Raw genomic sequence first — 56281 nt, 5'->3', positions numbered from 1 at the left:
TCGGATTCTGTTTCCGGTGGCCGTTGGAGGGCCTTTGCCTTTCGGCTGTTCCGACTTTATCAGAATCATTTCCGCCGAGCTAATCGGCGTTTGTGATTCGAATGAGAATCGGAGTGGCTCCGCGGAAATCAATTCCGACCGGAGCAAGAGAGACTCTAAACGGTCTCGCCCGAACCTGTCCAGTTCAGGCAACCGTTCAAATCTACCTCCCCACGTCACCCGTGTCAACGGGTTTTGTGGGCGAAGAGGAGACTAGCAGGTCAGCGGTGCCGGACGCACATCAGGCGGCGGTGGGCAGGTCCGCGCTGCGGTCGGGGGACTCGACGTCCCCCGTTTCGCCGGCTCTGGCCGCGCGGCCCCCGAGGACGTACACGTACAGGAGAAACGCCAGCTCAGCCGTGATGCCGATGGCGATGCGGGCCCAGGTGGGGAGGCCCGAGGGGGTGACGAAGCCTTCGATGAGGCCCGAGACGAAGAGGACCAGGGCCAGGCCCAGGGCCATGCCGAGCGCGGCTCGTCCCTGCTGGGCCAGGGCCGTGCGGCGGGGCAGCGGGCCCGGGTCGATGAGGGTCCAGCCCAGGCGGAGTCCGGTGCCGGCGGCGACGAAGACGGCCGTCAGTTCCAGCAGGCCGTGCGGGAGCACGAGGCCGAGGAACGTGTCGAGGCGCCCGGCGGAGGACATCAGGCCGAGTCCGACGCCCAGGTTCAGCATGTTGAGGAAGAGGATCCACAGGACGGGGACGCACAGGAACGCGCCGAGGACCAGGCACATGGCGGCCGCCTGGGCGTTGTTCGTCCAGACCTGGGCGGCGAAGGAGGCGGCCGGGTGGCTGGAGTAGTACGTCTCGTACTCCCCGCCGGGGCGGGTCAGGCGGCGGAGTTCGTCGGGGGCCGCGATGGAGGACTGCACCTCGGGGTGGGTGCCGATCCACCAGCCGATGATCGCGGCCAGCAGCGTGGAGAGGACGGCGGTGGGGATCCACCAGTGGCGTGAGCGGTAGACGGCCGCCGGGAAGCCGGAGGTCAGGAACGCGGCCGCGTCCCGCCACGAGGCGCGGCGGGTGCCGGTGACCGTGGCGCGGGCGCGGGCGACCAGCTGGGTCAGCCGGGCCGTGAGCACGGGATCAGGAGCGCTGGACTGGAGGAGGGAGAGGTGGGTCGCGGTGCGCTGGTAGAGCGCGACCAGCTCGTCCGCCTCGGCCCCGGTCAGACGGCGGCCGCGTCGCAGGAGGTGGTCCAGACGGTCCCACTCGGGGCGGTGGGCGGAGACGTAGACGTCGAGGTCCATGATCGGCTGCTGCTCCAGGCACTGGTGCGTACGGTTCGTACTACTGCGGCGCGCTGACGGCCAGCTTGGCAGACTGGCGTTCGACGGGGTCGGCGGACGGCCGGAGAAGGGTGGGCGCTGTGAGCGGGGTCGTGACGGGCGACGCGGTCGTACTGGGTCTGCGGCCGGCGAAGCTGCCTAGCCGGGCGCTCGCTCTGGCGATCGACCTCGTCGTGGTGTGGACGGTGTATCTGCTGATATCCGTGGCCCTGGCGATGGCCACCGCGTCCCTGGACGAGGCAGCCGTCATGGCGGTGACGATCGCGACCTTCCTGCTGGTGCTCGTGGGAGCCCCCATAGCGGTGGAGACCCTGTCCCACGGTCGGTCGCTGGGGAAGCTGGCGTGCGGGCTGCGGGTCGTGCGGGACGACGGGGGGCCGATCCGGTTCCGGCACGCCCTGGTCCGGGGGGCAGTGGGGGTCGTCGAGATCCTGATGACGTTCGGGGTGGTGGTGTGCATCGCCTCGCTCGTGTCGGAGCGTGGGCGGCGGATCGGTGACGTCTTCGCGGGGACGCTGGTGGTGCGGGAGCGGGTGCCGGCGGCTCGGGGGACGGCTGTTCCGCCTCCGCCGCCCTGGCTGGTCGGGAGGTTCGCGGAACTGGACCTCTCGGCGGTGCCGGACGAGCTGTGGCTGGGCATACGGCAGTACCTGACGCGGATGCGGCAGCTCGACCCCGCGGTGGGGCGGGCGCTGGCGGAGCGGCTGGCCGACGAGCTGGTGGCCAGGACGGGAACGCCTCCGCCGCCCGGGGTGCCCGCGGCCGAGTACCTGGCCGCGGTGGTGAACGAGCGGCGGGCGCGGGACGCCCGCCGGGCGTTCGCCGCGGGCGGGGGCGCGACGGCGGCGGGTGGGCCCACGGGCGCGGGCGGGCCGGTGGCTCCGGGTGGAGCGGGAGGTGTCCCCGCCGGTGCCGGTGGCGCCGCTGGTGTGGGTGGTCCCGGGCCGGCGGGCGCCGGCCGGGTCGACGGTGCCGGTGGCGTCCGTGCCGGTGGGGACTCCGGTGCGGTCGGGGGCGGGCAGCGCGGGGGTACGCCGCCGGCCACCGGGTTCGCGCCGCCCGGGTAGCGGCCGGGGGGCCTCGCCGGTCGCGCCGGGGTGGCCGGGTGTCGGCTCAGGTGAAGACCGAGGGGGGCGTCTCGAGGTCCTCGAGCTCGATGCCGGGGGCTGCGAGGACCACGTCGCCGGTGATGTGGACCGTGTGCCGCTCGCCCGTGTCGAGGGCGCTGACCTGGTATTCGTCCACGGTCAGGGGGCCGTTGTCAGTGGCGTGCGCTTCACTTCTGATCAGGGCCCACGACTGGTCGACCGTGAGGGGGGCGAGGACCGGGTCCGTGAAGGCGACGAGGCGGACCCGGGTGGGGGGAGAAGCGGGGGTGAGGCGCAGCAGGCGGGACGTGGCGACGAGGAACGCCGGGGACGTGCCGGTGAAGGCGTGGGCGCGCACATTGCCTTCCGTGGCGTGCGTTCCGGTGGGGTCGGTGCGGACCCAGGTGACGCCGTCGAGGGCGGCGCCGCGGACCTGCCAGCTCGCGGCGTGGAGTTCGAGCCGGATGGGGCGGCCGAGGTCGTCGAGGGTGAGGTCGACGGAACCGGTGGCCGCGCCTTGTCGGGGGTGGTTTCCGGGGCCCGGGCCGGAGGGGGTGGTGATCTGGGAGACGTAGCGCCAGCCGGAGGGGCCGGGCGCACAGTTGAAGTGCTCTTCACCGAGGGGGGTGTGATCGTGCGGGTCATGGAGCGAATATCGGCCGCGGGGCATGGTTCTTCAGGTCCTCGGTGTCGGCGGTGTCAGCGGTAGGGGCGCGCCGGGTACGGGGCAGGCCCCCGGCACGGGGGTGCGGGGGCCTGCCTGGGTACCTGCTGCCGGTCACCGGCCGCTGCGGACGTGCGTCAGTGCACGGGCGCCGTCAGTAGCGGTAGTGGTCCGGCTTGAAGGGGCCGTCGACCTGGACGCCGATGTAGGCGGCCTGCTCGGGGCGGAGCTTCGTGAGCTTCACGCCGAGCGCGTCGAGGTGCAGGCGGGCGACCTTCTCGTCGAGGTGCTTGGGGAGCACGTAGACGTCGGTCGGGTACTCCTCGGGCTTGGTGAACAGCTCGATCTGGGCCAGCGTCTGGTCCGCGAAGCTGTTGGACATCACGAACGAGGGGTGGCCGGTCGCGTTGCCCAGGTTGAGCAGGCGGCCCTCCGACAGCACGATGATCTTCTTGCCGTCGGGGAACGTCCAGGTGTGGACCTGCGGCTTGACCTCGTCCTTGACGATGCCGGGGATCTTGGCCAGGCCGGCCATGTCGATCTCGTTGTCGAAGTGACCGATGTTGCCGACGATCGCCTGGTGCTTCATCTTGGCCATGTCCGAGGCCATGATGATGTCCTTGTTGCCCGTGGTGGTGATGAAGATGTCGGCCAGGCCGACGACCTCGTCCAGGGTCGTGACCTGGTAGCCGTCCATCGCCGCCTGGAGCGCGCAGATCGGGTCGATCTCGGTGACGATCACACGGGCGCCCTGGCCGCGGAGGGACTCGGCGCAGCCCTTGCCGACGTCGCCGTAGCCGCAGACGACCGCGACCTTGCCGCCGATGAGGACGTCGGTGGCGCGGTTGATGCCGTCGACGAGGGAGTGGCGGCAGCCGTACTTGTTGTCGAACTTCGACTTGGTGACGGCGTCGTTCACATTGATCGCCGGGAACAGCAGCGTGCCGTCGCGGTGCATCTCGTAGAGACGGTGGACGCCCGTCGTGGTCTCCTCCGTGACACCACGGATCTCCGAGGAGAGGAGGGTCCACTTCTGCGGGTTCTCGGTCAGCGTGCGGTTGAGGAGGCGGAGGATGTGGCCGTACTCCTCGCTGTCCGCGGTGGAGGGGTCCGGGGCCTCGCCGGCCTTCTCGAACTCGACGCCCTTGTGGACCAGGAGGGTGGCGTCACCACCGTCGTCCAGGATCATGTTCGGGCCGCCGGTGGCGGTGTCCGGCCAGGTCAGCGCCTGCTCGGTGCACCACCAGTACTCCTCCAGGGTCTCGCCCTTCCAGGCGAAGACGGGGACGCCGCGGGGGTTGTCCGGGGTGCCCTCGGGGCCGACCGCGATGGCCGCGGCGGCGTGGTCCTGGGTGGAGAAGATGTTGCAGGACGCCCAGCGGACCTGCGCGCCGAGGGCGACCAGCGTCTCGATCAGGACGGCGGTCTGCACGGTCATGTGCAGGGAGCCGGTGATGCGGGCGCCGGCGAGGGGCTGGGCCTCGGCGTACTCCTTGCGGATCGCCATCAGGCCGGGCATCTCGTGCTCGGCGAGGGTGATCTCCTTGCGGCCGAACTCGGCCAGGGAGAGATCGGCGACCTTGAAGTCCTGTCGGTTGGCGACAGTCGTCATTTCGAGCTGCTCCTCGTTGTTGGGTCGAGGGTGGGTACGGCTGGCTCTGCGAGGTAGCTGGACACCACAAGGATGCCTGCTACCCGCAGTGCAGTCGTCGGAGGCCCTCTCTCCCTCGGCCGGTCCGTCGCGGACCGCCCGACCGCCATCAGCAGCGACGTCTGGCTCTGTCACGAATCTACACCGATCGGTCCGGCGGACCACAGCCCGTGCGGAATCCGGTGGGGGCGCGGGGCAGCCGGGCCGCGGGCCGGGCGGCCGGGGCGGGTGGGCCCGGTGGGGCGGCGGGGGCAGCGGAGAGGCCCCCGTCCCTTGCGGGGAGCGGGGGCCTCGTCGGGTCCGGCCGGGGCCGTCAGGTGGCGGGGGTGGTGCGCCCGCTCTCCCGGTAGATGTCCGGCTCCAGGTAGATCACCCGGGCGATCGGCACGGCGGCGCGGATCCGCTCCTCGGCGGCGTCGATCGCCGCGGCGACCTCACCGGCCGTGTCGTCGTGCTGGACGGAGATCTTGGCGGCGACCAGCAGTTCCTCGGGGCCGAGGTGCAGGGTGCGCATGTGGATGATGCCGGTCACGGTGTCGTTGTCGACGAGCGCCGCCTCGATCTTCTTGACCTCGTCGACGCCGGCGGACTCGCCGAGGAGCAGCGACTTGGTCTCGGCGGCGAGGACGATCGCGATCACGATGAGCAGGACACCGATGCAGAGGGTGCCGATGCCGTCCCAGACGCCGTTGCCGGTGGCCAGGGCCAGGCTGACGCCGACGAGGGCGAGGACCAGGCCGACGAGCGCGCCGAGGTCCTCCAGCAGGACGACCGGGAGCTCGGGCGCCTTGGCGCGGCGGACGAACTCCTTCCAGGAGAGCGTGCCGCGGACCTGGTTGGACTCCTTGATGGCGGTCCGGAAGGAGAAGGTCTCGGCGATGATCGCGAAGACGAGGACGCCGACCGGCCAGTACCAGGCCTCGATCTCGTGCGGGTGCTTGATCTTCTCGTAGCCCTCGTAGATGGCGAACATGCCGCCGACGGAGAAGAGGACGATCGAGACGAGGAAGGCGTAGATGTAACGCTCACGGCCGTAGCCGAAGGGGTGCTGGGGCGTTGCCTCGCGCTGGGCCTTCTTGCCGCCGACGAGCAGCAGGCCCTGGTTCCCGGAGTCGGCCAGCGAGTGCACGCTCTCGGCGAGCATCGAGGACGAGCCACTGAAGAGGAACGCCACGAATTTGGCCACAGCGATCGCTAGGTTCGCGGCAAGTGCCGCCACGATCGCCTTGGTTCCGCCTGACGCGCTCATGCGTGCGGGTGTCCCTTCCTGAATGCTGCCGGCTGCTTCGGGGGGTGGTTCGTACGGCGGCACATTGTTGCAGCAGTGCCGACGGGCGATGATTCAGGCCACCACTGTGGCGCGGAAGAGGGTGCCCGTACCGGACAGTTCGGCTTTTTCGCCTGCGGGGACGAAGACGGAACGTCCCGGGGTGAGGGTGATGTCGTTCGTCCGCGGGGTGCCGGCGGTGGCGAGGAGGATCTGCGGCGTGGGGGCGGTGAGGTCGACGGGGGCGGCGCCCTCGGACCGTACGTAACGGGAGAGGCGGAACTCGTCGATCGGCGTCTCGTAGACCTCTTCGCCGGAGGGCGAGGCTTCGGGGCGCAGGACGGCGGCGTCGAGGGGTTCGAAGCGGACGACGCGGAGCAGTTCCGGGACGTCGACGTGCTTGGGCGTCAGTCCGCAGCGCAGGACGTTGTCGGAGTTCGCCATGAGCTCGATGCCGAGGCCGCCGAGGTAGGCGTGCGGGACACCGGCGCCCAGGTAGAGCGCCTCGCCGGGCTGGAGCCGGACGTGGTTGAGCAGCATGGCGGCCAGGACGCCCGGGTCGCCGGGGAAGTGGTGGGCGAGGACGGCGTACGGGGCGTGGGCGCCGCCGAGGCGGTCGCAGGCGGCGGCGGTCTCGGTGACGGTGGCCGCCATCTCGGTGGGGTCGGCGGAGAGCACGGCCGTCAGGACCTCGCGGAGGGCGGCGTCCTCGGGGTGGGCGTGGAGGAGGTCGACGTACGGCTTGAGGGAGTCGACCTCGAGCGCGTCGAGGAGGTCGGCGGTCCGGTCGGGGGCGCGGAAGCCGCAGAAGCCCTCGAAGGCGGTGAGGGCGCAGATGAGTTCGGGCTTGTGGTTGGCGTCCTTGTAGTTGCGGTGGGGTGCGTCGAGGGGGATGCCGGCGCGTTCCTCGGCGGCGTACCCCTCCCGCGCCTGCGCGAGGTCGGGGTGGACCTGGAGGGAGAGCGGGGCGCCGGCCGCGAGGACCTTGAGGAGGAACGGGAGGCGCGGGCCGAACCTGGCGACGACGGCGGGGCCGAGTTCGCGTTCCGGATCGGCCTCGATGAGGGCCGACAGCGGTTGCTCCGGGTGCCCGGGGCGGGTGACGCGGGAGGGGGCGCCGGGGTGGGCGCCCATCCACATCTCGGCCTGCGGTTCGCCGGTGGGGGCGACGCCGAGCAGGTCCGGGATGGCCGTCGTGGAACCCCAGGCGTACGGGCGGACGGTGTTGGAGAGGCGGTCCATGCGTCGTCGTTCCTTGCGTCTTTGCGTGCCGTGCGGCCGGGAGGCGGGGGCGTCAGGTGGTGTGGAGGCGGGACGTCAGCGCCAGGTAGACGGCCGCGAAGTCGGTGATGGCGAGGAGCTCCGCCAGCCCTTCGAGGTCGGTGGCTCCGTCCCGGACCGTGCCGGGACCGGGGCCGGGCGCCGCCGGGCTCTCGCCGGCGGGACCGTTGCCGGGGGCGGCCGGGCCGGTTCCGGGTGCGGTCGGGTCGTCGCCGGTGGAGGTGCCGTTGCCGTTGCCGACGGTGGTGTCCTCGGGTTCGAGTTCGCTGATGGTGGTGTCGTGGCTGAGCGCGAGCTCGCGGGCGGCCGGCGCGGCGGTGAGGCCGCCGGCCGGGCGGTCGCGGAGCAGGACGACACGGGCGTGCAGGGCCTGGGCCTCGTCCACGCGGTCGCGGAAGAAGTCGTCGGGGTCCGCGCCGCCCGCGAAGTCGCCCGAGAGGAGGACGCGGTGGGCGGCGAGGGCCTCGGGCAGTTCGGCGGCGAAGGCGGGGCGGCCGGCGAGTTCCGCCAGCACGGTGGCGAACCGGCGGCCGACGGGGGCGGCCAGGGCGCCCTCGGTCCAGACGAGCGGAAGGGTGTCGGCCAGCTCGGCGGCGAGGGTCTTGGCCGGGTTGCCGTACGTGGCGACGGCGGGGCCGCAGCGCTCGGCGGTCCGGTCGAGGCGGTCGGCGATCCGCTGGAGCGCGTCGGCGGGGGCGGTGACGAGGCCCACCCGGTCGAGCAGCGCGAGGAGCGGGGTGAGCAGCGCCCACAGGGCGGCGGGGCTCGCCTCCTGCGCCTCCTCATCGGTCAGCTCGTGCGGGGCGACCGCCATCGGGACGACGAGTCCGTGCGTACTGGTGACGGCCTCGGCGAGCGGGGAGCGCTCGGGGGCGACGGCGGCGACGGTGACGCCGCGGCGGTACGCCTGCTCGGCGAGGAGGGCGAGGCCGGGTTCGCTGCCGTCGGTGGTGGTGATCAGGAGGAGGTCGACGGAGCCGGCCCAGCCGGGGAGCGTCCAGCGGTAGGCGCCCGCGGCCGCGGCCACGCCGGTGGAGTGCAGGCGGGCCACGGGAGCCGAGGCGCCGGCCAGGGCGGCCACCAGATCGGCGACGCCCGCGGACGCGGTGCCCGGACCGGCGACCATGATCGAGCGTGGACGGCCCTCCGGGTTCAGCTCGGTGACGCCCGCTTCGGCGGCGTGGCGGGCTGCGGTGCGGACCCGCGCCCCGGCTTCGGCGGCCCCGCGGAGCAGGCCGCGGCGGTCCACTCGGGCCAGGGCGTCCGGGTCGTCGAGCAGCGTCTCGTCGAGCATGAGGTGGGGCCTCCGATCGCCGTGCGGTTTGGGGTGCGGTGCGGCGCGGCGCCGGGACGGACGGGTGCTCCCGGCGGGTGGGCGGGTGGCGGGACGCGGACGGGGTGTCCGTGGGTCGCCGTCGCCCCCGCGCGCTGCGGGTGCTCCGTCAGGCGGGGCGGCGGGCCTCGTCCACGAGGAGGACGGGGATCTCGTCCCGTACGGGGTAGGCCAGGCCGCAGTCCTCACCGGTGCAGATCAGCTCGGGGGTCTCGGCTGCCGTGCGGTCGCTGAGCGGGGCGTGGCAGGCGGGGCAGGCGAGGATCTCCAGGAGGCCGGCTTCGAGCGGCATGGGGCGGGTCCCTTCGGGCGGATGGTGTCGGTACGTGGTGGGTGGCTGGGTGCCGGGCGCCGGGCGCCGGGGTGTGGGCCGGGTCGGCGGGTGGTGCGGTGGTGCGGGGTGTTCGGGTGCTGCTGTGCGTGGTGCTCGGAGTTGTGCTGTGGTGCGTGGTGCTCGGTGTGTCGTGCTGTGGTGCGGGGTGCTGTCGCGGGTGGTCCGGTCGGTGCGGGTGGTGCTCGGTGGGCCCGTTCGGCGGTGTGCGCCGGGCCACGTCAGCCTACCGCCGGGGGCCCGGCGACGCGGTGCGGCGGGGACGGGCTCGTGCCTCGCGGGGACCGGGTGGTCCGCCACGGGGACGGGTTCGTTCCCCACCCCGCCCCTTCCCGGAACCGGGAGGTTCACCCCCGGTTCCGGCGGCCGCCCGTGCGCGTGGTGCTCAGGGCGTACGGACGAGCGCGAGGACCTCGTCGCGGAGCCGGGCCATCGTCGGCTCGTCGCGGGCCTCGACGTTCAGGCGCAGCAGCGGTTCCGTGTTGGAGGGGCGGAGGTTGAACCACCAGTCGGCACCCGTCACCGTCAGGCCGTCCAGGTCGTCGGTCGTGACGCCCTCGCGGGAGGCGAACGCCTCGCGGACCGCCGCGGTGCGGCCGGGCTGGTCGGCGACCGTGGAGTTGATTTCGCCGGAGCCGGCGTAGCGGTCGTACGACGAGACCAGCTGGGACAGCGGGCCGGTCTGGCCGCCGAGCGCCGCCAGCACGTGGAGGGCGGCCAGCATGCCGGTGTCCGCGTTCCAGAAGTCGCGGAAGTAGTAGTGCGCGGAGTGCTCACCGCCGAAGATGGCGCCGGTCCGGGCCATCTCCTCCTTGATGAAGGAGTGGCCGACCCGCGTCCGCACCGGCGTGCCGCCGTTCTCGCGGACGACCTCGGGCACGGACCACGACGTGATCAGGTTGTGGATGACGGTCCCCGTGCCGCCGTTCCTGGCCAGCTCGCGCGCCGCGACCAGCGCCGTGACGGCGGACGGCGACACCGGGTCGCCCTTCTCGTCGACCACGAAGCACCGGTCGGCGTCGCCGTCGAAGGCGAGGCCCAGGTCCGCGCCCTCCTCGCGCACCCGCTGCTGCAGGTCCACGAGGTTGGCCGGGTCGAGCGGGTTGGCCTCGTGGTTGGGGAAGGTCCCGTCCAGCTCGAAGTACATCGGGACCAGGTCCAGCGGCAGGCCCGCGAAGACGGAGGGGACCGTGTGGCCGCCCATGCCGTTGCCCGCGTCGACCACGACCTTCAGCGGCCGGATGGACCCGAGGTCCACGAGGGTCTTGAGGTGGGCGGCGTAGTCGGCGAGGGTGTCGCGCTCGGTGAGCGTGCCGGGGGTGGCCGCCGCTCGGGGGGCGCCCGTCTCCAGCCACTTCTCCGCGAGCGCGCGGATCTCCGCCAGGCCGGTGTCCTGGCCGACGGGGGCCGCGCCGGCCCGGCACATCTTGATGCCGTTGTACTGGGCCGGGTTGTGCGAGGCGGTGAACATCGCGCCCGGCAGTCCGAAGGTCCCGGACGCGAAGTACAGCTGGTCCGTGGAGCACAGGCCGATCAGCGTGACGTCCGCGCCGCGCCGCGCGGCGCCGCGCGCGAACGCGCCGGACAGACCGGGGGACGAGGGGCGCATGTCGTGTCCCACGACGATGGCGTCGGCGCCCGTGACGTCGACGAACGCCGCGCCGAACAGCTCAGCCAGCGGCTCGTCCCACTGGTCCGGGACCACTCCGCGGACGTCGTACGCCTTCACGATCCCCGACAGATCACGAGACAGACCACCAGACAGATCAGCTGTCACTTCCCCGCACCCTCCTGCAAGCCCTGTGTGTCCACCCGCGGTGGAGCACACAAACTACCCGTACGGGGCGGGGCGTCAGGAGTCGGGAGAGCGCAGCACCCGCAGGTGGCCCCGGCGGCCGACCTCCACGGGGTCTCCGGCGCGGCCTCCGGGCTTGCCGCCGGCCTGCGCGGCGCGCTCCTGGGGGCGGGCCGCTTCCCGGACGGCGTTGGCGAGCGCTTCGAGATCGTCGCCGCTGGGGCGGGCGGGGGCGGAACCGTCCGAGAGCCGGACGACCTCCCAGCCGCGCGGCGCGGTCAGGCGCTCGCTGTGCTCGGCGCACAGGTCGTAGCAGTGGGGCTCGGCGTAGGTGGCGAGCGGGCCGAGAACCGCTGTCGAGTCGGCATAGACGTACGTCAGTGTCGCGACGGCAGGGCGGCCGCACGCGGTGCGCGAACAGCGACGTACAGGGCTCACGACGTTGGACGGTACCGCACTCTTGAGCGGGCCGCGACGACTCTCCACCAGGTCACTCGCCCGTGTCGCGGTGTGACGTCGCGCACAGGGGCCTCCGGAAACGCTCGGCTGACCTGCGCGGAAGGCGTCGGGCCGGGGTTCCGGCGGTCGGCGGGCCGAACATGACCCCGAACGAATCCGGTCATTCCTGACGGACCAACCGATCGGGCAGCCACGCCGAAGCGCGCCCAAGTGGGGCCGGATCGCGCAATCGGCGACATGGCGCGGGCCCGGCGCGCGGCACGATCGCCGTCCGCCGGGGAGAGCTACCCTGCCTCAGTGATGGACAGTCCCGTACCGCCCCGCCCGGCCGAGCCCCGGCCGCGCCGCCGAGACCGCCACGGCCGCGGCATGCGCGGACCCGTCGCCCCGCCGCAGGTACCGCTCTCCGCCAGCCGTGCCGACACCTTCCGCGATCTGGTCCAGGACTCGGTGGAGCGGCTGGAGCGCCGCTGGCCCCAGCTGGCCGACGTCGACTTCCTGGTCCTGGAGGTGCCGGTGGCCCCCGAGGAAACCGTGCCGCTCGGCGTCTCGGTGCCGGCCGGGCGGGACCGGCCCGCGCGGATCGTCGTCTACCGGCGGCCGGTGGAGCTGCGCGCCAAGAGCCGGGACGAGCGGGCCCTGCTCGTCCACGAGGTGGTGGTCGAGCAGGTCGCCGAGCTGCTCGGGCAGTCGCCGGAATCGGTCGACCCCCGGTACGGCCAGGACTAGCGCGCAGAGCGGACCAGCGACCGGGGCAGGGTCCAGCCGGTAGGGCCGGGACCAGGCGCCGCCGGGCCGGGGACCGAGGCAGGGACCAGCCGGTACGGCCGGGTCCCGGGCCCGCGGTGCCGGGGTGGCTAGTCGTCCAGGACGGACAGGTCCTGTCCCGCCACCGGGACCTCCACCGTGCCCCGGTCGTCGGCCAGCGTCTGCACGGTGAACATCGGCAGGCCGTCGTCCGGCTCGGCCAGCGTGCGCGCCGCGTGCACCGGACCGCCCGAGACCGTCTCCACGGTCAGGGCGTACGAGCCCTTCAACCCGGCCGGCACCGGCGGGGTGACCGCCAGGGTCGTACCGCTCTTGATCTTGTACGTCGTGGTCGCCGGCGTCCCGCCCTCCGTGCCGGCCGACGCCGTGACCTTCACCTCCGCGCCCTCGGCGGGTGCCGTCAGCGACAGGGTGGTGCCCTTGGCCCGGTTGTCCGCCACGGTCGCCCGCTCCCCCACCGGCCCGGTCGCCGGGATGAACGCCACCTCCTGGTCGTCGCCCTTGCCGCGCACCACCCGCAGCGCGGCGACCACCGGGGTCGCACGCCCCTTCCGCAGCGGCGTGAGCAGCAGCGACCCGGCCTCGCCGCGCGTGACGTCCTGGAGGTCGACGGCCGCGGTCATCCCGGACTTGACGTGCAGGCTCTCGGCCGCGGCCGGGGTGATCGTGCCCGTCGGGCCGGCCAGCCGGATGCTCAGCTCGGCGTCGTCCTCGCCCGGCGCGTACGCCACCAGCCGTACGGACGTGGCGTCCGCCGGGATGCCGGGCAGCACCAGCGACCCGGCCGGGTCGGCGGACGCGGCCAGCCAGTCGCTGCCGAGCTTCTCGTCGGCGGAGCGCACCACCGCCCCGACCCGCCCGCTGCGGGTGGTGACGTGGACGGTGACGTCCTCGGCGGCCGGGTCGGCCGTCAGCGTGGACAGCAGGACCGGCACGTCGGACCGGGCGGGGACCGTGACACCGTCGGTGACCTGCGACTTCAGGGCGCCGCCCGGCCCGAACAGCTCGATGTCGACGACCGTGGCGGTGTCGTCGGGGTTGGTCAGGTGGACGTAGTCGGCGCGCTGGGCGACCGTCGAGGCGCCGGGGAACCAGAAGTCCGTGTCCGGTGCGGTGCAGCTGACACCGAGCATCCCGCGCCCGCCGCCCGCCGGGACCTTGGTGGTCTGCTGGGTGGTCCAGCCGGGCGCGAGCCGGCCGGAGGCGGCTCCGACCAGGGCGGGGGCGTCGCCGCCGTCGGCCTCGGCGGAGACCGGCCTGCCGGGCTGGGTGAGCGTGAGCACGGGCTTGTCGGCGGCCGGGGCCTTCTTCGGCGTGTTCGCCTTCCCGGGGTCGGCCGTCGTCGCGTCGGAGGTCGCGGCGGACGGCTTGAGCTCCGCCCGGCCGGCCTCACCCGTGCCCGTGCCGGCGCCCCGTGCGCCGCCCGCCGGGGTGAAGGAGGTGTACACGGTCTCGGCGACCTCGGAGTTGCTCGGTGCCGGGCAGAGCAGGCTGGAGCGTTCGACCGGGAGCCGCGTGGGGGCCTTCGCGGCCGCCGCCGTCCCGGAGTCGGCCCCGGGCGTGGTCAGGGCGGCGAAGCCGGTGACCGCGGCGAGCGCGGTGACGGCCGCGGCGAGGGAGAGGGTGGCGCGGTTCACTGGTTGCTGCTCCCGTCGGGACGCTGCTCGTTGTCGTACTCGTAGCCGTAGGCCTGCTGCTGCTCGTACGGGCCGGGCGGGTACTGCCCGTCGTACGGGCCCTGCGCGTACTGGTCGTACTGCTCGTACCGGCCCTGCTCGTACTGGCCCTGCTCGTACTGGCCCTGCTCATAGGGCTGCTGTTCGTAGGTCTGCTGCGGGTACTGGCCGTAGGGCGCGTACTGCTGCTGCTCCTCGGGGTACTGCTGGTAGCCGTCCGCCGGGTACTGCTGCCCGTCGGCCGGGTGGGCCGCGTACGAACCGCCGCCGTCCCAGTCGCCGTAGGACGGCTGCTGCGGCACGCCCTGCGCCGCGTACGGATCGGCGTCCGGTACGGGCGCGGGGGCGGGCTCCGGTTCCGGGGCACCGTCCGTCCCCGCGGCCTCGGCCTCGGCGGCGGCCGCCCGCAGCCTGCGGGCCCGCCGGCCGTCGCCGGCCAGGTCCTCGGCGGTCACGGCGGGCTGCTCCTCGTCCGGGAGGTCGTCGTCCACGTCCCTGCGCCGCCCCGGCAGGGCGAGCACCAGGAGGACCAGGGCCAGGAAGCACTGGGTCCAGACCCAGGCGGTGTGGCCGAAGGTGTCCTCGTGGGTCAGGTCCAGGCGTCCGCCCCCGGCGGGCAGCTCGAAGCCCTGCGCCCAGCCGTCGACGACCGTCTTCTTCAGGGGCTTGCCGTCGATCGTGGCCTGCCAGCCCTCGTCCGCGCGGTCCGCGATGCGCAGGACGCGGCCGGGGCCGCCGGACGGGATGTCGGTGTGCGCCTCGACCGGGCCGGCGGCGACCGGCAGCCGCTCGCCCTTGCCGTCGCCGCCCGGGACGATGGTGGCGCGCGCGACCTGGCGGTCGACCCGCCACAGGGCGCTGCCGTCCAGCCGGCTGAGCCGGGTGAGCCCCGGCGTGGCGTCCAGGACGCGGCTCATCTGGCGCGGTGACCCGTCCCTCACCAGGACGTACCGGATCGCGAAGCCGCTCAGCTCGGCGGTCTGGTCCGCGCCGGAGCCGGCGACCAGGTGGGCGACGACCTCGTCGAGGCGGGGGTCGCCGCCGCCGGCCGCGGTCAGTTCGGCGTCGCCGAGACGGGCCCCGGAACCGCGGACCAGCGTGTACGGGACCTCGGCCGTCGAGGTGCCGCCCAGGACCAGGGTGCGCGGCTGGTCGCGGGTGTCGCTCTCCGCCGCCACGAAGGCGGGCACCTGCACCGGGTCGCGCCGCTCCAGCGGCCCGCCGGCGCCGCCGATCATCCAGCTCGCCGCGGAGACCAGCGGGCCGGCGGCGGCGGCCAGCGCGATCAGCACGGCGACGGGCTGGCGCCAGCCGAAGCTCTGCGAGGCGACGCGGGTCCGGCCGCCCTCCGCGCCGAGCATGCCGGCGGCCAGCAGCGCGGCGCCGTACACGAGCGTGGCCGGCCCGGCCCAGCCGGACCCGCCCCCGGAACCGTTCACGAGCACCGCGAGGACGAGCGCGGCCACCGCCGTGACCCAGGCCGTCCGGATCGCGAACTGCCGCTCGGCGCGCAGCAGGGCGGCGAGCGCCGCCAGGACCAGGCCGATCAGGACCAGGCCGCCGACGGTCCTCGGCCCGCCCGGCGAGGCGCCGAGCAGGTCGAGCGGGGACGCCGCCCCCGTACGGAACTCCATCCCGGCCTCCCTCAGGAGGGCGGACGGGTCGCTCAGCAGGGACAGCGACCAGGGCGCGAGCAGCAGCAGCGGTGTGCCGACGGCCGCCAGGAACCGCAGCCCGTACGCGACGAGGTCGTCGCGCCGCAGGGCAAGCACGGCCAGCCCGAGGACGACCGCGAGCGGCCAGACGACGGGCGTGAACGCCATGGTGAAGGTGAGCAGGAAGGCGTACGCCCAGGTGGCGCGCCAGCTCCCGCGGTCCTGGCCGCGCAGTCCGTGCGCCGCGACGGCGGCACGGGCGATCAGCGGCAGCAGGACCGCGAGGACGGCGGTGCCGATCCGTCCGGTCGCGAGGGCGCCGGTCGCGGCGGGCAGGAAGGCGTAGGCGACGGCTCCCCAGGCGCGCAGCAGGCGGGACTGGACGAGGGAGCGGGAGGCGAAGTACGCGGTGACGCCGGCCAGCGGCACCGAGCAGACCAGCAGCACGGTGAGCGCCAGCCCGGTGGAGCCGAGGAACACGCCGGACAGGGCGGCGAGGAGCGCGAGGTAGGGCGGGGCGGTCTGCGTGCCGCCGGTGCCGAGCGGGTGCCAGGCGTCGGCGTACCGGCTCCACAGGTCGCCGACCGCGTCGGGAACGGGCAGCAGCGCGCCGCCCGCGAGGGACCCGCCGCCGAACAGACCGCGGCACGCGACCAGCGACGCGACCAGCAGCAGCGCGAAGAGGACGGGGCCGGGCCTGCGGGCGATCTTCTTCAGGCGGGCGAACTGCTCGATCTCCAGGTAGTCGGCGTCGTCGCCACCGGGGCCCGACTCGACGGCGCCGTGCCGGGAGCCGCCCGAATCGGCGTCCGAGCCGCCGAAGTCGGACATCACCTGTTCGACGGTGACGCGCACGGTGGCGCCGGGCGGCGGGAACAGCGGGCGCAGCTCGGACGCGTCGACCTCCCTGCGGCTCCTGCGGCGGCGGGCCGCGACGATCCGCTCGGGCCGCAGCAACGTGCCGAACAGGCCCATCACTTCGTCGACGGCCTGGCCGGGCGCCTTGCCCACCAGGTAGGCGAGCGTCCGCAGGAGGGTGCCGACGACGAGGCGGAGCAGGACCCAGGGGAAGGCGATGCCGCGGGCGTTGGCGAGGAGCGTGTAGACGGCTCCCGCCTTGTCGACGCGGTGGGGGCTGGCGACGGAGCGGCCCGCGCAGTCGACGGTGCGCCGCTCGCGCGCGGAGGCCTCGGCGTGGCGCAGGACGGCGTCGGGGGCGACGAGGACGCGGTGGCCGGCCGAGTGGGCGCGCCAGCACAGGTCGACATCGTCACGCATCAGGGGCAGGCGGCGGTCGAACCCGCCGAGCTGCTCGAAGACGTCGCGGCGGACGAGCATCCCGGCGCTGGAGACGGACAGCACGGAGCGGACCTGGTCGTGCTGGCCCTGGTCCTGCTCGCGCCGGTCGAGGCCGGTCCAGCGGCGGCCGCTGTTGGCGATGGAGACGCCCACTTCGAGGAGCTGCTTGCGGTCGTACCAGCCGCGCAGCTTGGGCCCGATGATCGCCGCGTGCTCGTCGCCGTCCGCGACGCGGAGCAGTTCGGCGAGGGCGCCGGGCTCGGGTGCGGCGTCGTCGTGGAGCAGCCAGAGCCACTGGACGAGCTCGCCGTGCGGCAGGTCCGGCATGTCGTACGCGTCGTCGTTCCACGTCCGGCTGACCGGGTCCCAGCCGCTGGGCCGCTTCAGGTAGGGCAGCTCCTCGGGGCCGAGGCGGGGCGCGGTGCGGGCGGCCTCCTCGACGGCGGCGCCGAAGCCCGTACGCCGCGCGAGGTGCAGCACCCGGTCGTCGCCGATCGCCTCGGTGACCAGCCGCGCGGAGTCGTCGGCGCTGCCGGTGTCGGCGGCGACGACGTTCTGCACGGGGCGCTCCTGGTTGAGCAGCCCGGCGAGGACGTCCGGCAGCCACCGGGCGCCGTCGTGGGACACGAGCACGGCGGTGACGACGTGCCGCGGGAACTCGGGCTGCTGCGTGGGGGAAGCGGGGGTGAACGCGGCTGTGGCGGACATCGGGTTACGGGCCCTCCGGCCGGGGGGTCGCCCGCGGGGGGCGTCGGAGCTCTCGGACGGAGGCCCACACTAATGGCTGGCACGACGCCGCTCCGCCGCCTGTGGACAGAGCGCGGACGGTGGCCCGTTCTTTACGTACGCGTGTGCACGGTTTGGCCGGTCGGCCCCGGCGGGCCCGCCACGCCCGCGCGGTCGGGCGGCACCGGCGGGGGCCGCCACCCGGCGCCGCGGTTCGACAGGAGCCCCGACCGGTCAGGGCGACCCCGCGGGAACCGAGGATCACCGCCCGACCGGGCGGAAGCCGCCGCTCAGCCGGGCCGCAGGACGCGGGCCCACGCCGTGGGCGGGCCCCTCACGAGGATTGCCACCCGGTCGGGCGACTCGGCCGAAACCCGTGCCCGGCCGGGGACTCGACGAGGCGCACCCGCGCCCGGTCGGGGGCAGGGCAGAAACTCGCGCCAGTACGGGCGGCACGGGGGAAGCCCCGCGGCCCGTGCGGCGGCACGGCGGAAGCCGACGCCCCCAGCGGGACGGTACGGGAGATGCCCCCGCCCGGTCAGGCCGGGCAGGAACTCGCGCCCGGTCCCGGGCAGGCCAGAAGCTCGGTACCGGTCGGGCGGCACGGCGGCACCTGGCGGCCCGTGGGGCGGCACCGGGGAAGCCCAGCGGGCCGGCACCAGAGAAACCCCGCACCCGGTCCGGGGCAGGCCGGAAACTCGCTACCGGTCGGGCGGCACGGCGGAAGCCGACGCCCGGCGGGGCGGTACGAGAGAAGCCCCGCGCCCGGCGGGGGCGGCGCCCCGTGGCCCGTCGGGCGGCACGGCGGAAGCGCGCCCGGGCCGGGCGCGCGAGGGGAGCCCCGCGGCGTGGGGGGGAGCCGGTGCCGGGTGGGTTGGGGCGGGGCGGCGGGGCCGGCGCCCGGTCCGGGCCGCACGGCAGGGGCTCGCGCCCGGGTCGGGCGGGCCGGTACACGCCGGTGCCGGGCCGGATCGTGCGGCGCGGCACGGGAAGGGCGCGCGGGGGAGCCGGGGCGGTGGCCTCGGCAGCGTCAGACCGCGGCCTTTTTCAGACGGCGGCGTTCGCGTTCCGACAGCCCGCCCCAGATTCCGAATCTTTCGTCGTTGGCGAGCGCGTATTCGAGGCATTCCGAACGGACTTCGCACGCGAGGCAGACCTTCTTTGCCTCGCGAGTGGATCCGCCCTTCTCGGGGAAGAAGGACTCAGGATCGGTCTGGGCGCACAACGCGCGCTCCTGCCAGCCAAGTTCCTCGTCCGCGTCCTCGACCAGCAGTTCCTGGAACAACTCGGTCATGTGCGCCCCTCGTCGGTCTTTGCGTCCCCGTGCCGTCGCCGTTTGTCGAATTTTTCGGCCGAACGACACGAGTGAAATTACAAGTGCGGTGCTCCGGGCCAGTCAAGCCGGGATCTGCTATTGGGCCCGGTATTCACTCTGCGGAACCAAGGCTATGCGGAAAGTGTTCAAATCAGCAAAAATGAGACACATGCCGCCGCCCCGCCCTCACCCTCCCTTTCACCGCCGTCCTCAAGGGAGGACGCCCGCCGCTTCGATCTTGTTGCGGCCGGGCCGGTGAAGCGATCCGGATCACAGTCGGGTCACGGGACTGCGACGACGTTTGCGCCGGTGGTTGCTGCGGCATGTGTCCTGGCCTCCCACAGCACAAACCTTTCTCCGGACGGAGTAACCGGATGAGGTGAAACATTGCCGCCAAATCGGGCATTGGGTTGACATACGGAATCCGGCCGGTCACCTTTGTTTGCATGCCAGCGACCACAGCGCTCCTCGCGACCCACGCCCGTGGGTCCCTCCGCGCTGCCCGGGCTTCCCAGCCCCTCCGTCGCTGTTGCTGTCGCTGTTCCAGCTGTTGATGCCACCGCGCTCCAGCCTCTTCCCCCAGCGTCTGTCTCCCGCCCTTCCCGCGTGTACCGCTTCCGGTTTCCGGACCCGTTTCTCTCGAGGAACCCCCGCAGCCCATGAACAGCGACAGCGACCTCCAGATCGCCGGCGACATCCTCGCCGTACAGCACCTTCTCCAGCCCGCCAAGGAGCACCCCTCCACCGTGGCCGAGTTCGTCGGCCTGGCCCGCGCCATCGCGGCCGACCGGTCCCAGTGGGCCCACCTCGTCGAGTACGACGCCACCACCCGCTGGTACCACCGGCTGCGCACCGGACCCGGATATGAGGTCTGGCTGCTGTCCTGGGTGCCCGGTCAGGGCACAGGTATGCATGATCACGGCGAGTCCTCCGGCGTACTGACCGTCCTCGGGGGCGAACTGACGGAACGTACGGAAAAGGGCGCGCGTCTGCTCACCGCCGGCGCGCAGCGCGTCTTCGCACCGGGATACGCGCACGACGTGGTCAACGACTCACTCGAACCGGCCGTCAGCCTGCACGTCTACTTCCCGGGCCTCACCGACATGCCGATGCACCCCAGCGGTTGCTACGCCGCCGGGGAGCCGCGGGAGTCGGTCGTCGTCTGACCGGCGGCCGGGCGGGCGGCCCGCGGCTGACAGACTGTGCCCATGCGCATTGTGGTTCTGGCCGGCGGCATCGGCGGTGCCCGTTTTCTGCGCGGCCTCAAGCAGGCCGCGCCCGACGCGGACATCACGGTCATCGGCAACACCGGTGATGACATCCATCTGTTCGGGCTGAAGGTCTGCCCCGACCTCGACACGGTGATGTACACCCTGGGCGGGGGGATCGACGAGGAGCAGGGCTGGGGACGCAGCGACGAGACGTTCCACGTCAAGAGCGAACTCGCCGCGTACGGGGTGGGACCCGAGTGGTTCGGGCTCGGCGACCGCGACTTCGCCACCCACATCGTCCGTACGCAGATGCTGGGCGCGGGCTACCCGCTGAGCGCCGTCACCGAGGCGCTGTGCGCCCGGTGGAAGCCGGGCGTGCGGCTCCTCCCCATGTCCGACGACCGGGTCGAGACCCACGTCGCCGTCGAGCTCGACGGCGAGCGCAGGGCGATCCACTTCCAGGAGTACTGGGTACGGCTGCGCGCCTCCGTGGACGCGCAGGCGGTGGTGCCGGTCGGCGCCGAGCAGGCCTCCCCCGCGCCCGGGGTCCTGGAGGCCATCGGCGAGGCGGACGTGGTGCTCTTCCCGCCGTCCAACCCGGTGGTGTCCATCGGGACGATCCTCGCCGTGCCCGGCATCCGGGAGGCGATCGCCGACGCGGGCGTCCCGGTCGTGGGCCTGTCGCCCATCGTCGGCGACGCACCGGTGCGCGGCATGGCGGACAAGGTGCTCGCCGCGGTGGGCGTCGAGTCCACGGCCGCGGCCGTCGCCCGCCACTACGGCTCCGGGCTCCTCGACGGCTGGCTCGTCGACACGACCGACGCGGACCGGGTCGGCGACGTGGAGGCGGCCGGCATCCGCTGCCGGGCGGTGCCGCTGATGATGACCGACGTGGACGCCGCGGCGGCGATGGCGCGCGAGGCGCTGGCCCTCGCCGAGGAGGTACGCGCGTGACGGCCCCGTCCTACCGGGTGTGGGCGCTGCCGGGGCTGCCGGAGGTACGGCCCGGCGACGACCTCGCCAAGCTGATCGCCGCCGCCGTCGCCGACGGGGCCACCACCGGCGGGCCGGGGCTGGCCGACGGTGACGTGCTCCTCGTCACCTCCAAGATCGTCAGCAAGGCGGAGGGGCGGATCGTCGCGGCGGACGACCGCGAGGCGGCGATCGACGCCGAGACGGTACGGGTGGTGGCGCGGCGCGGCACCCTCCGCATCGTCGAGAACCGGCAGGGCCTGGTCATGGCCGCCGCCGGGGTCGACGCGTCCAACACCCCGGCGGGGACCGTGCTGCTGCTGCCCCGGGACCCCGACGCGTCCGCGCGGGCGATCCGGGACGGGCTGCGGGACGCGCTCGGCGTGGACGTGGGCGTCGTCGTCACGGACACCGCCGGGCGGCCGTGGCGCGCCGGGGTCACCGACATGGCGATCGGCGCTGCCGGGGTGCGCGTCCTGGACGACCTGCGGGGCGGCACGGACGCGTACGGCAACCCGCTGGTGGCCACCGTGGTGGCCGGTGCGGACGAGCTGGCCGCGGCCGGGGACCTGGTGAAGGGCAAGGCGGCCGGGCTGCCGGTCGCGGTGGTGCGGGGCCTCGCCCACCTCGTCGAGGGCGGGGCGGGGGGCGCCCGGGCGCTGGTGCGGGACGCGGCGGACGACATGTTCCGGCTCGGTACGTCCGAGGCGGTGCGGGCGGCGGTGACGCTGCGGCGCACGGTGCGGGAGTTCACCGACGAGCCCGTGGACCCGGGCGCGGTGCGGCGGGCCGTGGCGGCCGCCCTGACGGCGCCCGCGCCGCACCACACGACGCCGTGGCGGTTCGTGCTGCTGGAGTCGGAGGAGTCGCGGGTGCGGCTGCTGGACGCGATGCGGGACGCGTGGATCGCGGACCTTCGGGCCGACGGCCTCGGCGAGGACGCCGTCGCCCGGCGGGTGCGCCGCGGCGACGTGCTGCGGCGCGCGCCCTACCTGGTCGTGCCGTGCCTGGTGACGGACGGCTCGCACCGGTACGGGGACGCCCGGCGGGACGGGGCGGAGCGGGAGATGTTCGTGGTCGCCGCCGGGGCGGGCGTACAGAACTTCCTGGTCGCGCTGGCCGGTGAGCGGCTGGGGTCGGCGTGGGTGTCGTCGACGATGTTCTGCCGGGACGTCGTCCGGGACGTGCTGGACCTGCCCGCCCACTGGGACCCGATGGGCGCGGTGGCGGTGGGCCGGCCGGCCGGGGTACCGGGGCCGCGGCCGGCACGTGAGGTGGACGGCTTCGTCGAGGTGCGCTGACGCCTTCCGGGCGGCTGTCCCGTGCGGCCGGTACGGATGGCCGGTCGGGGTGGCCGGTACGGGCCGCCCGTACGGACCGTGCCCCGCCTGCGCCAGGGGTGCGCACGGGGTGCCGCGTGCCGGGCGGTCAGAGCGCCGCGATGTTGCCCGGTGTGAAGCGGGGGCCGTGGCGGGGCGGGATGCGGCCGCTGAGCAGGATGAGACGGGCGGCGCGGTGGCGCTGCCCCGCGTACGGGGCGAGCAGCTCCAGCATCTCCGCGTCGTCGGCCTCCCGGCGGCCGGCCAGCGCGTGGCCGACGATGCTCGGCAGGTGGTAGTCGCCGGTGGTGACCGCGTCGGGGGCGCCGTTGCTGCGCTGGACCGTCTCGGCGGACGTCCACGGGCCGATGCCGGGGATCAGCTCCAGCCGGCGGCGGGCCGCCTCCGGCTCCATCGCGGCGGCCTCCTCCAGGCGGCGGGCCACCCGGACGGCGCGCATGACCGTGTCGGAGCGCTTGGCGTCGACGCCCGCGCGGTGCCACTCCCACGACGGGACCATCGCCCACGCGCGCGGCTCGGGCATGACGTACAGGCGGTCGTCCGGGCCCGGCGCGGGCTCGCCGAACTTCCGTACGAGCAGACGCCACGCCCGGTACGCCTCGGTGGTCGTGACCTTCTGCTCCAGGATCGAGGGGATCAGCGACTCCATCACCAGCCCGGTGCGGGTCAGCCGCAGTCCCGGGCGGCGCCGCTCCGTGACGGCCAGCAGCCGGTGGCGCGGGGTGAACGCCGACGGGTCGTCCTCCGCGCCGAGGAGCGCCGGGAGGCGGTCCAGGAGCCATTCCGCGCCCGCTCCCCACGCCTCCGCCCCGACGGTCCCGCCGCGGGCGGCGACCCGGAGCGTCCCCGGGCCCTCAGGGGTCCGGGTGGCGCGCCACACGGAGCCGTCGGGCGCCGTACGGAACGTGGGGTCGGCCGGGCCGCGCCGCAGCGGGCCGAGGACGAGCCCCAGGTCCAGCGGCCACGGGGGCGTCCAGGTCCGGGTGCGGGGGGCGACCGGGGCGGCCGGGGCGGTGGTGGCCGGGGCGACCGGGGCCGTGACCGCCGGGGCGGTGGTGGCCGGACGGGCGGCGGGTACGGCGACGTGCCCGCCGCGCACGGTGGCGCGGGTCGGGCGCGGGGCGTATCGGCCTGCCACGGATGCACGGTCCTCGGTGTCGGGTCCCCCGGCTCGGGGTCCCTATGAGGGTAGCCCCCGCGCGGCCCGGCCCACCGGCCCGGCGGCGACCGGTGCCTACTGGTCCGACGAGAAGCGGACCGCGCCGTCCGGCAGCCGTGCCCCGCACCACACCCGGACGCCGTCCCGCAGCTCGTTGTCGGCGCCCACGTGCGCGCCGTCCCCGACGACCGCGCCGTGCAGGACCGACCGGGCGCCCACCCGCGCGCCCTCGCCGATCAGCGAGTCGGTGACCACCGCGCCGGCCTCGACGACCGCGCCGGCCAGGACGGTGCTGCCGTCCACGCGGGCGCCCTCGCCGACCGTGGCGCCGGCGCCGATGACCGTGCCGCCCGTCAGCTTGGCGTCCGGGGCCACGGTGGCGCCGTCCAGGACGAGCCGGTCGCCCCGGCGGCCCGGTACGGCGGGCGACGGGGCGCGGCCCATCACGAGGTCGGCGGAGCCGCGCACGAACGCCTGGGGGGTGCCGAGGTCCAGCCAGTACGTGGAGTCGACCATGCCCTGGAGGTGGGCGCCGGTGGCGAGCAGGTCGGGGAACGTCTCGCGTTCGACCGACACGGGGCGGCCGGTCGGGATGGTGTCGATGACCGAGCGGCGGAAGACGTACGCGCCCGCGTTGATCTGGTCGGTGACGATCTCCTCGGGCGTCTGCGGCTTCTCCAGGAACGCCGTGACGCGGCCGGTGGCGTCCGTCGGGACCAGCCCGAACGCCCGCGGGTCCTCGACCCGGGTGAGGTGGAGCGAGACGTCGGCGCCCGACGTCTCGTGGGTGTCCACCAGGGCCCGGATGTCCAGTCCGGTGAGGATGTCGCCGTTGAAGATCAGCACCGGCTCGTCCGGGCCCGAGCGCAGGCGGGAGGCGACGTTGCGGATCGCCCCGCCCGTGCCGAGCGGCTCCCGTTCGGTGACGTACTCGATGTGCAGGCCCAGCGACGAGCCGTCGCCGAAGTAGGGCTCGAACACCTCGGCCAGGTACGAGGTCGCCAGCACGATGTGCTCGACGCCCGCCGCCCGCGCGCGGGCGAGCTGGTGCGTCAGGAACGGGACACCCGCCGCCGGAACCATCGGCTTCGGTGTGTTGACCGTCATCGGACGCAGCCGGGTGCCCTTGCCACCGACCAGGAGGATCGCTTCTGTCACCTGTCGTCTCTGCTTCCTGCTGGGTCCGGTCGATGGGCCACATCGGTCATATGACCGATACGACCGGACAGTGTATGCAGACCGTTCGGTACAGCCGTCCCGGTCGTCGTCAGCGGCCCTGGTACTTGGCCGACGTGCTACGGGCCGTGCCGAGCTTGCCGTACAGCCGCGTGCCGGGGCAGTCGGTCAAAAAGCCGTCCCGGTGCCCGGAGATGACGTTGAGCTTGACCTTCGCGCCCTTCTTGTACCGGTTTCCGCCACCCGAGGTCAGAGTGGCCTTCCCCCGCGGGTCCTTTCCGTACAGCCCGAGCTTCCACGCCGTCAGCCGTGCGACGGCGGTCACCGCCGCCGAGGGCGGGGTGGACTGACTGTACGTGCCCAGGACGGCGATGCCCATGCTGTTGGTGTTGAAGCCCCGGGTGTGCGCGCCCAGCACCGCCTTGGCCACGCCTCCCGCACGCCCTTCGTAGATGTTTCCGCACTTGTCGACGGCGAAGTTGTAGCCGAAGTCGCGCCAGCCGCTGCTCTTGACGTGGTAGCGGTAGATACTGCGCAGAACGGATGGGGCCTGCTTGCAGGAGTAGTTGTTGCCCGTGGCGCTGTGGTGGACGAACGCGGCCTGGACGGACCTGGTGTAGACGAAGTTGCGTTCGCGCAGCTTCTCGTCGGCGCCCCATCCCTTGCGGGTGACGATGCGGGGGCGGGGACCGATGTACGGCTTGGCGGCCACCGCCTCCTCGCCGAACCGGTCGGCGTACGCGGCCTCCGTCTCCTCCTTGGACAGTTCGGGGATCTCGGCCGAGCCGAGCGGCACCAGTTCGGCGTTGACCGCGGAGGCGGCCGACTCCTCGGGCGTCAGGGCCGGGACGGGGACCTGGCCGCTGGTGGTGCCGGTGTCGTTGCCCTCGGGCAGTTCGGGGCCCTGGGCGGTGTCCTCGCTGGCGGGCTCGCCGGCGGGCTCGCTGGCCGGCTCGTCGCCGGGGTCGACCAGCTCGATGCGCATGCCGCGCGGCAGCGGGGCGGGGGCGGCGCCCGCGCGCGGGGCCTCGGCCCGTACGCGGACCTCGACGCCGTCCGAGGCGCCGACCCACAGGGGGGCGGTCGAGCCGCGGACCGTGCCCGAGTCGCGCTCGGGGGTGCCCGGGTCGGCGGCGTGGTCGTGGTTGTGGGTCTCGACGGACTGCCAGCCGGACCAGGCGCCGGTGTCGGAGGCACGGGTACGGACCTGGACGGAGCCGTGCAGCTCGGCGTCCGGGTCGTCCCACACGACACCGACGAGCGAGAAGGGGCGGACGTCCCGCCGGGTCAGGCCCCGCACCGCGGCGCCGGCCGCCCGCTCGGAGGGGAGCGCCCGGAGCGGCAGCGACTGGGTGGTGCCGGGGACGGAGACGTCACCCGCGGCGGGGGCGGACGGGGTGCGGGCCGCGACGGGGGACGAGGTGCGGGCCCCTGTGGCGGACGAGGTGACGGACGAGGTGGGGGCGGCGCTCGCGGGGAGTGCGAGCGGGAGCGGGAGCACGAGGGCCGCGGAGCACGCGACGCCGATCGAGGATGCAAGGAAGGCACGCATGGGGCGATCCTCGGCGCGCCGGACCGGTGCCGCTCGCCGGAGAACTGACGGCCCGTCGGTCCGACCGGTGGACGCCGTCACCGGTACGGCGGACCCCGCCCGCCCGGCGCGCGTACCCTGGCGCGCGTGAATGCCAGCGACCGTACCCCCGCCGACCTGCTGCGATCCGCTCTCGCCTCGGACGCGGCCCGCCCCTTGGTCACCTACTACGACGACGCCACCGGTGAGCGCGTCGAATTGTCGGTGGCCACCTTCGCCAATTGGGTGGCCAAGACCGCCAACCTCCTCCAGGACGGCCTGTCCGCCGAGCCCGGCGAGCGGGTCGCGCTGCTGCTCCCGGCCCACTGGCAGACCGCCGTCTGGCTGGTGGCGTGCTCGTCGGTGGGGGTCGTCGCCGACCTCGGCGGTGACCCGGCCGCCGCCGACCACGTCGTGGCCGGGCCCGACCGGCTGGAGGAGGGGCTGGCCTGCCCCGGCGAACGCCTCGCGCTGTCCCTGGCCCCGCTGGGGCGCCGCTTCCCGTCCCCGCCGGCCGGCTACGACGACTACGCGGTGGAGGTGCCGACGCAGGGCGACGTCTTCGCCCCGTACGCCCCGGTGGACCCCTCCGCCCCGGCGCTCGCGGTGGCGGGTGCGGAGCTGAGCGGCGCGGAACTGGTGGACCGGGCCCGTGCGGACGCGGGGCGGCTGGGCCTGGCGGGCGGTGCGCGGCTGCTGTCGGCCCTGCCGTACGACACGTGGGAGGGCGTGTCGGCGGGGCTGTACGCGCCGCTGGCGGCCGGTGCGTCCGTCGTCCTGTGCCGCAACCTGGAGCAGCTGTCGCCCGAGGGGCTCGCCAAGCGGGTCGAGAGCGAGCGGATCACCAGCACTCTGGTGTGAAGTCCACCCGTCCGGCGCACGGCGCGCCGAGTCCCCCGGGTACGGGCGCCGTCCGCGATGGATGATCGTCACACACCCCTGGGCCTCGCTCGCGAAGGACGGACGGCAGACGTGACGGACAGCGCTGGTACTCCCCCGGAGCCGGACCCCCCGACGGGGGCGTCCGGTCCCGGTACCCCAGCCGGTGACGCCGCGTCCGGCCGGCCGGCGGGCGGCGGTGACCACACGCCCAGGGGCGGCAGGGGCGCCAGGAGCGGCAGGAAGCGGCGGCACCGCCCGGCGCGGCGGCCCGGGGGCGGCCCGGCCGGCAACGGCACCCGCCCCGCGAAGCCGGCCCCGGCGCCGGGCCCCGCGGCGGACTCCGCGCCCGCCGCCGACCGGGCCCCCGCGTCCGGTCCCGCACCGGATTCCGAGCCCGAGCAGGCCGCGCCCGGTCCGGCCACGGTTCGAGGGCAGGCCGCCCCCGCAGCCACCTCCACCGCCACCGCCACCGCCACCGTCCCGGTAAGGGTCCCCCGGGGCCCCGGCTTCCGCCGCCACGGCCTGCGGGTCGTCGCCTTCCTGGGCTCCGTCGCCGTGCTCGCGGCGGCCGGCGCCGGATGGTGGCTGTACAAGAAGCTCGACGAGAACATCACCACCGACGCCTCCGCCGCCGCCGAGCTGGAGCGGTACGAGCGGGAGCGCCCCAGCGCCCTCGTACGGGACGCCCGGAACATCCTGCTGATCGGGTCCGACACCCGCGCGGGCAGCGGCAACGCCCGGTACGGCCGCGACAAGGGCACCCAGCGCTCGGACACCACCATCCTGCTGCACCTGGCCGCCCGGGGGCGCGGGGTGACGGCGGTGTCCGTGCCGCGCGACCTGATGGTCAACATCCCGAGCTGCCGCAAGGGCGACGGTTCGCGCACCGCGCCGCAGTTCGCGCAGTTCAACTTCGCGTACGAGTTCGGCGGCACGGCCTGCACGGTCCGCACCCTGGAGAAGCTCACCGGCATCCGCGTCGACCACCATGTGGTCGTCGACTTCCGGGGGTTCAAGGACATGGTGGACGCGGTCGGCGGGGTACGGGTGTGTGTCGCCGAGGCCATCGACGACCCCGACGCGCGGGTGACGCTGAAGCCGGGGGCGCGGACGCTCGACGGCGAGCAGGCCCTCGGTTACGTACGGGCCCGCAAGTCCCTCGGCAACGGCAGCGACACCGACCGCATGGACCGCCAGCAGCAGTTCCTCGGCGCCCTCGTCAACAAGGTGCAGAGCAACGGGGTGCTGCTCAACCCGGCACGCCTCTATCCGGTGCTGGACGCGGCAACCCGGTCGGTCACCACCGATCCGGGTCTCGACTCGTTGAAGGACCTGTACGACCTGTCGCGCGCGTTGCGCAGCGTACCTACCGAAAAGGTGCAGTTCCTGACGATTCCTCGGCGCCCTTACCGCAATGACCCGAACCGGGACGAACTCGTACAGCCCCGAGCGAACAGTCTGTTCAAGCGGCTGCGGGACGACAAACCCGTCGCGGTCGTGCCCGGCGACGGGCAGACCGAGGCCACCGGTGAGGAGTCCGCGGAGTCGAGCAGGCGCAAGAGGGATGCGAGCCCTTCCTCGACACCCACCTTCACGGGCACGAACGCCGCCGACGGGGCCTGTCGGTAGGGGCTGCGAGTAAAGCAAAGGCCAAAGACGGCACGGCAGTCCATGCGGATTGGGCGGAATGCCCGCTTGTAAGGGGCGTGGAATTTGTCACGGACGTCGCCCCACGTTGAACTGGGCGGATAGTGTGACGCGATCCGGTGCACCCGGCCGCGAGGTCGCGCACTCAAGGATCGTGGAACCGAGCGCCTGGGGGGAGGCGCCTCGCGTGGCACCGACGGAGGACTCAAACAACCGTGGACGCGCACAGCCGTGGACGGGCGGACGACATCGACCCCGCCGACCAGTGGGTACTCAACCCGCAGACGGGTAACTACGAACTGCGACTGGACCATTCCGCTGGGCATTCGGCACCGTCCGAGCAGCCGTCCCGCAGCACCGGCCGCCGCGGTGCCAACACGCCGGGCACTCCGAGAACACCGTCCCCCAGAACCCCGGGCGCCGGCGACCCGAAGTCCTCGGCCGGCAGCCGCACCGCCGGTGTGCCCGGCCAGCGCAGGCGCCGCGCGCCCGGCGCCCCGGACGGCCCCGGCGGCACCCCGCCGGGCGCGGGGCGGCGCAAGCGCAAGCCGCAGAAGTCCCGCAAGAAGAAGGCACTGATGTGGACGAGCGGCGTGACGGCCGGCGTCGTCGCGGCGCTCGCCATCACGGCGTACGCCTACTACGAACACCTCAACTCCAACATCAGCACCGTCGACATCGCGGGCGCGGGCAGCGGCGGGTTCAAGAAGGACCAGGCCATCAACATCCTGGTCATCGGCACGGACAAGCGGACCGGCGACGGCAACCAGGGCTACGGCGACCGGAACAGCGAGGGTCACGCCGACACCACGATCCTCTTCCACGTCTCCAAGGACCGGACCAACGCCACGGCGATGTCCATCCCCCGCGACCTGATGACCGACATCCCCGACTGCGAGACCAAGACGCCCGAGGGCACGAAGGTCATCCCGGGTCAGCAGAACGTCCGGTTCAACACCAGCCTCGGGCAGACCGGCCGCGACCCCGGCTGCACCATGCGCACGGTCAAGGCCATCACCGGGCTGACCGTCGACCACTTCATGATGGCCGACTTCAACGCGGTGAAGACGCTGACCTCCGCCATCGGCGGCGTCGAGGTGTGCGTGAACAAGGACGTGAACGACAAGCAGTCGAAGCTGAGGCTCACCAAGGGCAAGCACGTCATCGAGGGCGAGGACGCCCTGGCCTTCGTACGGACCCGGCACGCGTTCGGCAACGAGAGCGACCTGGACCGGATCAAGACGCAGCAGCAGTTCCTCGGTTCGATGATCCGCAAGATGAAGTCGAGCGAGACCCTCACCAGTCCGTCCAAACTGCTCGACCTCGCGGAGGCCGCCACCAAGGCGCTCACCGTCGACACGGGGATAGGAAGCATCGACAAGCTCCAGGACCTCGGCATGGAGCTGGCCAAGGTGAACCCCAAGAACATCACCTTCACCACCCTTCCCGTCATGGACAACCCCGCCGAGACGGTCAAGGCCACCGTCGTCGTCGACGAGGCCAAGGCCCAGCCGCTCTTCTCCATGCTTCAGAACGACATCTCGCTCACCGAGGTGAAGAAGAAGGAGAAGGACGCCAAGAGCGCCCAGGCCGCGCTGCTCAAGGGCCCGCGGGCGGAGGCCTCCGACGTGCGCGTGGACGTGTACAACGGCAGTGGCAGGACGGGTGGGGCGCAGGCCACCATCAACTGGCTGCAGAACGACCAGGGCGTCCTCAAGTCCTCGAACCGGAGCAACGCCCCGCAGGAGATCGACAGGACGACGCTGGAGTTCGCGCCGAACCAGGCCGACCAGGCACGTAAGCTCGCGGACCTGATGGGCCTGCCCGCCACGGCGCTGAAGCAGGGGACGGAGGACGCCGGGGAGCGGGAGCCGATGAAGCTCACCCTCGGCGGGGACTTCAAGGGCGCAGGGGTGCCCATCACCGGTCCGGCGAAGGCGCCGGAAGGTGTGCAGAAAGTAGTGGCAGACAAGCAGGTGTGCGCCGAATGACGCGCACCTGAGCGACAGGGGGACCTGGGGTGGGACAGAGCAGCGTGCGTGGGGAGGGAACGCGGGACCGCGTTCCGCACGCCCGTGACGGCGCCTTGGACGACGGTCACCGCGGTGACGCGTCGTCGGGCGGCACGGAGGAGCCGGCGAGACCGGCACGCCCCGCGACGGCCGGCACGGCCACCGACGGCGGCCGGGCCCACCGGCGCGGCAGCGGCGGTGGCGGCGGCCGGCGGCGCGCCGGCAAGGGCGGCGAGGGCAGGAAGGGCAAGCGGCGGGTGCTCCGGTGGAGCGCCTCCGTGCTGTCCCTGCTGATACTGGGGACGGCCGGCGCCGGTTACCTGTACTACGAGCACCTCAACAGCAAGATCAAGAAGGAAGACCTGACGCTCGGCAAGAACGGGATGCCCGAGCACAAGGCGAACGCCGCGGGCCAGACCCCGCTGAACATCCTGCTCATCGGCTCGGACGCCCGGAACAGCAAGCAGAACCAGGACCTCGGCGGCGGCCGGGACACCTTCGACGGCCCCCCGCTCGCCGACGTGCAGATGCTGGTCCACCTCTCCGCCGACCGCAGCAACATCTCCGTCGTCAGCATGCCGCGCGACACCATGCTGCGGCTGCCGGAGTGCCGGGACGCCCAGGGCAAGACCTACCCCGCGCGCGAGTTCGCCCAGACCAACGAGTCGCTGGACCGCGGCGGCCCGGGCTGCACCGTGGCCACCTGGGTCGAGCTGACCGGCATCCCCATCGACCACTTCATGATGATCGACTTCGCCGGTGTGGTGTCGATGGCCGACGCGATCGGCGGCGTACCCGTCTGCGTCGACAAGAACATCGAGTCCCGCACCAGCGACGGCAAGGGCTCCGGCCTGAAGCTCGCCAAGGGCACGCACCCCATCAAGGGCGAGCAGGCGCTCCAATGGCTGCGCACCCGGTACGGCTGGGTCGGCGGCACCGACCTGGAGCGCGCCAAGGCCCAGCACATGTACATGAACTCGATGGTCCGCGAGCTGCGCAGGAACGCCAAGCTCACCGACCCCAACAAGCTGCGCAAGCTCGCCGAGGCGGCCACCGAGGCGCTCACCGTCGACAAGGGACTCGACACCATCGGCAAGCTGTACGACGTGGCCGAGCAGCTCAAGAGCGTGCCCACCGGCCGCATCACCATGACGACGATGCCCAACTTCTACTCGACCCGTAAGCCGGGCAAGGTCGAGCCGACGCCCGGCGAGGCCGAGGAACTCTTCCGGATGATCCGCGAGGACATCCCGCTCGACGGCAAGCCCTCCAAGCGCGCCGCGCCCGCCGCCTCGAAGGACACCGCCGCCGCGCCCGCCGAGACCCCGGTGATGGTGCAGAACGGCACCTACACCGACCAGTACGGCTCCGCCCAGGGGCGGGCGACCACGGTCGCCGGGCTGCTGGCCGCCAAGGGCTACACCCAGGCCAAGGCCGACACGGCCGCCCCGCGGCAGGCCAAGACCGTCGTCCACTTCCCGAGCGCGGACCTGGAGGGCGATGCGCAGGCCGTGGCCAAGTCACTGGGCATCCCGGCCGGTTCGGTGAAGAAGTCCGACAAGGTCGGCACCATCACCCTGATCGTCGGCGCGGACTGGCGCGAGGGCGACACCTACCCCAAGCCCAAGAGCACCGGGAAGGCCCCCGGGTCGAACACCAGCAGGGCCGACCAGTCGGGCTGCATGACGGTCGACCCCAACTTCACCTGGTGACCGCCGGGCGGTGGAGCACCGCCCGGCGCGTCAGGCGCGCTACGCCGCCGTCCGGACCACCGCCGGGCGGCGGCTGGCGATGACCTTCCTGGCAAGGGAACGCGGGCTCGTGAGGAATCCGTACCCCCACGACATGTGCATCGTCGCCAGCGCCACCGGGATCCGCACCCGGGCCCTCAGCGGCAGGCCCTTGCCGGCCGGAACCGAACCGGCGACGATCGCCGCCAGATACCCCGCCGGGACGACGAACCCGAACGGGGTGAGCGTCGCGCCCACGACCACACCCGCCGCGATCGCGCAGACCGCGGTCGGCGGGGCGAGGTAGCGCAGGTTGATGGAGCCCTGGTGGTACCGGGCGACGACGTGCCGCCAGCGGCCGTAGTCCTTGTACTGCTTCGCCAGCGCCCGCACGCTCGGCCGGGGCCGGTACTGCACCCTCAGCTCCGGCGAGAACCAGATCAGACCGCCCGCCTCGCGGATGCGGAAGTTCAGCTCCCAGTCCTGGGCGCGGATGAACTCCTCGTTGTACCCGCCCTGCTGCTCCAGCGCCTCGCGCCGGAACACGCCCAGGTACACCGTCTCCGCCGGCCCGGCCTCGCCGCCCGTGTGGAACGCCGCGTTGCCGACGCCGATCCGCGAGGTCATCGCGGCCGCGACCGCGTGCTCCCAGTCGTTCTCGCCCTCGGCGTGCATGATGCCGCCCACGTTCTGCGCACCGGTCTCCTCCAGGAGACGCACGGCCGTCGCGATGTAGTTCGGCGAGAGCATGCCGTGCCCGTCGACCCGCACCACGATCGGGTGACGCGACGCCTTGATGGCGGCGTTCAGCGCGGCGGGCGTGCGCCCGGTGGGGTTCGGCACGGTGTGGACCCGGCTGTCCTCGGCGACGAGCTCGGCGGCGATCTCGTCGGTACGGTCCGTGGACGGACCCAGCGCGATCACCACCTCCATCTCGCCGTCGTACTCCTGCTCGAGGATGTGACGGACCGAGGCGCGCAGGTGCCGCTCCTCGTTGAGGACCGGCATGATCACGGAAACCGGGGGCGGGGGCGTGGGCATCGTTTCCTCGGGGGTCCGGGGGTCGCCCCCGGGAGACAGCAGTATCGCCGCCACGTTACCGCGAACGGGGGACAGCGGTGCGCGCCGCCCGGGTGGCGCGGACGGTCGACGATCGTATGGGCCTACTGTGCTCACTATTCCCCCAGCCGCCCGCGGAGGTGTCCTTCGTGCCCACGCCGCCCCGCCGCCCCGCCCCTCCCCGGCCGCCCGCCCCCGGGCGGCCGAGACGGGCCCCGGCGCCGGTACCGGCGGCCGTGCGGCGGGGACGCCCCGGGCGGACCAGGTGGGGCGCGCGGCTGGCCACCGCCCTGTCGGTGCTGGTCCTCGCGGCGGGCGGCGTCGGGCACGCGATCGTGACGAGCCTGGACACCGAGATCGGCCGGGTCGACCCCTTCAAGGACATGAAGAACCGCCCCGCCCCCGGGCACGGCACCAACATCCTGGTCGTCGGCACCGACGGACGCGACCGGATCACCCCGCGGGAGAAGGAGAAGTACCGGCTCGGCGGAGCGCCCTGCCGCTGCACCGACACGATCATGCTGGTGCACGTCTCCGCCGACCGCAGACGGGCCAGCATGGTGTCGCTGCCCCGCGACTCGTACGCCGAGATCCCGCCGCACACCGACGCCACCACCGGCAAGCACCACCAGCGGCACCCGGTGAAGCTGAACGCCGCGTACGCCGAGGGCGGGCCGAACCTCACCGTGCGCACCGTCGAGCACATGACCGGCATCAAGATCGACCACTACCTGGAGCTGGACTTCACCAGCTTCATGCGGACCGTCGACACCATCGGCGGCGTGGAGATCTGCACCGCCAAGCCCATGAAGGACGCCTACACCGGACTCGACCTGCCCGCCGGCACGCACAAACTGGACGGCGGGGCCGCCCTCCAGTACGTCCGCTCACGGCACGTCGACGGGGCGTCCGATCTGGGGCGCATGCAGCGGCAGCAGCGGTTCATGGCCGCCCTGATCGACCAGGCCACCAGCAACGGCATCATGCTGAACCCCGTGCGGTTCCAGCAGGTCGTCACCTCCATGCTCAGCTCCGTGCGGGCCAGCGAGGGCTTCGGCGCCGAGGAGATGCTCGCCCTGGCGAAGGCCATGCGCGGCTTCACGGCGGCGTCGTCGGAATTCACCTCCGTACCCGTCAGCAACACCAGCTTCCCCGTCAAGGGCATCGGCTCCACGGTCAAATGGGACCCGGTCAAGTCCAAGCGGCTGTTCGCGGCGGTACGCGCGGACAAGCCGCTGGCCCCGTACGCGCCGCGCAGCGCGGTGCGCAAGAAGCTCGTCGAGGTCTCGCCGCAGCAGATCCGGGTGCAGGTCTACAACGGCACGCGGATGCCCGGGCTGGGCGCCCGGGCCGACGCGGCGCTGCGGGCGACCGGGTTCCGGACGACCGCGGCCGCCCTGAACTGGCCCCGGCGTGACGTGGCCCGCACCGTCGTGTGGTTCGACCCCCGCTGGGACCGCTCGGCCCGCTCCCTCGCCACGGCGCTGCCGGGGTGCCGGCTGCTGCCGGTGGCGGGGCAGGGCGCGGTGTTCCGCGTCACGATCGGCACGAACTTCGCGGGCGTCCTGCCGGTGCGCGCCGAGAACGCCTTTCAGGGCGAGTTCGGAGCGGTGACGGGCGACCAGGTCATCTGCACGTGAGGTGCGGTGCCCTTGCCCGGTGGCCCCCGGGGTGGTGCCTGCCGGCGGGTGGTGGGGTGTGGCCCCCTCCGGGCTCGCCCGCCCGGGGGCGGGGGCCAGGCGTCCGGTCTCCGTGCGGTTGCGCCCGGTGTGGTGCCGGTGCGGTGGGTGGTGGGGTGTGGCCCGTCCGGGCTCGCCCGCCCGGGGGCCAGCCGGCCGGTCTCCGTGCGGTTGCGCCCGGTGCGGCACCGGTGCGGTGGGTGGTGGGGTGTGGCCCCTCCGGGCTCACCTCCTCGGGGCCGGCGGCCTTGGGTCACGAGTAAGGGAGCCCTGCTGACGCCGCCGACCCCTGCGGGGGCGACCCTGCACGGCCCCACCCCGGCCGTACGCCGTCTGCGGGCCGGTGGGTGGCGGGGCGGTGTCAGTCGTCGATGCCCTCCGCCGCCCGCTTCTCGCGGAGCTCCTTGATCGCGCGGCGCCGGGCCAGGCGGTGGGTACGGCGGATCTGGGCCTCCTGGTAGCGGCGCTTGTCGCGCTCGGTCTCCGGGACGACCGGCGGAACGGTACGCGGCTTGCCGTCCGCGTCGACCGCGGCGAACACCAGGTAGGCCGAGCCGACCTGCGTCGCGGGCGTGGACTCGTTCCAGCGCTCGGCCAGGACCCGGACGCCGACCTCCATGGAGGACCGGCCGGTCCAGTTGACCTGTGCCTTCACATGGACCAGGTCACCCACGCGGACCGGCTCCAGGAAGACCATCTCGTCCATGGAGGCGGTCACGGCGGGCCCGCCGGAGTGGCGGCCCGCGACGGCGCCCGCCGCGTCGTCCACCAACTTCATGATCACACCGCCGTGCACCGTTCCCAGGAGGTTGGTGTCACTGCCGGTCATGATGTGGCTGAGGGTGGTGCGGGATGCCGAGGTGGGCTTTCCCTGCAGCTCGGAGGCCTGGTCTGTCATGCCCTCCACCCTATGCCCGAGTCCGTCCCGCCTTGCATTGCATCAGGTTCGCTACAGCCCTGGCCCTATTTCCCACCCACCCTGTCGGGCCCCGGGGGGCGGCCTGCACACTGGTCCGCATGAACGATGGATGGACCGACGACCGCAACGCGCGGTACGGCCGTGGCAGCGCCGGCGCCCAGCCCGAGGGCGCCCGCGTGATGCGACACGTACAGCGCCCCTCCGCGCCGCCGCAGCACCCGCCGGTCCCCCACCAGCAGTCGCAGGGGTACGACGACGCGTACGACAGCGGCTACAACACCGGACAGGTCTACGGCAGCCCCGCCGGGGGCGGTCGCGGCGGCGGCCGTGCCGATCGCGGCTCGGTCCGCGCCCCTGGCCCGGCCCCCGACTGGCGCCGCCGCATCAAGATCGGGTCGATCGTGGTCCTGGTCGCCGTGCTCGGCACGACGATCGGCACGTACTTCTGGGCCGACGGCAAGGTCCGCCGCGAGGTCGACCTCGCCAAGGTCATCGACCGCCCCAAGGAGGGCGACTGCACCACGTACCTGATCGTCGGCTCCGACAGCCGTGAGGGCATGACGGCCGAGGAGAAGAAGAAGCTGCACACCGGTTCCGCCGAGGGCAAGCGGACCGACTCGATGATGATCCTGGCGGCCTGCGGCAGCGGCAACACCATGATCTCGCTGCCCCGCGACTCCGACGTGGAGATCCCGAAGTTCGTCGGCTCCGAGTCCGGCAAGACCTTCCCCGCCCAGGGCCGCCGCGTGAAGCTGAACGCCGCGTACGCCGAGGACGGCCCCGAGCTGCTGGTCCGCACCGTCGAGCACAACACCGGCCTGCGCATCGACCACTACGCCGAGATCGGCTTCGCGGGCTTCGCCAACATCGTCGACGCGCTCGGCGGCGTCGAGATGGACATCCCGAAGGCCTTCAAGGACAAGAAGTCCGGCGCCGACTTCCAGGCGGGCAAGCAGACCCTCAACGGAGAGCAGTCCCTCGCCTTCGTCCGCACCCGGTACGCGTTCGCCGGCTCGGACCTGGACCGGACGAAGAACCAGCAGAAGTTCCTGGCGACGCTGGCGAACCAGGCGGCGACGCCCGGCACGATCCTGAACCCGTTCCGGCTCTACCCGACCCTCGGCGCCGGCCTGGACACCCTGATCGTCGACAAGGACATGTCCCTGTTCGACCTGGGTGAGATGTTCTTCGCGATGAAGGGCATCAGCGGCGGTGACGGCAAGTCGATGAACATCCCCATCTCGGGCAGCACGGGCGGCAACCTGGTCTGGGACAAGGCGAAGGTGCAGCAGCTGGTGCAGCAGATCCAGAACGACGAGAAGGTCACCGTCACGGGCAACTGACGGTGCCGCGTCCGGGGGCCGGAGGTCAGCTCCCGGACGCGTACGTCACGAAGGCGGCCCAGGCGTCCGGCGCAAAGCCGAGCCGAGGGCCGGGCACGTTCTTGGAGTCGCGGACGTGGACGGTGTCGTCCGCGGCCGCGACCTCGACGCAGTCGGGGCCGTCGGCCCCGCTATAACTGCTCTTGACCCAGGTCAGCTCAGTCTTCATGTCTCTCCCAGCAGTTTCTCGACGAAGGCCCGTGACAGCCGAGGCGTGAGGGCCTGGGACCTGATCAGGCCGTACCGCATCTCAAGGATCTGGACCTCCTTGGGATCGCTGATCAGTCGGCTGGTGAGCTGAACTTCGTTGTAGCCCACAGCCGTACCGTCACTCAGCTTAAGCACCCGGTGCGAGCCGTCGAGGCCCGCGTGCTCCTCGGTTTCCGTCGGCATGACCTGAATCTCCACGTGCCGCAACGAGCTTAGTTGCAACAGGCGTTCGAGCTGGCGGTGCAACACCATTCTGCCCCCGGTCGGCCGCCTCAGAGTCGCCTCCTCCAGAACGAAGGTGAGGAGCGGGGCCGGTTGCCGCTCGAATACCGACTGCCGGGCCATGCGCGCGGCTACCCGCCGCTCCACTTCTTCCTCGGAGAAAGCGGGTCGGCGTTCTCCGCACAACGCGCGGGCGTATTCCTCGGTCTGCAACAGGCCGTGGATCGTGACACTGGCGTACGCCCCCATCTCGACCGCGTCGGCCTCCAGCTTGGCCAGGTCGCGGACCTTCTTCGGGTACCGGGCCTCAGCCACGTCCTTCTTCATCGCGGCGAGCTTGCCGCCCGCGCCCAGGGCCTCGTCCGCCCTGTCCAGGAACTCCGGCTTGGGGATGCGCTTGCCGGCCTCCACCTTGTAGACCTGGTTCTCGCCGTACCCGATGGCCGCGCCCAGGTCCGCCGCGCGCATGTTGGCGGCCTCGCGCCACAGCCTGACCTGCCGTCCGACCGCCGCGATCACCGCTCCGGAGTCGTCCTCCAGGTCGACGTCCTGTTCCGGTTCGTCCGTCATACGACACCCGCCTCCGCCCGTGTCCGTGCGCGACGGCGTACCCGATGGACAGGGCCGTGCACCGGCTGGACAGTCACTGTCCGTACACGCGTCGCTCTGGTCAGCGTAAGCACCGGGCGGCCACGCTGAGTCACGTGAACCTGGAAATCACCCGAACCGAACCTTCCGCTCCTGCGCGGCAGTTCACGGTGCTGCTCTCCCCCACCCGCCGTGGCGCCCGCCTCGCCCGCCTGCTGACGACGGCCCAACTGGCCGACTGGGGGCTGCCGTCGGCGTCGGCCGCGCAGATCGTCGGCGAGCTGGCCGTCAACGCAGCGTTCCACGGGCGCGTGGCGGGCCGGGACTTCCGGCTCGACCTCTGCGTCGAGGGCGGGGGGAAGTGGCTGCGGATCGCGGTCACCGACACGCGCGGGGACCGGTTGCCGCCCGGCCCCGGGGAGGTGGGCGCACCGGCCGGTGACGACGAGTGCGGGCGCGGCCTGTTGATCGTCGAGGCGCTCGCCGACCGGTGGGGCGTCACGGCCGGGCCCGTGCCCCGCAAGACCGTCTGGGCCGAGCTCGACCTCGTACCGTGACCGGTCGCACCGGGTCGCGGGTTTCCGCGACCCGGTGGTCCGCGACGCGGTGGCGCACGACGCAAAAGATCAAAGAACGTCTGTGAGGAACGGGAGAACCACCCGACCCACCCCACCGTCGCCTGTCACCCTCGCGGGTGACCTTGCCCAATTCGGCTGGCTTTGGGGCGGGTTGGCAGGCATATGCTCGCGGCGACAACCACAGACAGACGTCGGCCCCCGGCCGGGACGGCAATCCCGATCGAGGGCCTGACCATCAAGGAAGTACGGAGCTTCCCGATGGATACCCAGCAGGTTAGCGCGCCCTCGCGCGCCTCGTCCCGTCTTCGCGGCCGCGTCACCGGTTCCGGTGTCCGCCACGTGAGGGCACGCCACACCGACCGCTTCACGGTCGTCGGCAACCATCTCGCCCAGCACCGCGAGCTGTCGCTGGTGGCGATCGGGCTCGCCGTACACATCCAGTCGCTGCCCGACGGGGCGCAGGTCCGCATCAAGGCGCTGGCCGACCGGTTCCCGGAGAGCGAGGCCCGGATCGCCGCCGCGCTGCGGGAGCTGGAGGAACACCACTACCTGGAGCGCACGCTGGTCCGCCTCCCCGGCGGTGAGCTGATCACCCGCACGGTCGCGTACGACCGCCCGGGCGCCGCCGTCCCGGCCCCGGCACCGCCGTCGCCGCCGGAACCGGAACCGGAGCCCGAGCCCGCGCCCGAGCCCGTACCGCAGCAGGAGCCCGCCCCGTCCCGCCCACCGCTCCCCCAGCCGCAGGCTCCGGACCTGGAGCGGCACCGGGTGGCCGCCGACCTCCTGGCCGGGCTGCGCCGCGACGACCCGCGGCTGCTGCTGGGCGAGCACGACGTCCGGCGCCTGGCGCCCGCCGTGGCCGCCTGGCTGGAGCGCGACGCGCACCCCGACGCCGTACGCCACGCGCTGACGGCCGACCTGCCCGACCGGCTGAAACAGCCCGCCGGACTCCTCGCCCACCGGCTCACCGCACTCCTGCCACCACCGCTGCCGGCAGCCGCGCCCAAGCCCACGAGAGACCCGTTCCAGACCTGCGACACCTGCGAGCGTGCCTTCCGGGCACCGGAGCCGGGCCGCTGCCGCGACTGCCGGTCCGATCTCCCGGAGGCCGCCTAGCATGAACGTGACGATCCTTGCCCCCGGGCACCGACGACGAGGAGCGCACGCCATGAGCATCGCCCCGGACGACGCGCAGCGGGAGACGCACTACCTGTACCGGACGATGCGGGACTTCGTGTCCTCGATGGACGACACCCTTCCCGGCAAGTTCGAGATCACCAAGGAAGGAATCGTCCACGACATGATGGCGCCCGGGAAACCGCATGAGCTCACGGTGCTACGCGTCCGCAAGCGTCTTGAGCGGGTCATGCCCGACGAACTGGCGGCCCATACGGGAGAGCCCGACGTGGAGGACGAGCCCGAGGGCATCATGCGCCACCCCGACGTGATGGTGATCGCCGAGGCGGACATGGAGGGGGACGGGAGGTTCGACCCTCGTACTCTCATCGCCGCCATCGAAGTCGTGTCCCGCTCCAACCCCGACAACGACTGGGTCGGCAAGATGCGGGACTACGCGCTGCTCGGCATCCCCATCTACGTGATCTTCGATCCGCGCACGGGTTCCGGGGCCGTCCTGTCCGACATCCACGCGACCCCGTCGGGCCCGCGCTACGCCACCCGCAAGGAGTTCGTGTACGGCGAGGACGTCACCATCGGCGAGTGGACCATCCCGACCACGGACCTCCCCCGGTACGCCGACGCCTGACCGCTCCGGCCGTCAGGCCGCGAAGGGGTTCGCGTGGCCGGGGAGCTGCTGGCCGGGGCGGAGGAAGCGCCGGCGTCCCGTCTCGTCCTGGACGGGGGTGAAGCCCGCCTCCTGGAGGCGCTGGGCGAGGCGCTGCCGGCGGACCTCGCCGATCTTGACGCCTCCCAGGAGGAGCCCGGCCAGGGCGGCACCGCCCGCGAGAGCGGCGACGTACATCTGGCAGATCAGCAGCGTCACCACCAGGCCCGCCACGCAGAACCAGGCGAAGCCCATCTTCCGCGCCCCGGCCATCTGCGTCATGACGTCGAACCCGATGCGGGCCTTCGTCAGGGCGACCGCCTCCGCCGCCTCGGGCGTCGGCTTCAGCGTCCCGGGCTGGAGGCCGGGCACCGTACCGCCCATGCCCGCCTGCGGGTGCGCGGCGATGGTCGCCGCCTCACGGGCGCGGGCCTCGGGCGCGGGGTCGCGGTACAGGTAGACGGCGAGGGTCCGGCTGTTGTGACCCTCGCGCCGGGTCTCGGCGTACTCGAAGCCGTAGTGCTCGACGACGTGCGCGAGCGTGGCGGCCCGCCCCGCGTGGGAGAACTCGTTGGTGACGACCACGACGTCCTGGGTCGCTATCTGCTTGAGCAGTGCGGAGATCTGTCGATCCACACTCATGGGGACTCCCACCTGGTGCTGTGCTGGTTGTGCGGCAGCGCAGCCTAACCGCAACGGCCCCCGGCGGATCGCCGGGGGCCGTCCTGTGCGGTCGCGGGGGCGCGCGTGTTACGGCAGGTTGCGGGCCATGACGATGCGCTGGACCTGGTTGGTGCCCTCGTAGATCTGGGTGATCTTGGCGTCGCGCATCATGCGCTCGACCGGGTAGTCGCGGGTGTAGCCGTAGCCGCCGAGGAGCTGGACGGCGTCCGTGGTGGCCTCCATCGCGACGTCGGAGGCGAAGCACTTGGCCGCCGCGCCGAGGTAGGTCAGGTCGGCGTCGCCGCGCTCGGAGGCGGCGGCGGCCTGGTAGGTGAGGGCGCGGGCGGCGGAGATCTTCATCGCCATGTCGGCCAGCATGAACTGAATGCCCTGGAAGTCGGCGATCGGCTTGCCGAACTGCTTGCGCTCCTTCACGTAACCCTTGGCGTAGTCCAGGGCGCCCTGGGCGATGCCGAGGGCCTGGGCCGCGATGGTGATGCGGGTGTGGTCCAGGGTCTTCATCGCGGTGGCGAAGCCCGTGCCCTCCTCGCCGATCATGCGGTCGGCGGGGATGCGGACGTTGTCGAGGTAGACCTCGCGGGTCGGGGAGCCCTTGATGCCGAGCTTCTTCTCCGGCGCGCCGAAGGAGACGCCCTCGTCGCCCTTCTCGACGACGAAGGCGCTGATGCCCTTGGAGCGCTTGGTCGGGTCCGTCACGGCCATGACCGTGTAGAACTCCGAGACGCCCGCGTTGGTGATCCAGCGCTTCACACCGTTGAGCACGTAGTGGTCGCCGTCGCGGACCGCCTTCGTCTTCATGCCGGCGGCGTCCGAGCCCGCGTCGGGCTCGCTCAGGCAGTAGGAGAACATCGCGTCGCCCTTGGCGAGCGGGCCCAGGTACTTCTTCTTCAGCTCCTCGGAGCCGGAGAGGATCACGGGGAGCGAGCCGAGCTTGTTGACGGCCGGGATCAGGGAGGACGACGCGCAGACGCGGGCCACCTCCTCGATGACGATCACGGTCGCGAGCGCGTCGGCACCGGCGCCGCCGTAGCTCTCGGGCACGTGGACGGCGTGCAGGTCGGAGGCGACGAGCGCGTCCAGCGCCTCCTGCGGGAAGCGGGCCTCCTCGTCCACCGCGGCGGCGAACGGAAGGATCTTGGCCTCGGCGAGCGAGCGGACGGTGTCCCGGAGCATGTCGTGCTCCTCGGACGGGCGGTACAGATCGAAGTCAGGCGTTCCCGCCACTTTCTCTCACTCCCCTGGACTGCTGCTAACTACCGTTAAGTAACCCGAATTTTAGTGGGCCGGGCGGAGTCCGGCATACGTGAGTTTGACGACAGCCCCGGTCCCGGAGGAACGGTGCCCGGCCCCGGGCCCGACTATGCTCGGGCCCGCACTCCCTCCCGTACGTCAATGGAGCACCGTATGGCCCTCAAGATCACCGTGATCGGCACCGGATACCTCGGCGCCACCCATGCGGCGGCCATGGCGGAGCTGGGTTTCGAGGTGCTCGGGCTGGACGTCGTCCCCGAGAAGATCGACATGCTGTCGGCGGGCCGCGTCCCGATGTACGAGCCCGGACTGGAGGACCTGCTGCGCAAGCACGTCGCCGGGATCGAGGGCTCCACCGGGCGGCTGCGCTTCACCACCTCGTGGGAGGAGGTCGGCGAGTTCGGCGACGTCCACTTCGTCTGCGTGAACACTCCGCAGAAGCAGGGCGACTACGCGTGCGACATGCGGTACGTCGACGCCGCCTTCGGCTCGCTCGCCCCGCACCTGCGGCGGCCCGCGCTGGTCGTCGGCAAGTCGACCGTGCCGGTCGGCAGCGCGGAGCGGCTCGCCCGGCTCCTCGCCGACCGGGCGCCGGTGGGCGCGGACGCGGAACTGGCGTGGAACCCGGAGTTCCTGCGCGAGGGCTTCGCCGTGGACGACACCCTGCACCCCGACCGGATCGTGGTGGGCGTGGAGAGCGCGGCGGCGGAGAAGCTGCTGCGCGAGGTGTACGCCACACCCATGGAGGAAGGGTCGCCGTTCGTCGTCACCGACTTCCCGACCGCGGAACTCGTCAAGACCGCCGCGAACTCCTTCCTGGCGACGAAGATCTCCTTCATCAACGCGATGGCCGAGGTCTGCGAGGCCGCCGGCGGCGACGTCGTCAAGCTCGCGGAGGCCATCGGCTACGACGAGCGGATCGGCGCCAAGTTCCTCCGCGCCGGGATCGGCTTCGGCGGCGGCTGCCTGCCCAAGGACATCCGGGCCTTCATGGCCCGCGCCGGCGAGCTGGGCGCCGACCAGGCCCTGACCTTCCTGCGCGAGATCGACTCCATCAACATGCGGCGCCGCGGCCAGATGGTCGGCATGGCGCGCGAGGCCCTCGGCGACGGCACCTTCCTCGGCAAGCGGGTCGCCGTCCTGGGCGCCACGTTCAAGCCGAACTCCGACGACGTACGCGACTCGCCCGCCCTGAACGTCGCCGGTCAGATCCACCTCCAGGGCGGCCAGGTCACCGTGTACGACCCCAAGGGCATGGACAACGCGCGCCGGCTGTTCCCCACGCTCGGGTACGCCGACACCGCCCTGGACGCGGTGCGGGGCGCCGACATCGTGCTGCACCTGACGGAGTGGAGCGAGTTCCGCGACCTCGACCCCGCCGAGCTGGGCGAGGCCGTGACGTCCCGCGTCATCCTCGACGGCCGCAACGCCCTCGACGCGGAGCGCTGGCGCGAGGCGGGCTGGACCTTCCGCGCGATGGGCCGCCCCCGGGCCTGACCGGGTCCCCGGCCGACCGGGTCCCCGGGCCTGACCGGCCCGCGGCAGGCATGGCGGGGCGCCGCGGCAGGCATGGCGGGGCGCCGCACGGGCACCCGGGCGCCATGGCTTTTGCGACACTCGCACTGACCGCGATCGACTGTCCCGAGCCCCGCCGGCTCGCCGAGTTCTACGCCGCCGTCCTCGGCGGCGAGATCAAGGACGACCAGACCGAGGACGAGCACTGGATCGACCTGTACCTCCCGGGCGGGCAACGGCTCGCCTTCCAGCAGGTGCCCGACCTGCGCCCGCCCGAGTGGCCGCGGGCCGACCGGAACTCCCAGCAGCTCCACCTCGACCTGGACGTCGACGACATCGACGCCGCCGAGGAACAGGTCCTCGCGCTGGGCGCCCGGCCGCTGGACGTCGACGACGACGGAGGCAAGCGGGGCTTCCGCGTGTACGCCGACCCGGCGGGGCACCCCTTCTGCCTGTGCCGGGCGTAGCGGTCACACCGGTTGTGCCGCGTCCGCCGCCTCGCGCACGACCCGGGCCGCGTTGCCCCACGTCAGCCCCGCGATGTCCGCCTCGGCCCAGTCGCGGTGCAACAACTCGGCGATCAGGTTCGGGTACGAGGACGCGTCCTCCAGACCGATGGTGTGCGGGGCGTCGGCGGTCAGCCCGTACGAACCCGCCAGACCCACGCACTCCGGGCCGGCGACCTCGCGGACGTGCTCGACATGATCGGCCACGTCCCAGAGGGTGGCGGGCTGGTCGGCACGGCGGGTCACCTGGTCCGGGGCGAAGCTGACCATGCACACCCCGCCGTTGGCGCGCAGCCGGAGCAGCACCTCGTCGGGGACGTTCACCGCGTGCGGGGTCAGGGCCTGGGCCGCCGAGTGGGACAGGATCACCGGCGCCTTGGAGATGTCCAGCACCCGCTCCATGGTGGCGCCGGACGCGCCCGACAGGTCGACGAGGACCCCGAGGCGGTTCATCTCGCGCACCGCCTCCTCCCCGAACGGCGTCAGACCGGCGGGGTCGGCCGTCCAGCGCGTACCGGCGATGCCGACGCTGCGGACACCGAGCGCGTGGTACGCGCGGAGGGTGCCCAGCGACTCCCCCAGCGCGGCGCCCGACACGGGCCCCAGGAGGGAGGCGATCCGGCCGCAGTCCCTGGCCTGCACCATGTCGGCGGCGGTCAGGGCCAGCCGCAGCGCCTCGGGGCACGACTCCACGAGGGTGCGCACGGCGTCTATTCGGTCCAGCGTCTCCTGCACGGCGGCGGGCCCCGGAGGCACGTGCAGCGACCAGAACTGGGCGCCGACGCCGCCGGCGCGGATGCGCGGGATGTCGGTGTCGAGGAACGCCGAGCCGTGCTGGAGGTCGTGCCAGTGCGTACGGTCGAGCTCCTGCGCGAGCGTGTTGTGGCCGTCGACGACGAGCTGCGCGGCGAGCAGGACGCGGGCCCGCTCGATGTCGACCTCTGCCGGGGTGGGCGCCTCGGCGAGCCCGTCGGGGGTGTCGTCGAAGTCACCGATCGCGGAAGATGCCGCGCAGGGGTGGTCCTGAAGGTCTGCCATGGGGGAGCTCCGCTCCGGACGAACGACGAGCCGACAGGGCCACGGTGACACGGGCGGATGCGGTGGTCGCGGCGGCGTACTCCGACCGGGTGACCCGCCGCCCCCTCGCGGGAGCGGTGCCGGGGTGTCGTACCGGGCGTGGCCACGCTTCTGCCGGTGCGTCTGGGGCGGGGCCCCTCCGGGCTCACCTCCTCGCGGTTGGCGGGGCGCCCAGCCGGTCCAGTGACCGTCACTCGCCGCCAATCCGCTGCGGGGGCGACCCTGCACGGCCCCTCCTCGCCGTACGCGCACAACGTCCCCGCCGTCGTGGTCCGGACGGCAAACGGACGTACAGGCAGTGGCGACGGCCCCGCACGGTCTCACCGGCCCGCAGGCGGCGTACGGCCAGGGGTGGGGCCGTGCAGGGTCGCCCCCGCAGGGGTTGGCGGCGAGGGGTGGGCTCCCTTACGTCTGACCCAGGGCCGCCGGCCCCGAGGAGGTGAGCCCGGAGGGGCCACACCCCACCACCCACCGCACCAGTGCCGCACACCGGAACGGCACCCCGACCAGACGCAGCGCACCGCACAGGGACGGGGCGCCGCCGCGGCCCGGCGGGGTCAGCCGTCGAGGGACGCGAGCGTGGCCGTCGAGGGGGCCCGGGTGGACAGCGCGCGGGACACGGACTCCGCGTCGCGCAGGACGCGCAGCGCGTTGCCCCAGGTCAGCTTCGCCAGGTCCGCGTGGGACCACCCGCGGGCGAGCAGTTCCGCGATGAGGTTCGGGTAGCCCGACACGTCGTCCAGGCCCGCGGGGGTGAACGCCGTGCCGTCGTAGTCGCCGCCGATGCCGAGGTGGGCGATGCCCGCGACCTCACGCATGTGGTCCAGGTGGTCCGCCACCGTCGCGGCGGTGGCGACCGGGCGCGGGTCCGCCGCCTCGAACGCCGCGTGGACGCGCATCGCCTCCGGGGTGGTGTCCAGGTGGTGGAGGCCGTGCGCCCGCATGTTCTCGTCGGCCCGCCGGGTCCACTCCACGGCGGCGGGCAGCACGAATTTCGGGACGAACGTGACCATGGCGACGCCCCCGTTGGCGGGCAGGAGCGACAGGACGTCGTCGGGGATGTTGCGCGGGTGGTCGCACACGGTCCGGGAGGACGAGTGGGAGAAGATCACCGGCGCCTCGGACGTGGCGAGCGCGTCGCGCATCGTGGTGTCGGCGACGTGCGAGAGGTCGACCAGCATGCCGAGCCGGTTCATCTCCCGTACGACCTCGCGGCCGAAGGCGGAGAGGCCGCCGACGCCGGGGGCGTCGGTCGCCGAGTCGGCCCAGGGCACGTTGTCGTTGTGGGTGAGCGTCATGTAGCGGACGCCCAGGGCGTACAGGGCCCGGAGGGTGGCCATCGAGTTGTTGATGGAGTGGCCGCCCTCGGCGCCCTTCAGGGACGCGATGCGCCCGGAGGCCCGCGCCGCCTCCATGTCGTCGGCGGTCAGCGCGGGTGCCAGGTCCGCGGGGTGGCGGGCCAGCAGCCGGTCGACGCAGTCGATCTGCTCCAGCGTGGCGCTGACCGCGTCGTCGCCGGCCATGTCGCTGCGGACGTACACCGACCAGAACTGGGCGCCGACGCCGCCCGCCCGCAGCCGGGGGATGTCGGTGTGGAGCCGGCCGGTCTGGTCCGCCCCGACGTCGAGGCGGTCCAGGTCGTAGCCGGCGCTCTCCCGCAGCGCCCACGGCAGGTCGTTGTGGCCGTCCACCACGGGGTGCGAGGCGAGCAGGTCGCGCGCCTCGTCCCGGAAACGGCCGGCCGTCACTTGGCGAAGCCGAACGACGAGGAGCCCTCGACCTTCGCCCGCAGCCGCTTGCCCTTCTCGGTGGCCTGGTCGTTCAGCTCCTGCTGGAAGTCGGCCATGCGGGCGAGCAGCTCGGGGTCGGCGCTCGCGAGGATGCGGGCCGCCAGCAGGCCGGCGTTGCGCGCGCCGCCCACGGAGACGGTGGCGACCGGGACGCCGGCGGGCATCTGGACGATGGAGAGCAGCGAGTCCATGCCGTCCAGGTACTTCAGGGGGACGGGGACGCCGATCACGGGGAGGGGCGTGACGGAGGCGAGCATGCCGGGCAGGTGCGCGGCTCCGCCGGCGCCCGCGATGATCGCCTTGAGGCCGCGGTCGGCGGCGCGCTCGCCGTACGCGACCATCTCGCGCGGCATGCGGTGCGCGGAGACGACGTCGACCTCGTAGGGGATCTCGAACTCGTCGAGGGCCGTGGCGGCGGCCTCCATCACGGGCCAGTCGGAGTCGGAGCCCATGACGATGCCGACGAGCGGGGTGTCCATCGGGTTACTCAACGATCGTTCCTCGCAGGTAGCCGGCGGCGTGACGCGCGCGGTCCAGCACGTCGTCGAGGTCGTCGCCGTAGGTGTTGACGTGCCCCACCTTGCGGCCGGGCTTCACGTCCTTGCCGTACATATGGATCTTCAGCTGGGGGTCGCGGGCCATGCAGTGGAGGTACGCCTGGTACATGTCCGGGTAGTCACCGCCCAGCACGTTGCACATGACGGTCCAGGGGGCGCGGGGGCGCGGGTCGCCGAGCGGCAGGTCGAGGACGGCCCGCACATGGTTGGCGAACTGCGAGGTGACCGCGCCGTCCTGGGTCCAGTGGCCGGAGTTGTGGGGGCGCATCGCCAGCTCGTTGACGAGGATGCGGCCGTCGCGCGTCTCGAACAGTTCGACGGCGAGGTGGCCGACGACGTCCAGTTCCTTGGCGATGCGGAGCGCGAGCTCCTGGGCCTGGCCGGCCAGGTCGGCGGAGAGGCCGGGTGCGGGGGCGATCACGGTGTCGCAGACGCCGTCGACCTGGCGGGACTCGACGACGGGGTAGGCCACGGCCTGGCCGTGCGGCGAGCGGACGATGTTGGCGGCCAGCTCGCGTACGTAGTCGACCTTCTCCTCGGCGAGGACGGGCACGCCCGCGAGGAACGGGTCGCGGGCCTCGTCCTCGGAGCGGACGAACCACACGCCCTTGCCGTCGTATCCGCCGCGGACCGTCTTGAGGATGATCGGGAACCCTCCGGTCTCGGCGGCGAAGGCCGCCGCGTCGGCCGGGTCCGCCACGATGCGGTGGCGGGGGGACGGGGCGCCGATCTCGTCGAGCCTGGCCCGCATCACGCCCTTGTCCTGGGCGTGCACCAGCGCGTCGGGCCCCGGCCGGACGGGAATGCCGTCCGCCTCCAGGGCCCGCAGGTGCTCGGTCGGTACGTGCTCGTGATCGAAGGTGATCACGTCGCAGCCGCGCGCGAACTCACGCAGCGTGTCCAGGTCGCGATAGTCGCCGATGACGACGTCGCTCACGACCTGGGCCGCCGAGTCCTGGGGGGAGTCGCTGAGGAGCTTGAACTTGATGCCGAGGGGGATGCCCGCCTCATGGGTCATACGGGCCAGCTGACCGCCGCCCACCATGCCTACTACCGGGAACGTCACCCTCTTAGGGTATCCGGCCGCGGCGCGGGGGCCGTCTCCCGTCCCCGAGCGGGGTCGGGGGCGGGTGGTTAGCATGGCTTGGTTGACCCACTCGACCGGACGGGGCTGAAAGATCACCATGAGTGAACGAGGCGCACTGCGGGTGCGGCTGGACCAGCTCGTCCGCGAGATCGCCAAATTCGGTCTCGTCGGCGGTCTCGGTCTGCTGGTCAACATGGCGGTCTTCAACCTGGTGCGCCACACCACGGAGCTGCCGGTCGTCCGGGCCAGCCTGCTCGCCACGGTCGTCGCCATCGCGTTCAACTACGTGGGCTTCCGCTACTTCACGTACCGGGACCGTGACAAGGGCGGCCGGACCCGGGAGCTGACGCTGTTCCTGCTGTTCAGCCTGGTGGGCCTGGTGATCGAGAACGGTGTGCTGTACGCGGCGACGTACGGCTTCGGCTGGGACAGCCCGCTGCAGAACAACTTCTTCAAGTTCTTCGGCATCGGTGTGGCCACGCTGTTCCGCTTCTGGTCCTACCGCACCTGGGTGTTCCGGACGCTGCCGGTGCACGAGGCCGTTCCGCCCGCCGAATCGTTCCTGGAGCAGCGCCGGCACGAGCCCGGGCGGGCCGCGGAGCCGGTCGCCCCGCGCCGCTAGCGGACCGTCGGCGGCTCGTGCGCGGTCTTGTCCTTGCGGCTGCGTACCTCACGGCTGAGGAAGAGGGCGAAGACCGGCGGCTGCTGCTGGAGCAGTTCCAGACGGCCGCCGTCCGCCTCGGCGAGGTCGCGGGCGACGGCGAGGCCGATACCGGTGGAGTTGCGGCCGCTGATGGTCCGCTCGAAGATCCGCGCACCGAGGTCGGGCGGTACGCCGGGCCCCTCGTCCGTGACCTCGACGACGGCCTGGTTGCCGGTGACCCGGGTGCGCAGGGCGACGGTGCCGCCGCCGTGCATCAGCGAGTTCTCGATCAGCGCGGCCAGCACCTGCGCGACCGCGCCCGGGGTGCCGACGGCCCGCATGCCGACCTTGCCGGAGCGGACGATCGCCCGTCCCGCGCTGCGGTAGGCCGGCCGCCATTCCTCGATCTGCTGCTTGACGACCTCGTCGAGGTCGAAGGCGATCGCCGAGCCGGTGCGCGGGTCGCGCGAGTTCGTCAGCAGCCGCTGGACGACGTCGGTGAGCCGCTCCACCTGGGTGAGGGCGATGTGCGCCTCCTCCTTCACGGTGGCCGGGTCGTCGGTCTCGGAGATCTCCTCCAGCCGCATGGACAGGGCGGTCAGGGGCGTGCGCAGCTGGTGGGAGGCGTCGGCGGCGAGCCGCCGCTCGGCGGTGAGCATGCGGGCGATCCGCTCGGCGGAGGCGTCGAGCACGTCGGCGACCCGGTCGAGCTCGGGCACGCCGTACCGCCGGTGGCGGGGCCGCGGGTCGCCCGAGCCGAGCCGTTCGGCGGTCTCGGCGAGGTCGGTCAGCGGCGAGGCGAGCCGGTTGGCCTGGCGTACGGCGAGGAGCACGGCGGCGATCACGGCGAGCAGCGCCACGGCGCCGATGATCAGCAGGGTGCGGCCGACCTCGCGGGTGACGCTGGAACGGGGCTCCTCGACGGTGGCCTTCTCGCCGCGCTTGCCGTCGGCGCTGCCGCGGATGACGCTGCCCTCGGGGCGTTCGCCGATCTCGATGGGGGCGCGGCCGGGGATCTCGATCAGGGCGTACCGCTTGGCGCCGCTCTGCTGGAGGAGGATCCCGGGGTTCACGGGCTCGCCGCCGACGAGCCGGCTCTCCACGATGCTGACCAGGCGGACGGCCTCGGAGTCCACGCTCTCCTGGGCGCTGCTGCTGATGGTGCGCGTCTCGACGATGACGAGGGAGACCCCGAAGACCGCGATGACGACGAGGACCACCGCGAGCGTGGAGTTGATCAGTCGGCGGCGCACGGTGCGTACCTAGCTCTTTTCGAAGCGGAAGCCCACGCCGCGGACGGTGGCGATGTAGCGGGGGTTGGCGGCGTCGTCCCCGAGCTTCTTGCGCAGCCAGGAGATGTGCATGTCGAGGGTCTTGGTGGAGGACCACCAGGTGGTGTCCCAGACCTCGCGCATCAGCTGGTCGCGGGTGACGACCCGGCCGGCGTCGCGGACGAGGACCCGCAGGAGGTCGAACTCCTTGGCGGTGAGCTGGAGCTCCTCGTCACCCATCCAGGCGCGGTGCGACTCGACGTCGATGCGTACGCCGTGGGTGGCCGGGGCGGGGGCGGGTTCGCTGGCGCCGCGCCGCAGCAGGGCCCGGACGCGGGCGAGCAGTTCGGCGAGGCGGAACGGCTTGGTGACGTAGTCGTCGGCGCCGGCGTCGAGTCCGACAACGGTGTCGACCTCGTCGGCGCGGGCCGTCAGCACCAGGATCGGCACCGTGAGCCCGTCGGAGCGGAGCCGCCGCGCCACCTCCAGTCCGTCCATCCCGGGCAGCCCGAGGTCCAGGACGACCAGGTCGACGTGGCCCTGCAGTCCGGCGTCCAGCGCGCCGGGTCCGTCCTCGCGCACCTCGACCTCGTACCCCTCCCGCCGCAGGGCGCGGGCCAGCGGTTCCGAGATGGATGCGTCGTCCTCGGCGAGCAGTACACGGGTCATGTGGTGATGGTAGTCCGCGCCGGACAAGCGTTGCCGGGGGATCGCACGATGATCGGCACGCCCTGCGAGTATGGGATGCCATCCAGCGGAATACCTTCGAAACAGTGCGGATGGTTCCAGCGACACCTGTGATCCATATCTCAAGTCCTTCCATATGCCGCCCTGTCGTGTCGTATGGTGGCGAGACGCCTGATGCACTATCCGGGGACCTTTGGCCCACTATGCGCCAAGGGTCTCTTTCTGCGTGAGGCCGGCCCGGCCGGCCTCGATGACAGTGAATGACCTGTGGGCCGGGCCCCTGTACGCGCGACAGCGCCGCCGGGGTGTGGATCCCGGTGCGGACTGTTCCCCCGCCGCCGTACGCCGTACGGGGCGGACCCCTGCGGGCGTGGGGGCGGGACGGACCCCGCGCCGGTGCCGGCCGCCCCCCACCGGGCGCGTGACCGCTCACGAAGCGCAGCGCGTCCCGAGCAAGCAAGGATCGACCCATGGCGTCCAGCCTGACGAAGGACTCGGCCAGTACCGCTGGCGGCGAGAAGACCTTCTTCGGCCACCCCCGCGGCCTGGCCACCCTGTTCCTGACCGAGATGTGGGAGCGCTTCAGCTACTACGGCATGCGCGCCCTGCTCGTGTACTACCTGGTCTCGGGCGGCGCCGACGCCGCGACGGGCAGCCAGGGCGGCGGCCTGGCGATGACCGCGGCCACGGCCACGGCCATCTACTCGGTCTACGTGTCGATGGTCTACCTGATGGCGATGCCGGGCGGCTGGTTCGGCGACCGCGTCTGGGGCGCCCGCAAGACCGTCGCGATCGCCGGTGCCGTGATCATGGTCGGTCACCTGTCGCTGGCCCTGCCGGGCCAGGCGATGTTCTTCGTCGGCCTGATCCTGGTCGCCGCCGGCTCCGGCCTGCTGAAGGCCAACATCTCCACGATGGTCGGCCACCTCTACGACGGTCCCGAGGACCCGCGCCGTGACGGTGGTTTCACGCTCTTCTACATCGGCATCAACCTCGGTGCCTTCGTCGCCCCGTTCGTCATCGGTACGGTCGGCAAGGAGCACAACTGGCACTTCGGCTTCGCGCTGGCCGCGGTCGGCATGGGCCTGGGCCTGCTCCAGTTCCTGCTCGGCACGCGCCACCTGAGCCCGAAGAGCAACATCGTCCCGAACCCGCTGAGCCCGGAGGAGCGCCGCGCGGTGCTGCTCAAGGTCACGGGTGCGGTGCTGGCCGTCGCCGTCTTCTACGGCGTCGTCGTCGCCATCGGCGCGTTCACCCTGAACTGGGCGCTGGTCCCGCTGACCCTCGCCGGTCTGGTCATCCCGGTCGCCGTCCTCGTCCGCATCAAGCGCGACAAGGAGCTGTCGTCGACCGAGCAGTCGAAGATGAACGGCTACATCTGGTTCTTCGTGGCCGCCGCCATCTTCTGGATGATCTACGACCAGGGCGGTTCGACCCTGTCGCTCTTCGCGGACGACAAGACCGCGGACAGCGTCTTCGGCTTCGCCTTCTCGGCCACCTGGTACCAGTCGCTGAACCCGCTGTTCGTCATGGCGCTGGCGCCGGTCTTCGCCTGGCTGTGGCTGTGGCTGGCCCGGAAGAACCAGGAGCCGAACACCATCGTGAAGTTCGCGATGGGCCTGGTCCTGGTGGGTGCCTCGTTCTTCGTCTTCATCGTCCCGATGGGCATGGCGGGTGACGGCACCAAGGTCTCCCCGATGTGGCTGGTCTCGATCTACATGATCCAGACGATCGGTGAGCTGTGCCTCTCCCCCGTGGGTCTGTCGGTCACCACGAAGATGGCGCCGCAGAAGTACGCCTCGCAGATGATGGGCGTCTGGTTCCTCGCGGTCACCGCGGGCGACTGCACGACGGGTCTGCTGTCCCTGGCGGGCGTCGACCTGAACGGCACCGGGATCATCGCCATGGAGGCGTCGCTGGCGGCCCTCGCGGGCGTGGCGGTCTTCATGTACCGCAAGAAGGTGCAGACGCTGATGGGCAACGTGCACTGACGCCGCGCTGCCGCTCCTGCTCCTGACGAAGGGCCGCCGTACCGGACGCTTCCGGCGCGGCGGCCCTTCGGCATGCGTGGGCCCCTGCGGCCGGTCGTGGCCGCCCGTACGGGCGCGGGCCGGCTTCCGGGCGGGGGGTGCCTCGGAAGGGGGCGGCGCCGAGGGGGTGCCCGCTGCGGATTGGGCCTGCTGGGGCCTGTTGGGGAGGGGCCTCGGGCGCGTACGAGGCGGGGCGGGCCTCACCGCCGGGAGAGACGACCCGGGCACGACAAAGAGCACGGCGTACCGCCGTGCTCCACCACCGCTCCGGGCGACCCGCCGGGATCACCCGCCGGAATCAGGCGGGTGCCGCGAGTTCCGCCCAGACCGTCTTGCCGGGCGCGCCGTCGGACCGGACGACCCCCCAGTCCAGGCAGAGGCGCTGGACGATGAACATGCCGTGGCCTCCGGGCCGTCCCGCCCGGTGGGGGGTGCGGGGCGCGGGCTGGCCGGCGCCGCGATCCTCGACCTCGAGCCGGAGGACCTTCGCGTCCAGCGAGACGCGCAGCTCCTCGGGGCCCTCGGCGTGCAGGCACGCGTTGGTGACCAGCTCCGAGACGACGAGCAGGACGTCCTCGGCGGCTGCCCGCCGGTCGGCGGTGGCCGCCGGGAGCCAGCCCCAGTCGTAGAGCGCCTGCCTCGTGAAGTCCCGGGCGAGCGGAACGATCCCGCTGGCACTGCCCAACGAGAGCCGCCGCGTCCGGCGCCCCGTGGGCGTGGCCCCGGGACCCGGCCCGGACGCCGCACCTGACATCTCCGACCTCACCTCCGGCGTGGTGGACACGGAGGAGCCCGCCGGGACCGAGGCACCGACACCGAGGCCGGAGCCGTCCGGCTGGGGGCCGAGATCGCTCGGCGGTTGCTGCTGGGTGGTCCCCATCAGCGCTTCACCTCACCGAATTCACCAAGTCGCCATTACGTCGTCGCAGGGGCAGCCACAAGGCCGTCACAGAGAGTGTGGAGCCCGTTCGTACAGTTGCCGCGGGGTTCTTCTGCCCGGCCGATCCGGGACGACACCCGCTTTGTCACTTCAGTCGGCGAGTGCCGCTTCCAGCGAGTCGTGGACGGTGAAGACCGCCTCCGCTCCTGTGATCTCGAACACCCTGGCCACTACGGGCTGCATCCCTGCCAGATGCACGCCCCCGCCCGCGGCCTCCGCCTTGAGGCGTGCCCCGAGCAGCACGTTGAGCCCGGTGGAGTCGCAGAACGCAAGCTGCGAGCAGTCGATCACCAGGCGCGTGCGGCCTTGTTCGAGTGCGGCGTCCAGCGGCTCGCGCAGCAGCTCGGCGGTGTGGTGATCCAGCTCACCCGCCGGCGTGAGTACCTCGCTGCGGCCTTCCGTCCGGACCCCGACCTTGAGTCGGCCCTGATTCGCGCTGCCGACCGTCCCGCGGTCCATGCCGTCCCTCTTCGCCGATGCCATTGAGTCGGTAGAACCCTACGCCTTCTCAACGGCGGCCGGTAGTCGCGACTTAGCCACACTCCGGACATATGGGACAATTGACACTTGCAACGATCCGTGCGAAGCGGGTAGGGCTAGTAGGGACACAACCAACACGGCCGGCTTTGGAGGCGCCGCACACCGCAGCCACATCTTTTGGGCATCGGCGGCCATATGCCGAGAACGATGGAGGAGACCATGTCACCCCGGCTCGACGAAACGCGTACCCCCCACGCGCCGTCGACAATCCCGCCCCAGCAGACCGACGACGTCGAGCAGATCGGAACCGAAGCACTCGGCCTGCCCGACATCCCCCGGTTCGACGAGGTCGAACCTCTCGACGCGAGGGCGTTGTCCAAGACGCTTTTCGCGCGCCTCGAAAGCCTCGAGGAAGGGACGCACGAGCACGCGTACGTCCGCAACACGCTGGTTGAACTCAACCTCGCGCTGGTCAAGTTCGCCGCCTCCCGGTTCCGCTCCCGCAGCGAGCCGATGGAGGACATCATCCAGGTCGGCACCATCGGGCTCATCAAGGCCATCGACCGCTTCGAACTCAGTCGCGGTGTCGAGTTCCCCACCTTCGCGATGCCAACCATCGTCGGAGAGATCAAGCGCTTCTTCCGCGACACCTCCTGGTCCGTGCGCGTCCCGCGCAGGCTCCAGGAACTCCGCCTCGAACTGGCCAAGGCCGGGGACGAACTGGCCCAGCAGCTCGACCGCTCGCCCACCGTGGCCGAGCTGGCCGAGAGGCTCGGGATCACCAAGGAGGAGGTCGTCGAGGGCATGGCGGCGAGCAACGCGTACACCGCGAGCTCGCTCGACGCCCAGCCCGAGGAGGACGACACGGAGGGCGCGCTGGCGGACCGCCTCGGCTACGAGGACCACGGCCTGGAGGGCATCGAGTACATCGAGTCGCTCAAGCCGCTGATCGCCTCGCTGCCGGCGCGCGACCGCCAGATCCTCTCCCTGCGCTTCGTCGCCGGGCTCA

The 56281-nt window shown here is 72.7% G+C and carries 48 protein-coding genes (1 of these 48 running past the window's edge); 19 read left to right on the top strand and 29 right to left on the bottom strand.

Going from position 1 to position 56281, the window contains the following annotated elements:
- Window positions 1–280 precede the first annotated feature (280 nt).
- Entirely contained in the window at window positions 281–1288 is a 1008-nt protein-coding gene (locus A4V12_RS34000; RefSeq protein WP_064073352.1) for a stage II sporulation protein M, read from the bottom strand.
- A 119-nt stretch (window positions 1289–1407) separates the two neighbouring features.
- Between A4V12_RS34000 and A4V12_RS33995 the strand changes: the two genes are divergently transcribed.
- Window positions 1408–2394, top strand: coding sequence for an RDD family protein (locus A4V12_RS33995; protein ID WP_064073351.1), 987 nt, complete (start codon window positions 1408–1410; stop codon window positions 2392–2394).
- A 46-nt stretch (window positions 2395–2440) separates the two neighbouring features.
- Here the strand turns inward: A4V12_RS33995 and A4V12_RS33990 are convergent, their stop codons facing one another.
- From A4V12_RS33990 to A4V12_RS33955, 8 genes are all read right to left on the bottom strand, one after another.
- The gene (locus tag A4V12_RS33990; RefSeq protein ID WP_064073350.1) at window positions 2441–3085 is read right to left on the bottom strand and encodes a hypothetical protein; all 645 of its coding nucleotides are present in this window, start codon (window positions 3083–3085) and stop codon (window positions 2441–2443) included.
- A gap of 148 nt (window positions 3086–3233) precedes the next feature.
- On the bottom strand, window positions 3234–4691 hold the full coding sequence (ahcY, locus tag A4V12_RS33985; RefSeq protein WP_064073349.1) for an adenosylhomocysteinase: 1458 nt from the start codon (window positions 4689–4691) through the stop codon (window positions 3234–3236).
- A 352-nt stretch (window positions 4692–5043) separates the two neighbouring features.
- Window positions 5044–5979: a cation diffusion facilitator family transporter gene (locus A4V12_RS33980; RefSeq protein ID WP_064073348.1), complete on the bottom strand. Its 936-nt coding sequence runs from the start codon at window positions 5977–5979 to the stop codon at window positions 5044–5046.
- 93 nt (window positions 5980–6072) lie between these two features.
- Entirely contained in the window at window positions 6073–7239 is a 1167-nt protein-coding gene (gene manA / locus A4V12_RS33975) for a mannose-6-phosphate isomerase, class I (RefSeq protein ID WP_064073347.1), read from the bottom strand.
- A 52-nt stretch (window positions 7240–7291) separates the two neighbouring features.
- Entirely contained in the window at window positions 7292–8572 is a 1281-nt protein-coding gene (locus A4V12_RS33970; protein ID WP_079137573.1) for an SIS domain-containing protein, read from the bottom strand.
- 148 nt (window positions 8573–8720) lie between these two features.
- Window positions 8721–8903 (bottom strand): Trm112 family protein, encoded by a 183-nt coding sequence (locus A4V12_RS33965; RefSeq protein ID WP_064073346.1) that lies wholly within the window; start codon window positions 8901–8903, stop codon window positions 8721–8723.
- Between the two features lie 424 nt (window positions 8904–9327).
- Window positions 9328–10695, bottom strand: coding sequence for a phosphomannomutase/phosphoglucomutase (locus A4V12_RS33960; protein WP_064073374.1), 1368 nt, complete (start codon window positions 10693–10695; stop codon window positions 9328–9330).
- A 99-nt stretch (window positions 10696–10794) separates the two neighbouring features.
- Complete coding sequence (locus tag A4V12_RS33955) at window positions 10795–11223, bottom strand: DUF3499 domain-containing protein (RefSeq protein WP_073757778.1); 429 nt, start codon at window positions 11221–11223, stop codon at window positions 10795–10797.
- A 273-nt stretch (window positions 11224–11496) separates the two neighbouring features.
- Here A4V12_RS33955 and A4V12_RS33950 point away from each other — a divergent pair, with 273 nt between their 5' ends.
- Window positions 11497–11925 carry a metallopeptidase family protein gene (locus A4V12_RS33950; RefSeq protein ID WP_079137572.1) on the top strand — a complete coding sequence of 143 codons (429 nt, stop codon included), beginning with the start codon at window positions 11497–11499 and terminating at the stop codon, window positions 11923–11925.
- 128 nt (window positions 11926–12053) lie between these two features.
- On the opposite strand, the gene A4V12_RS33945 is transcribed toward A4V12_RS33950, so the two are convergent.
- The 3 genes from A4V12_RS33945 to A4V12_RS33935 all read right to left on the bottom strand — a co-directional run bounded on the left by A4V12_RS33945 (window position 12054) and on the right by A4V12_RS33935 (window position 18614).
- The gene (locus A4V12_RS33945; protein WP_064073343.1) at window positions 12054–13601 is read right to left on the bottom strand and encodes a DUF5719 family protein; all 1548 of its coding nucleotides are present in this window, start codon (window positions 13599–13601) and stop codon (window positions 12054–12056) included.
- Window positions 13598–17302 carry a glycosyltransferase family 2 protein gene (locus tag A4V12_RS33940; protein ID WP_064073342.1) on the bottom strand — a complete coding sequence of 1235 codons (3705 nt, stop codon included), beginning with the start codon at window positions 17300–17302 and terminating at the stop codon, window positions 13598–13600. Before A4V12_RS33940 ends, A4V12_RS33945 begins: the two co-directional genes overlap by 4 nt.
- A gap of 1048 nt (window positions 17303–18350) precedes the next feature.
- A complete protein-coding gene (locus A4V12_RS33935; protein WP_023588371.1) occupies window positions 18351–18614 on the bottom strand; it encodes a WhiB family transcriptional regulator in 264 nt (87 codons plus the stop codon).
- Between the two features lie 680 nt (window positions 18615–19294).
- On the opposite strand from A4V12_RS33935, the gene A4V12_RS33930 reads away from it, so the two are divergent.
- The 3 genes from A4V12_RS33930 to A4V12_RS33920 are packed head-to-tail and all read left to right on the top strand — an operon-like array spanning window position 19295 to window position 22119.
- Entirely contained in the window at window positions 19295–19801 is a 507-nt protein-coding gene (locus A4V12_RS33930; RefSeq protein ID WP_064073341.1) for a cysteine dioxygenase, read from the top strand.
- Between the two features lie 42 nt (window positions 19802–19843).
- The gene (cofD, locus tag A4V12_RS33925) at window positions 19844–20800 is read left to right on the top strand and encodes a 2-phospho-L-lactate transferase (RefSeq protein WP_064073340.1); all 957 of its coding nucleotides are present in this window, start codon (window positions 19844–19846) and stop codon (window positions 20798–20800) included.
- Window positions 20797–22119, top strand: coding sequence for a coenzyme F420-0:L-glutamate ligase (locus tag A4V12_RS33920; RefSeq protein ID WP_064073339.1), 1323 nt, complete (start codon window positions 20797–20799; stop codon window positions 22117–22119). Before cofD ends, A4V12_RS33920 begins: the two co-directional genes overlap by 4 nt.
- Window positions 22120–22246: 127 nt before the next feature.
- Here the strand turns inward: A4V12_RS33920 and A4V12_RS33915 are convergent, their stop codons facing one another.
- The 3 genes from A4V12_RS33915 to A4V12_RS33905 form a co-directional block, all read right to left on the bottom strand.
- The gene (locus A4V12_RS33915) at window positions 22247–23296 is read right to left on the bottom strand and encodes a DNA-3-methyladenine glycosylase family protein (RefSeq protein ID WP_064073338.1); all 1050 of its coding nucleotides are present in this window, start codon (window positions 23294–23296) and stop codon (window positions 22247–22249) included.
- A gap of 96 nt (window positions 23297–23392) precedes the next feature.
- Window positions 23393–24475, bottom strand: a complete 1083-nt coding sequence (locus A4V12_RS33910; RefSeq protein ID WP_079137571.1) for a sugar phosphate nucleotidyltransferase — start codon at window positions 24473–24475, stop codon at window positions 23393–23395.
- A gap of 109 nt (window positions 24476–24584) precedes the next feature.
- A complete protein-coding gene (locus A4V12_RS33905; RefSeq protein ID WP_064073337.1) occupies window positions 24585–26045 on the bottom strand; it encodes a peptidoglycan recognition protein family protein in 1461 nt (486 codons plus the stop codon).
- Window positions 26046–26171: 126 nt separating this feature from the next.
- Between A4V12_RS33905 and A4V12_RS33900 the strand changes: the two genes are divergently transcribed.
- The 4 genes from A4V12_RS33900 to A4V12_RS33885 all read left to right on the top strand — a co-directional run bounded on the left by A4V12_RS33900 (window position 26172) and on the right by A4V12_RS33885 (window position 32316).
- Window positions 26172–26924 (top strand): TIGR03089 family protein, encoded by a 753-nt coding sequence (locus tag A4V12_RS33900; protein WP_064073336.1) that lies wholly within the window; start codon window positions 26172–26174, stop codon window positions 26922–26924.
- 111 nt (window positions 26925–27035) lie between these two features.
- Window positions 27036–28574 (top strand): LCP family protein, encoded by a 1539-nt coding sequence (locus A4V12_RS33895; protein WP_234372442.1) that lies wholly within the window; start codon window positions 27036–27038, stop codon window positions 28572–28574.
- Between the two features lie 233 nt (window positions 28575–28807).
- Window positions 28808–30583, top strand: coding sequence for an LCP family protein (locus A4V12_RS33890; RefSeq protein ID WP_064073334.1), 1776 nt, complete (start codon window positions 28808–28810; stop codon window positions 30581–30583).
- A 29-nt stretch (window positions 30584–30612) separates the two neighbouring features.
- Window positions 30613–32316: an LCP family protein gene (locus A4V12_RS33885; RefSeq protein ID WP_064073333.1), complete on the top strand. Its 1704-nt coding sequence runs from the start codon at window positions 30613–30615 to the stop codon at window positions 32314–32316.
- 39 nt (window positions 32317–32355) lie between these two features.
- Here the strand turns inward: A4V12_RS33885 and A4V12_RS33880 are convergent, their stop codons facing one another.
- Window positions 32356–33375 (bottom strand): glycosyltransferase family 2 protein, encoded by a 1020-nt coding sequence (locus A4V12_RS33880; RefSeq protein ID WP_064073332.1) that lies wholly within the window; start codon window positions 33373–33375, stop codon window positions 32356–32358.
- A gap of 167 nt (window positions 33376–33542) precedes the next feature.
- Here A4V12_RS33880 and A4V12_RS33875 point away from each other — a divergent pair, with 167 nt between their 5' ends.
- Entirely contained in the window at window positions 33543–35033 is a 1491-nt protein-coding gene (locus tag A4V12_RS33875; RefSeq protein ID WP_434974785.1) for an LCP family protein, read from the top strand.
- Window positions 35034–35433: 400 nt separating this feature from the next.
- Here A4V12_RS33875 and A4V12_RS33870 read toward each other — a convergent pair whose 3' ends face one another.
- Window positions 35434–35970 (bottom strand): acyl-CoA thioesterase, encoded by a 537-nt coding sequence (locus A4V12_RS33870; RefSeq protein WP_064073330.1) that lies wholly within the window; start codon window positions 35968–35970, stop codon window positions 35434–35436.
- 119 nt (window positions 35971–36089) lie between these two features.
- Here A4V12_RS33870 and A4V12_RS33865 point away from each other — a divergent pair, with 119 nt between their 5' ends.
- A complete protein-coding gene (locus tag A4V12_RS33865) occupies window positions 36090–37334 on the top strand; it encodes an LCP family protein (RefSeq protein ID WP_199831452.1) in 1245 nt (414 codons plus the stop codon).
- 25 nt (window positions 37335–37359) lie between these two features.
- Here the strand turns inward: A4V12_RS33865 and A4V12_RS33860 are convergent, their stop codons facing one another.
- Together A4V12_RS33860 and A4V12_RS33855 are read right to left on the bottom strand one after the other, a co-directional pair.
- Window positions 37360–37542 carry a DUF397 domain-containing protein gene (locus tag A4V12_RS33860; protein WP_064073329.1) on the bottom strand — a complete coding sequence of 61 codons (183 nt, stop codon included), beginning with the start codon at window positions 37540–37542 and terminating at the stop codon, window positions 37360–37362.
- The gene (locus A4V12_RS33855; protein WP_064073328.1) at window positions 37539–38375 is read right to left on the bottom strand and encodes a helix-turn-helix domain-containing protein; all 837 of its coding nucleotides are present in this window, start codon (window positions 38373–38375) and stop codon (window positions 37539–37541) included. Before A4V12_RS33855 ends, A4V12_RS33860 begins: the two co-directional genes overlap by 4 nt.
- Window positions 38376–38509: 134 nt before the next feature.
- Here A4V12_RS33855 and A4V12_RS33850 point away from each other — a divergent pair, with 134 nt between their 5' ends.
- From A4V12_RS33850 to A4V12_RS33840, 3 genes are all read left to right on the top strand, one after another.
- Window positions 38510–38950, top strand: a complete 441-nt coding sequence (locus A4V12_RS33850) for an ATP-binding protein (RefSeq protein WP_064073327.1) — start codon at window positions 38510–38512, stop codon at window positions 38948–38950.
- A gap of 279 nt (window positions 38951–39229) precedes the next feature.
- Entirely contained in the window at window positions 39230–40087 is an 858-nt protein-coding gene (locus A4V12_RS33845) for a hypothetical protein (protein ID WP_064073326.1), read from the top strand.
- 52 nt (window positions 40088–40139) lie between these two features.
- Window positions 40140–40736: a Uma2 family endonuclease gene (locus tag A4V12_RS33840; protein ID WP_064073325.1), complete on the top strand. Its 597-nt coding sequence runs from the start codon at window positions 40140–40142 to the stop codon at window positions 40734–40736.
- Between the two features lie 12 nt (window positions 40737–40748).
- Here the strand turns inward: A4V12_RS33840 and A4V12_RS33835 are convergent, their stop codons facing one another.
- Both A4V12_RS33835 and A4V12_RS33830 read right to left on the bottom strand, forming a co-directional pair.
- The gene (locus A4V12_RS33835; protein ID WP_064073324.1) at window positions 40749–41396 is read right to left on the bottom strand and encodes a hypothetical protein; all 648 of its coding nucleotides are present in this window, start codon (window positions 41394–41396) and stop codon (window positions 40749–40751) included.
- A 108-nt stretch (window positions 41397–41504) separates the two neighbouring features.
- Window positions 41505–42662, bottom strand: coding sequence for an acyl-CoA dehydrogenase family protein (locus A4V12_RS33830; protein WP_079137569.1), 1158 nt, complete (start codon window positions 42660–42662; stop codon window positions 41505–41507).
- A 180-nt stretch (window positions 42663–42842) separates the two neighbouring features.
- Here A4V12_RS33830 and A4V12_RS33825 point away from each other — a divergent pair, with 180 nt between their 5' ends.
- Together A4V12_RS33825 and A4V12_RS33820 are read left to right on the top strand one after the other, a co-directional pair.
- Complete coding sequence (locus A4V12_RS33825) at window positions 42843–44186, top strand: UDP-glucose dehydrogenase family protein (protein ID WP_064073322.1); 1344 nt, start codon at window positions 42843–42845, stop codon at window positions 44184–44186.
- Window positions 44187–44290: 104 nt separating this feature from the next.
- Complete coding sequence (locus tag A4V12_RS33820; protein WP_064073321.1) at window positions 44291–44671, top strand: VOC family protein; 381 nt, start codon at window positions 44291–44293, stop codon at window positions 44669–44671.
- 3 nt (window positions 44672–44674) lie between these two features.
- Here A4V12_RS33820 and A4V12_RS33815 read toward each other — a convergent pair whose 3' ends face one another.
- The 4 genes from A4V12_RS33815 to A4V12_RS33800 form a co-directional block, all read right to left on the bottom strand.
- Window positions 44675–45748, bottom strand: a complete 1074-nt coding sequence (locus tag A4V12_RS33815) for a dipeptidase (RefSeq protein WP_064073320.1) — start codon at window positions 45746–45748, stop codon at window positions 44675–44677.
- Window positions 45749–46344: 596 nt separating this feature from the next.
- A complete protein-coding gene (locus A4V12_RS33810; RefSeq protein WP_064073319.1) occupies window positions 46345–47535 on the bottom strand; it encodes a dipeptidase in 1191 nt (396 codons plus the stop codon).
- On the bottom strand, window positions 47532–48056 hold the full coding sequence (purE, locus tag A4V12_RS33805; protein WP_064073318.1) for a 5-(carboxyamino)imidazole ribonucleotide mutase: 525 nt from the start codon (window positions 48054–48056) through the stop codon (window positions 47532–47534). Before purE ends, A4V12_RS33810 begins: the two co-directional genes overlap by 4 nt.
- Window positions 48057–48060: 4 nt before the next feature.
- Window positions 48061–49275, bottom strand: a complete 1215-nt coding sequence (locus tag A4V12_RS33800; protein WP_079137578.1) for a 5-(carboxyamino)imidazole ribonucleotide synthase — start codon at window positions 49273–49275, stop codon at window positions 48061–48063.
- A 43-nt stretch (window positions 49276–49318) separates the two neighbouring features.
- Here A4V12_RS33800 and A4V12_RS33795 point away from each other — a divergent pair, with 43 nt between their 5' ends.
- Window positions 49319–49843, top strand: coding sequence for a GtrA family protein (locus tag A4V12_RS33795; protein WP_064073316.1), 525 nt, complete (start codon window positions 49319–49321; stop codon window positions 49841–49843).
- Here A4V12_RS33795 and A4V12_RS33790 read toward each other — a convergent pair.
- Both A4V12_RS33790 and A4V12_RS33785 read right to left on the bottom strand, forming a co-directional pair.
- Entirely contained in the window at window positions 49840–51117 is a 1278-nt protein-coding gene (locus tag A4V12_RS33790) for an ATP-binding protein (protein ID WP_064073315.1), read from the bottom strand. The two genes, A4V12_RS33795 and A4V12_RS33790, sit on opposite strands and share 4 nt — an antisense overlap.
- 9 nt (window positions 51118–51126) lie before the next feature.
- On the bottom strand, window positions 51127–51804 hold the full coding sequence (locus A4V12_RS33785) for a response regulator transcription factor (protein WP_064073314.1): 678 nt from the start codon (window positions 51802–51804) through the stop codon (window positions 51127–51129).
- Window positions 51805–52292: 488 nt separating this feature from the next.
- On the opposite strand from A4V12_RS33785, the gene A4V12_RS33780 reads away from it, so the two are divergent.
- Window positions 52293–53813, top strand: coding sequence for a peptide MFS transporter (locus tag A4V12_RS33780; protein ID WP_064073313.1), 1521 nt, complete (start codon window positions 52293–52295; stop codon window positions 53811–53813).
- A 337-nt stretch (window positions 53814–54150) separates the two neighbouring features.
- Here A4V12_RS33780 and A4V12_RS33775 read toward each other — a convergent pair whose 3' ends face one another.
- Window positions 54151–54732, bottom strand: a complete 582-nt coding sequence (locus A4V12_RS33775; RefSeq protein ID WP_064073312.1) for an ATP-binding protein — start codon at window positions 54730–54732, stop codon at window positions 54151–54153.
- Between the two features lie 150 nt (window positions 54733–54882).
- Window positions 54883–55251, bottom strand: coding sequence for an STAS domain-containing protein (locus A4V12_RS33770; protein ID WP_064073311.1), 369 nt, complete (start codon window positions 55249–55251; stop codon window positions 54883–54885).
- A gap of 240 nt (window positions 55252–55491) precedes the next feature.
- On the opposite strand from A4V12_RS33770, the gene A4V12_RS33765 reads away from it, so the two are divergent.
- On the top strand, window positions 55492–56281 hold the 5' portion of the coding sequence (locus tag A4V12_RS33765; RefSeq protein WP_064073371.1) for an RNA polymerase sigma factor SigF. The gene runs 107 nt beyond the window's last position; 790 of the gene's 897 nt are visible here — the first part of the coding sequence; its start codon is at window positions 55492–55494; its stop codon lies beyond the right edge, outside the window.

Source organism: Streptomyces noursei, assembly GCF_001646665.1.
In the GTDB taxonomy this organism is placed as follows: domain Bacteria; phylum Actinomycetota; class Actinomycetes; order Streptomycetales; family Streptomycetaceae; genus Streptomyces; species Streptomyces lavendulocolor.
This window is presented reverse-complemented; position numbering and strand designations above follow the sequence as displayed.

Excerpts from the sequence above, each read along its gene's own strand:
- A4V12_RS34000 (WP_064073352.1), bottom strand. The coding sequence starts at position 1,288 with ATGGACCTCGACGTCTACGTCTCCGCCCACCGCCCCGAGTGGGACCGT.
- A4V12_RS33990 (WP_064073350.1), bottom strand. The coding sequence starts at position 3,085 with ATGCCCCGCGGCCGATATTCGCTCCATGACCCGCACGATCACACCCCC.
- ahcY (WP_064073349.1), bottom strand. The coding sequence starts at position 4,691 with ATGACGACTGTCGCCAACCGACAGGACTTCAAGGTCGCCGATCTCTCC.
- A4V12_RS33980 (WP_064073348.1), bottom strand. The coding sequence starts at position 5,979 with ATGAGCGCGTCAGGCGGAACCAAGGCGATCGTGGCGGCACTTGCCGCG.
- manA (WP_064073347.1), bottom strand. The coding sequence starts at position 7,239 with ATGGACCGCCTCTCCAACACCGTCCGCCCGTACGCCTGGGGTTCCACG.
- A4V12_RS33970 (WP_079137573.1), bottom strand. The coding sequence starts at position 8,572 with ATGCTCGACGAGACGCTGCTCGACGACCCGGACGCCCTGGCCCGAGTG.
- A4V12_RS33965 (WP_064073346.1), bottom strand. The coding sequence starts at position 8,903 with ATGCCGCTCGAAGCCGGCCTCCTGGAGATCCTCGCCTGCCCCGCCTGC.
- A4V12_RS33950 (WP_079137572.1), top strand. The coding sequence starts at position 11,497 with ATGGACAGTCCCGTACCGCCCCGCCCGGCCGAGCCCCGGCCGCGCCGC.
- A4V12_RS33940 (WP_064073342.1), bottom strand. The coding sequence starts at position 17,302 with ATGTCCGCCACAGCCGCGTTCACCCCCGCTTCCCCCACGCAGCAGCCC.
- A4V12_RS33935 (WP_023588371.1), bottom strand. The coding sequence starts at position 18,614 with ATGACCGAGTTGTTCCAGGAACTGCTGGTCGAGGACGCGGACGAGGAA.
- A4V12_RS33930 (WP_064073341.1), top strand. The coding sequence starts at position 19,295 with ATGAACAGCGACAGCGACCTCCAGATCGCCGGCGACATCCTCGCCGTA.
- cofD (WP_064073340.1), top strand. The coding sequence starts at position 19,844 with ATGCGCATTGTGGTTCTGGCCGGCGGCATCGGCGGTGCCCGTTTTCTG.
- A4V12_RS33905 (WP_064073337.1), bottom strand. The coding sequence starts at position 26,045 with ATGCGTGCCTTCCTTGCATCCTCGATCGGCGTCGCGTGCTCCGCGGCC.
- A4V12_RS33880 (WP_064073332.1), bottom strand. The coding sequence starts at position 33,375 with ATGCCCACGCCCCCGCCCCCGGTTTCCGTGATCATGCCGGTCCTCAAC.
- A4V12_RS33870 (WP_064073330.1), bottom strand. The coding sequence starts at position 35,970 with ATGACAGACCAGGCCTCCGAGCTGCAGGGAAAGCCCACCTCGGCATCC.
- A4V12_RS33865 (WP_199831452.1), top strand. The coding sequence starts at position 36,090 with ATGAACGATGGATGGACCGACGACCGCAACGCGCGGTACGGCCGTGGC.
- A4V12_RS33860 (WP_064073329.1), bottom strand. The coding sequence starts at position 37,542 with ATGAAGACTGAGCTGACCTGGGTCAAGAGCAGTTATAGCGGGGCCGAC.
- A4V12_RS33855 (WP_064073328.1), bottom strand. The coding sequence starts at position 38,375 with ATGACGGACGAACCGGAACAGGACGTCGACCTGGAGGACGACTCCGGA.
- A4V12_RS33845 (WP_064073326.1), top strand. The coding sequence starts at position 39,230 with ATGGATACCCAGCAGGTTAGCGCGCCCTCGCGCGCCTCGTCCCGTCTT.
- A4V12_RS33840 (WP_064073325.1), top strand. The coding sequence starts at position 40,140 with ATGAGCATCGCCCCGGACGACGCGCAGCGGGAGACGCACTACCTGTAC.
- A4V12_RS33835 (WP_064073324.1), bottom strand. The coding sequence starts at position 41,396 with ATGAGTGTGGATCGACAGATCTCCGCACTGCTCAAGCAGATAGCGACC.
- A4V12_RS33825 (WP_064073322.1), top strand. The coding sequence starts at position 42,843 with ATGGCCCTCAAGATCACCGTGATCGGCACCGGATACCTCGGCGCCACC.
- A4V12_RS33820 (WP_064073321.1), top strand. The coding sequence starts at position 44,291 with ATGGCTTTTGCGACACTCGCACTGACCGCGATCGACTGTCCCGAGCCC.
- A4V12_RS33815 (WP_064073320.1), bottom strand. The coding sequence starts at position 45,748 with ATGGCAGACCTTCAGGACCACCCCTGCGCGGCATCTTCCGCGATCGGT.
- purE (WP_064073318.1), bottom strand. The coding sequence starts at position 48,056 with ATGGACACCCCGCTCGTCGGCATCGTCATGGGCTCCGACTCCGACTGG.
- A4V12_RS33800 (WP_079137578.1), bottom strand. The coding sequence starts at position 49,275 with ATGCTAACCACCCGCCCCCGACCCCGCTCGGGGACGGGAGACGGCCCC.
- A4V12_RS33795 (WP_064073316.1), top strand. The coding sequence starts at position 49,319 with ATGAGTGAACGAGGCGCACTGCGGGTGCGGCTGGACCAGCTCGTCCGC.
- A4V12_RS33785 (WP_064073314.1), bottom strand. The coding sequence starts at position 51,804 with ATGACCCGTGTACTGCTCGCCGAGGACGACGCATCCATCTCGGAACCG.
- A4V12_RS33780 (WP_064073313.1), top strand. The coding sequence starts at position 52,293 with ATGGCGTCCAGCCTGACGAAGGACTCGGCCAGTACCGCTGGCGGCGAG.
- A4V12_RS33775 (WP_064073312.1), bottom strand. The coding sequence starts at position 54,732 with ATGGGGACCACCCAGCAGCAACCGCCGAGCGATCTCGGCCCCCAGCCG.
- A4V12_RS33770 (WP_064073311.1), bottom strand. The coding sequence starts at position 55,251 with ATGGACCGCGGGACGGTCGGCAGCGCGAATCAGGGCCGACTCAAGGTC.